The organism is Chitinophaga sp. (genome assembly GCF_017745275.1).
Taxonomy (GTDB): domain Bacteria; phylum Bacteroidota; class Bacteroidia; order Chitinophagales; family Chitinophagaceae; genus Chitinophaga.
This window is the reverse complement of record NZ_JAGHZS010000007.1, coordinates 600777-658447: the sequence shown is the minus strand read 5'-3', so window position 1 is coordinate 658447 and position 57671 is coordinate 600777. Positions and strand designations below refer to the sequence as shown.

Below are 57671 nucleotides of genomic sequence, written 5' to 3'. Positions count from 1 at the left end.
CATGTCCCCTGGTGGCCTGATATCCCTTTCCATCGGGCTCGAATTAAACCGAATCCCCTGGGCACGGCTCGTATTTGCCGATGGTTCCGTGGAAAAACAGGAGTTTACCAAAAGTAACCAGGACCTTTTTTCTCCGGGAAAAACAGTAGAAATTCTGCTGGGTTACGAACAAAAAGAAGAAACTATTTTTAAAGGGATTATTATCCGGCATGCCGTGAAAGTGCAGCAGGGTCGATATTTCCGCATGGAGATAGAATGCCGTGATGCCGCCGTGAAAACAACCGTTGCCCGCAAAAGCCGCTACTTCTACAACGTATCCGATAAAGACCTTGTGCAGGATATCCTGAACAACTACCCGGATGTAAGTGCAGGTACCATGGAGAGTCCGGGCTATACACACAAAGAGCTGGTACAGTACAATGTAACCGACTGGGACTTCATGTTACTGCGCGCTGATGCCAATGGCCTTTGCCTCCTGGCAGACCAGGGCACACTGCAAATGAAGAAGCCCGCTATAAAATCAACACCCGATCTGCAGGTGCAGTTTGGCATCGGCAGCCAGGGGATCCCCATCCTGGAATTTGAATCGGAACTGGATGCCCGGGATCATTACCCCACCGTAAAAGGAAGTACCTGGGATTATACCAAACAGGAAGTCATGGAGGAAGACGCTGGTGCCGACGCAGGTGGCGCAGGCGGACTGCTCTCATCCGCTTCCAGCGCGCTGAGCGGCGGTGGCGCACAACGCGATTTCCCCGATGTACTGTATAAAGATAACCCCGTTCAACTCTACCATGGTGGCGACATGGATACCCAGGAGCTCAGTGCCTGGGCCAATGCCAAACAACAGCGCGGTACCTTATCGCACGTAAAAGGACGCGCCGCTATTAATGGCATAAAAGTGCAACCAGGCGACACCCTGGAAGTAAACGGAGTAGGAGACCGTTTTAACGGTACCCATCTCATTACAGGCATATTACACCAGGTGATCAACGGTACCTGGAAAACAGATATACAATTTGGATGGAATAAAAATTTTGCGGCAGATAACATGACACCGGCCCCACCGGAAGCGGCGGGATTGGTAAGCAGTATCCGTGGCCTGCACGCAGGCATTGTTTCCAAAATTGAAGGCGACAGTCGCAGCGGCGATTACCGCATCCAGGTACGCATTCCCTTTATCGCACAAAATCCCAACAGCACCAATGCAGACGGTATTTGGGCCAGGATGGTAAACATCTACGCCGGCGATAAACGGGGATTCATTTTCCGGCCTGAGATAGGAGATGAGGTCATCGTAGGATTTATCAACAATGATCCCAACGACGCAGTGATACTGGGCGCCGTGAACAGCGATAAAAATGTAGCCCCGCAGGAATTACCGGCGAGCGATCAAAATGCACTGAAAGGCTTTATCGCAAGGGGTGGTATGCAATTCATTTTTGATGATGATAATAAGAAAATTCTGCTCAGCGCAGGTGACAGCAACAGTCCGAAAATAGAACTGGACGGCAGCGGACAAAAGATCAGCATCACGCTGGACGCCAGTACTTCCATCGAATTATCTGCGCAGGGTATTAAAATAAATGGAACAAGAATCGATTTAAACTGATGTATCATGCCAGGAAAACCAGCAGCTCGAAATACTGATGTACACTTTTGCCCCAAACCATTATCAGTGTCCCCGTTTACACCAATACACGGCCCCGGACAGGTGATGGCCACCGGATCGTCAAGGGTATTCATCAATCAACTGGCCGCCGCTGTACAAAATGATATGTGCATGTGCGTGGAACCAGGCAATATGATCAAAAGCGGTTCTTCTACCGTGTTCTTCGGCGGCCAGCCTGCTGCACGGCAAATGGATGAAACCACCCATCAACCGGGAGGCATGATTCAAACAGGATCTCCCACAGTATTCATCGGAGGATAAAAAAATAAGACCATGGAATATTTATTCTTAAATCCACAAAACGAACAGAAAGCCTTCCTGGGAAAAGGTTGGGCATTTCCACCCACTTTCGACCATACCACCGGAACGGTAGCCATGGCGCAATATGAAGAAGATATTGACCAGAGCCTCCGGATACTGTTCAGTACCAGCGTCCGGGAACGGGTATTGCAACCTGGCTACGGCTGTAATCCGGAAGACTATGTATTCACCGCGCTGAATGTAACTTTTCTCAGCTACCTGGAAGACCTCATCCGGAAAAATGTAGCCAAATATGAAGCGCGCATAAAAATTATCTCGCTCGCTATTACCCCTACAGAACTGGAAGGCACCCTGGAAATTGTGATGGACTATGTAGTGAGAACCACCAACAACAGATTCAGCATCGTATACCCATTTTATAAACAAGAGGGAACAAACGTGGAGTTATGATACTACACTGCAACACATTACACCATCCATTAGTACATGGTGGTACACAACAACGCGACAGACTGCTGATCAGCCTTATTCCTGAGCAGTTGAAACTGGATGATCGCAATATAGAAGAGCTAATCGCCTTTGCCGGTGGATTGTCTGAACACGTGCGTCACTGGGGGCCTGATAACCAGGAAGACGGCGACTGGACTCCTTTCTGGGAATCAGACATCACCAGCCTGCTGGCGATCCTCGCTGCCACAGACCTGGACAGTCCACGTACTGCTTTTCGCTCCAAAGAAATCATGTACCGCCGTCGCCGCAAACAGGAAGACATGGGGACTGCCAAACCCGGTGAAAAGACTGCTGCGGCAATATTGGAGGAAATGATTAAAAGCACTGAATCCGGTGTTTACGGTCTTGCGTTGATAGTATTGCATATCTGTCAGAAAATTCCGGCAGATCATCCGCTGAAGCAGGATGTGCTCAATATTATCAGCAGTACCTTGCAGGCGCCCTTGTACCGCCTCATACAATTTCATAAAGCCATTGACCCTAATGCCATTAAATTATATGAAGGTTTTATAGGTACATATGGCTGTGCAGCCCCCTGGGACCTGAAAGACAGGGCAGCCTTCGAATGTATCGATTTTGTGTTGCCGTATGAGTCGATCGATGAATTGTGGAGCCTCTTTCTGCAGTTCTATAAAGCTTTGTCGCTTATCCTGGAAAAAGTGAGGAAGGCATTTCAAAGCGCACTCCGTTCCCGGCACAACCACGCACCACATATCACCCTGTATATTACTTTCCTCTACTTGTTCAAACACCTGCAGGACGAACTGAATAACCAGGTGGAAAAACATTTGCTCTTTTATTACCACGACGTGCTTCGCCTCGAAAAAAGGCAATTGGTACCGGACAAAGTACATGTAGTGTTTGAGTTGGCATTGAAACTACCACCTGCATTGATTGCCGCCGGTACCGCCCTTAAAGCTGGCGCCGATAGTGCCGGTGCGCCCATGTTTTACAAGCTGACAGATGAACTGGTGATTTCTCCGGTAAAGCTGGTAGAGCGCCGGAACCTGTATATGAAAGAAGTGATGCAAAATGGCATACCGGTTAAAACGGCTTATGCATTGCCTGCTGCAGATAAAAAAGATGGACTGGCAGAAGATTGGCCGGCTGGCACTAAAGCCTGGCGTGCACTTTCCGGAGAAGATGTATACAACCGGCTGATGTATCAGCAAAGAAAAATACAGGGCCTGATAGATCTTTATGACGCCCGCCCGCCAGCTGTAGTGAAAGAACAAATGAAACTCATTCAGAAACTGGAGCAGCTACAGGCCTTTGCCGGATTCAGTGTGAGCAGCACGGAACTGTGGCTGGCCAATGGTTTGGACCGGATGGTATCTATTGAGTTTAGCTGCAATGGGGCCAACATCGTGGATGCACTGGAGAATTTTCAAATGGAAATAGCCACGGAAAAAGGGCTGATAAAGTTGAACCTGTATGATACCAGCATTCCCGATGGCAGTAATTATTATAACAACACCGGCATGCCGGATGAGTTGCTGAATAAAATTCAAAACGAATTTGATCCGGCGATAGCAGCAGCTAAAAGAGCCGGTGTAGCACCAGACGCTCAATATACCCTGTATAACAGGGTGCTCAAGGTAGACGGCTACAGTGGCGGCGACAGCAACACCCCTAATTTAAATGCCGGTACCGTAGTGAACGATGGAGGATCAACATATTGGGTCCAACGGATTGTGATCTGGCTGCATCCTGAGTTCCCGGCGGTGCTACCAGTGGATGAATACACGCCTCCGTTTATCCGCTTTAAGACCACCGAAATAAAGCCGGAAGATGTTACCATTTCGCAGGCAAAGATTTTTAGCTACGTGGGAGAGCTGTCCCGGTATGCGCAAAACCCTTCCGACTTCCTGGGTGAGGTGATCCAGCCGGGTCAGGCAGCCGTCTTCTTCCGGCAAACGCCGGAGGGGCAGGTAGAGTCAAGGAATCAACTGGTGATAGGTAAAACTCAATCTGAAGTTTTCATCAAACTACAGGAGTTGTTTTTTAAAGACCCCGCTTATTTTTATATCCTGCACGCAGGTAATGATAACCTGTATTTAAACAACAAGTCTTTCCTGTATAATGGCACCTGGCAGGCAATACCAGACAACGGTGGTCCTAACATTGTTGGCTATACGGAAATAGACGGTCCCTTACTTGCTTCGTCTAAATTCCCGCTAGACCCTACTGCTAAGGTAAGCGGCTGGATCAGTATGGAGGTGACCTGGGGTGGCGACAACTACTATGTATTAGATGCAGATAACATTGTATTTGCTTATCGCAGTAACCCGGTAACGATACGTGCGGATCAGAATATCCATCCTAAAACAGATGGCAGGCTCCCTTCCCGTCACTACTTCAGCGTGTTCAATTCATTGGGTAACTGGGAGGACATGTCTGGCGAAGGTATAAGTCCAGCACCAGTGCCAACCATGCCAGAGCCGCAATTGCCAATAGGTCCGGAACTATTTGACCGGTCACGTCCGAAGCCGGTACCGGCAAACGGTAACCTATTCCTGGGCTTTGAGCAACTGGTACCCAACCAAACACTGTCGCTGCTCTTCAAAACGGCGCCTGGTACCGGTAACCCGGATCACTATGCCCCGGACATTGCCTGGTCTTACCTGGCAGATACCTGGGTGGAATTGCCGCCGCAGTATATTCTGAAAGATACTACGCTGGGCATGCAGCAAACTGGTATCATCCTCTTCCAGATTCCGGAGGATATCAAAAACGGTAACACCACGATCCTCGGTAAAGATGGCCGTACTGACCTTTTCTGGCTACGTGCTTCCGCGATAGAAATACCGGACGATAACGTGATGGTAGACGCGCTGCCCATGCTCATTGATATACATGTGAATGCCGCAGAAGCAGTGTTTACAGACCAACAGAACACTGAAGATCACCTGGTGGATGGTATACCTGCCGGAACGATTTCTGCGCTGAAATTCCGGGATGTAAATGTGAAATCCGTTACACAGCCCTATGATTCTTTTGGCGGACGTACCTCCGAGCGGCTGGATCGCGACGGCTACCTCACACGTATACACGAAAGGCTGCGCCATAAAAACCGCGCGGTGACCATATGGGACTATGAAAGATTATTGTTGGAATCATTCCCGGAAATAGCAGTGCTGAAGTGTTTGTCGCATTCCCGCCGTATTTATACCGCCAGGCCCGGACATGTCACCGTAGCGGCCATTCCGTTTCCCAATAAAATGACGGGCAACCGCAGGTTCTATCCCATATTCGAGGCCGGGGAACTGACGTCCATGAAGCAGTTCGTGGCGCAACGAAACAGCTATTTCGTAGGCGGTTATGGAGATCCGGGTTTTTGCTGCTGTAATGACGACTGCGGCTGCGATGAGGGAGGTGATCGCCTCGATGTCATCAATGCCCGCTTTGAACCGGTAAGGATCCGGGTATGCGTACGCTTCTATCCCGGAAAAGATATTCCTTACTACACCAAAGCCCTGAATGAAGCGCTGAAATTGTTTTTGTCGCCCTGGGCCACCGGAAAGAAACCCCTGTTGTTTGGTACGCCCATCTCCAGGACCCGGCTGTTACAGTTCCTCGAAAACCTGGACTATGTAGATGTAGTCACCAATCTTAAAATTAAACATTTTTCTTCCCGTCAGATGGCGGAAGAATATGAGGATACCCTCGACTGGAGTGATGTTGATGTGATAACGCCTTACACAGCCGCATCTGTGCTGACCACCTACCTTGATCGCCTGAACGAAGACAATCCAAATGTCATCGATCATGATATCAATGTGATCAAAGACCATGATCGTTGTGCCTGCGGCAGTTGCGAAGAAGATCGTCCAACATTGACAGAGGTGGAGCGGGTGGCGATTCCTGCGGAGTACGTAGCTGTCAATAATGATACACCTCAGCCTGCACCGGCCCCTCCGCCACCGGCACCAACACCAGCACCAACTCCTGGGCCTACACCTGCTCCGGCTGATAAAATAGCTTCCCTGAAAGCGGCACTGGTAAAAGCCTGGCAGCCCCGGTTCATTAACGCAGATGCCATTATAAATGCAATGGTAAAGGTGTTAAACGGAGAGGTAGATGCCAGATCATTGAGTGGAAGTATCCCGGCAAACGCCAGCGACGGCGTGGCAACTGATAACGCTTATCGCATTACCCCAGTAATACAAAACAACCAGGTGGCTGGTATGACCGTAGATCTGGCCTTCACGCCAGGGCAGTTCACCACCATCCAAATTGCTAAGCCCAAAAAATAAACTTACGTATGAGTACTTCTCTCGTCATACCTAAAAATCCCTTGTATCCACCTTCTATGGACTGGCAACTGCTGCGCACAGAAGGAATCCGGCATATAGAAAACCTGGGTTCGGATATATGGACAGATTATAACCTCCACGATCCAGGTATCACCACGCTGGAAATACTTTGCTATGCCCTTACTGACCTGGGCTACCGGAGCAATATGCCATCAGCAGATCTCTTCGCCGCTCCTGACAACGATTCTTTTTATACTGCTGCACAGATACTCCCATGCGCACCGGTAACGGCACTGGATCTACGAAAAATATTGATCGACATGCCTGGTGTGCAAAATGCCTGGGTGCAACAACTGGAAGATCCCGAAGTCCGCTTCTTCTGGGTAGATGGACTGCTTGATGGTTATGCAGTGGCGCAACTGAAGCCATATATGGCTATGCTCAATGTATCAATATCTTTTCCGCGCCCCGGCGAAATCGATACCAGCCTGCTGATCACCATGAACGGTTGTGTAAGCGATAAAGAAAAAGCGGCTGCGCGGGAGAGGTTCAGAGCGGAACTGCTGGAACGTTTATATAAAGACAATATTTCAACCGACCTGAAGAAAGTATTGCTGCTGTACATGGCAGATAAATACTATGATGAATCGCTGTTTTTCCTGGAAAGCTACCTGCTGACCATAGACCCCGATCATCATCCGGAACGGGAGTTTGCTGCACTGATCCACTGGCTGGATATACTCCGCCAGGACTTGTCCGGATTCACCGCATGGAATACACTCATCGCCCTGATCGATAAAATTATCGACCTGCAGGCTTTCTTTTATTTCGAACCTTTAATAAGCCTGTATTTTACCGGGAGCCTCCGCAGTGGCGAATTGCCTGGAAAAGATCAGCCAGCGGAATATAACCTCTTTCAACCTCAGGGTATCTATAGTGTAACACTCCGCTTGGAAGAAGATCATATTGGCGATGAAGCCGATATTATTGCGGAAGCAAAAAAACGATTACACCGGGTACGTAACCTCAGTGAAGACATTCACCCGGAAATTCATATAGCCGAAACCGTAGGAATGGGAATTGATCTTGCCGTAGAACTGGATCCTGCCGTTGATAAATGGCAGGTGCTGGCCAACGTGTACCGTGCAATAGAACATTACCTTTCGCCCGTAATACGCTTTTACAGTCTCGAAGAAATGATGAACCGGTATGCGCAGTTTGAGATAGACAGCGATGTGATAAATACCCTGCAAACCGCACAACTGCCAGCAGAATTGTTGACCGCCCTGCAAGGCATGCTCAACATACGCATCACCGGCGATACCGCTTTCCAGGCAGCCATCGCCAACCTGTGGGACGCAGTATCTGTAACAGATTACTACAACGATGTATTCATCGCTGCCAAAAAATATTATAACGCCGATCCCGTATACCAGGGACCGTTATTACAAAACGGGTTTATTGATGATGCCGACCTGCTGGCCGCTCAACCCCGGCAAACAGTATATCGTTCTGACCTCTATCAACTCATCGCCGCAGTACCCGGCGTTGTACAGATAGACCGGCTGAACATGCACCTTTGCAGTGAGGATGATGGAAATAATAGTACGGAAAAATGGTGCCTGGCATTGGATTGTAAATGTCTCCCGGCCCTGAGCATCGACTGCACTACCTTTGCCGTTGTCTCCCATTACAAAGAAGTACCGGTAGATATGCTCCGGCTCAAAGAATACCTCGACGTGCATCCGGACAGCACCACCAAAATTAACCGGCAACAACAACAGGACCTCCCCGTACCTGATGGCCGGATACTGACAGACCTGACCGACTTCACCAGCATACAGGAAGATTTTCCCCGCACCTATAAAATTGGGAATACCGGTATCTCCAAAAAGCAGCCCGACCTGCGACAGGCCCAGGCTAAACAGTTGAAAGGATACCTCTTCTTTTATGACCAGCTACTGGCCAATTACCTGACACAATTGTCGGCGGTGAAAACACTTTTTTCCGTGAAAAGCGATGCCACGGTCATGTACCAGGCATTGTACAACATTCCGGGCATAAAAGAAATATTGCTGGACTACAAAGGTGCGCAGGTAGTGGATTCCACGCTCAATAAAGTAACCCCAGATCCTGAGTGGGACGCCTTTAAAGCGGATGACCATAACGCCTATATCACAGCTTTGCAACAACTCACTTCCGGTAGCGATACCGACCAGCAACTTTACCAGGATCGTTTGTTGGATCATATGCTGGCCAGGTTCGGGGAACAGTTCACCGATTATGCGCTGCAATTGTACCGGATAGAAATGCCGCTGTCTGATGGCAATGCCTGGGCAATAGATGACGGCCTGACAGAAAGCATTGCCGATAAACAGCGCTTCCTGCAACAGGTACCCGCATTGGGGGCTAAAAGAGCCAGCGGATTTGTATACCAGTTTGATAAAGATGAATTCCGCTATTGGAAGACAGATAACGTAGAAGGAGTGCGCAAACGCGTATGTGCCATACTGGGTATGCAGGACGCTACCCGCCATACCATTACCTGTGAGCCTGTTTTTGAAGTGGGTGTAGGGGAAACAGATAACCAGGGTAATGCCAGCGCGGAAACAGAATATGTCTTCTATATCCGGCCACAAGGTGGATCTGGCGCTCGTTTGCTCGTGAGCACGGAACGTTTCAGAAGCTTTGAACAGGCGAAGAAAGCACGGCTGGATTTTCTCAACCGGGCAGGTGACAGCAGTGCATATGATATCGTAGACGATAACATAGTAGGCTTCTGGCTTAATGTAGCACCTGCTGATCGTACCGATAAAAATGCGCTGATGCTGGAGCCATTTCCAGGCAGGGAGGGCGCTGCCAAACGACTGCAATACCTGCGGGAACTGGCTTCCGGCAATTGTAATGACGACAGTTTCCATCTGCTGGAACATATTCTCCTGAGGCCGCGCAATACCACCTTCAACCAGTTGCTGACACCGATGATCGCTTGCCTGGATGATGTCAGCCTGCTGGATCCATACTCTTTCTGGATCACCATCGCCTTACCGGATTGGGCCGATCGTTTCCAGGATCCGGACCGCCTGGATGTATTTATGCAGACGCTTCGCAGGGAAATGCCCGCACATCTGTCGGTGCGCTATGTGCTGTTGAGCAGACCAGATATGCTGGCCTTTGAAGCAGCATACAACGAATGGATAAAACGGCTCTGTACTAAGGGGCGGCCCGGTCTGGCAGAAGCCAACGATGCGCTGGTGACGCTGATGAACAACTGGAACGACAATCAGATTCATTATTTCTAACAACAGTATTCATGAAAGAAGTTATCGATACCTGTGTTGCCGGCAACGGCGTAGTTTGTGGCACAGAAGTACACGTAAATCCGGATTGCTCCATCGACGTATCGGAAGGTACCGTGATATTGCCGGATGGAACGATATTACATACCCCGGAAAAAAAGTTCCGCTATTATGTAAAACCATTGCCGGCAACCGGAGGTGATGGGGAGATGGATACCTCTCCATGGACGCGGGTAAGTCAGTTTATGCTCACCTACCTGAAACTGGATAAGCTGGATCCCAAACATATGGAGTTCCTGCTGCTGGCGCCGGATGATGCACCACCAGATAGTATCGATTCGCTGAAACAGCAACACCCCGATGATATTCCTGAACGTAATCTGAACCGCGATAAAATTATGTTGCTGCTGGCGCTGTCGGCGGATACGGAATCAGGCCTGCAGTTATACTGGATATTGGTTACCCGCAATGCCATGGCACGTGCAGCAGGAATAGAAGCGCCGGCGCCGGATGATGACCAGTCGCTTTTCTCCAATAACTTTTCACCCGACGATATTGATATTCCGGCAGTAGATCGCTTCCTGCGCCCGGTACTACAATTACCATTGTTAAGCATACCCCGCTTTGGTTACAAGAAACTCGCCATCATCAACCCGGCAATAGGCCTGAAAGAAGCAAACCTGCAGGCGCCTTTTCAAACGGTGAAAGCTTATGCAGATATTTTCTTCGAATACAAGGCCATCATCGATGACTACCAGCAGGAATTCCGCGATGCCCTGAAACTATTGCATGATCTCTTCGGCCCACTGCTCTCTCATAAAGATGCTGCTTACCTGGAGAAGTACCGGAAAATGCTGGCGCTTAAACTGAATGCTTTTTATGAGGAAGGAATGCACCTGTATTATATTCAGTACGTGTATGATTGGTTACGTGATCTTACCACCGCTTATAATGAACTGGTGCTAAAACTCAATGGCTTCCGGGGAAAATGTACCTGTTCCACGATCTCTGAAAGTAATAATACCGGCCTTGTAGTGTTGCTGGGACCGGTGTTGGGCGGTCGTAGTACCTATCAGCCGCTGATATTCCGCGACCTGGCCCTGGCCGCCGAAAGAGATGCCGTTATCCGCGAAGTACGCTGTATGCACTGGCGCATAATGGTGATGATTCGCACCTTTGATCTGCCGTTCCTGCACCTGGAGAAAGTGCTGGCCACATCCAATGATACCATTGAAGATAAACTCGATTCTACCGATTATTGGGAATCACAGGCCAGTCCTGATACCGGTAATCCCTTCCAGTTTCTCCCTATAAAGCTAACGCCTACACGTAGTAGCGCAGAACTATTGGGAAAAACAGCCATCCCTTACTATTACCCGCTGGATGCCAACAGTGTTTATTCGGTGCACCAGTTCTGGGACTATGAAACGACGGTGTTACGTCGTACCGACACGTTGTTGTCCTATAATGCCTTTCCCGGTAATGATGACAAAGCCTCTACGGATGTCAGCAACGATAGTTACAGCACCCGGCCAGAAGTATTGATGCCACTGGCTTTCAACTTCGAGCCCCGTCATTGGCTAAGGGTGGAAGGACATATTGGAAGGCCCATTACCCTGAACAACGACAATAAAGACTTTCGCCTCAATGGTTTCGACCTGGCCAGGTACCTGATGAACTATAACATCTGTATAGATGTCATAGCGGTGAATGTGCACAGCACCACCAACGTAGGGCTACTTCCATATGTGGTTGGCCTGGAGCACCGGCCGGCGCTACAGCAAGGCCAAACCCTGGTGCTGGTGTATACAGATACAGATGAGCAGATAGAGCTGAACGAATGTATCCATTCAGACCGGGCAGAAATCAGTGCGTTCACGATTGTGGGCGACTTTATGTTGCCATACCGCGTAAGCTGCTGCGGTATCCCGGATGTGGACTATTACCTGATGATACAACAACCCCAGGCGCGTGGCTGAACAACAACATATCATTAAACGGATGGAAGTACAGGTAAATGCTTCCGGGCCAAAGCTGGCAGGAGATCTGCAACAGCAGCTGGGCTACCGTTTGCATACCGCCGCCTTCATGACACAACTGAACACACTGTTGGATGGCCTGGTTAGGGAAGATGAATACATAGAAATTCCAGCGATCTCGATCTCACTGCAATGTGCCAACGAAAATGATTTTCAGACACAGTTGTTGTCACAGTTGGCTGCAGCCATTCGTAAACAACTTGCTACACAACAGGCAGCGAATATTATTATTCCTAATGGTGCTGAATACACGCTGGCGGTACAGTTGTTTTTTCTCAGGTATGGTATCCGCGCCTTCGACAATGGGAGTGAAGTCATCAGGGATTTACAGGAAGCATTGCAGGCCTTGCCTGTTCATGGGCAACCGGAGGTGGAAACACTCCTGAAAACCGCTGGCAAAGATGACCCGGTGGTATGGATACGCTTGTATTATTTGTTGGGCGCTGCCGGTATGAAACAACTTTTTTTGCGAATGTTTTCGGCTGGTGAATCGGACTTACAAATCATGATCGCTCAGGAGTTGGCCCGTGCAGGTAAAAGTGGCTCATTCACCCCCTCAGGCAGTACCATAAATGATAATATTACCGGAACAGTTACCCTCGTCAATACGACTGCTGTATCACCGCCCGATGCCCCTGTTTGGGTTGCTTTGTTTCAACGTGCGGTGGCAAATGGGATAGTCGCCGGTGTGCCTGCAACTGATGAAAAAGCAAAGAATGCAACAAATGATATCCCGACAGTTGCCGCCGCGCTTTCCAATAAAATAGGTACGCTTACGGACCAGTTGAAACGTGGGCTGCAAATTGAAAATGCCGGCCTGGTATTACTCTGGATGGAGTGTGGCAGGTTATTCAGGACATTAGGACATGTGGCAGACCGGCAATTTGTTGATGAAGCCGCACAGCAGCGGGCGATCCTGCTTTTGCACTATATCTGTTATGGGCGGAATGAACAGGATGGGGAGGAGTATTGGTTGCTGAATAAACTACTCTGTAACTGGCCTTTGCATCTACCCGTAGACCCTGCGCTGGCTCCGGATGATGCTGCCCAACAGGCCGCCGACAGCATGTTGACGGATTACCTGGAAGCATGGCGGAAAGACCGGAAGTTTTCTGCTGAATGGTTTAGTACTGCTTTCCTGCAACGGGAAGGGCAGTTATCCCAACGCAGTGATGGAGCCTGGATCCTGACCCTTAGTGCGCGCACAGAAGATATTCTCATTAATAAGGTATCTATGGTAAAATATGCCTGGATGCCGCAAATATTATACGTGCAGTGGTAACATATACCGCTGCATTTAATTCATTGCAATAACCCTATGAGCGAAAGCGCTGTTCATAACGCAACTCCCACTGCCGGCCTGAAAACCGGTAAACTGTTCCGCAGGGAAGAGTCCGGGCAGCGCCATGCCTCCCGGCAAACAGCTCCCTTTTTCGCAGCTACGGTATCCCGGGAGATGGATACCACTACGGATACACCGGAACTGCAATCTTTGTTTATTCCCGGTATACACCGGTCTGCAACTGAAGAAAAAATACAATCCAGGTATTCGAATGGTGAACAATCAAAAAATATTAAACCGCCAGCGCTTGTACAAGCTAAATGCGCGGAATGCGAACAGGAAGAAGTAAAACGCAGTCCTTCCGAAGAAGAGCCCATACAAGCGAAATGCGCGGAGCATCCAACGGAGGATGAGCTAAAACGCGTGCCCGCTGAAGAACAGCCGGAAGTGCAAACCAAATGCGCGGAATGTGAACACGAAGAAATAAAGCGTTACACTGCGCCGGAAGAAGCACCCATACAGGCCAAATGTGCAGAGCATGAAACGGAAGATGAGCTGAAACGTTCGCCTGTAGAGGAACATACCGAAGTGCAGGCGAAATGCGCGGAATGTGAACATGAAGAAATAAAGCGTTATAACGCACCAGGAGAAGCGCCTGTACAGGCAAAATGTGCAGAGCATGATACCGAAGATGAATTGAAACGGTCGCCTGTTGAAGAAGAATCTTCTATACAAGCCAAATGTGCGGAATGTGAACAGGCAGAAAAAATACATACGAGCCTGGATGAATCTGCGACGCCCACTATTGCTATGCGGATTCAACCCAGCCTGAAAGTAGGCAAGCCGGATGATCCCAACGAAATAGAGGCGGACCGTATGGCGGAGAAAGTTTTACGTATGCCTGTCCTGTCATTCACCGGTGGCGGCGGCGCCCGTCCTGGTGGTGATGGTAGTAATAACATTCACCGCAATGAAGAAGAAGGTGAGATCATTTCTGCGAAACCTATACGCGGACTGCAGCGCGCAGGCGACGGCAGTTTCCGTACCAGTGATAGTTTTGCCACCCGCCTGAAAACCAGCGCGCCGGGAAGTCCGCTGGCTGCGCCCGTACGACAACACATGGAAACCGCCTTCCAGGCGGATTTCAGTGCTGTACGCATACACACCGGTACAGAAGCAGCAGCTCTCAGCCATGAAATAGGGGCACAGGCATTTGCTTATCAGCACCATATTTACTTTGGAGAAAATAAGTACGATCCGGAATCCACCAAAGGTCGTTTCCTGCTGGCACATGAGCTGACGCATACCGTTCAACAGGGCGCTGCCAAAACAGTTCAACGCGATGAGGCAAACGGGGAGGAAAAGAAAACATCGTGGACAGACACGCTGCTCAATGGCGCCGATTCCATATTGGCATCTCACTTACCTCCTGATATCTACGAATTCTATAAAGATGTAAAATCACAAGGCTTTTTTGGCTATATCAAAAATGCTTTATTTGGCCTTTTCAGGGAACTGTTCAATGGACTTGGATTTTCTGATGAGCAATTTATGCTCATTATCCAGATTTTCATCCACCTGAAAAACCAGTTGCCGGTAATCCTCGACGGCCTTTCCAAAGGAGATTGTAAGCCTTTATTTGAAGCATTGAATCTCCTGTCGGTAGTGGTGAAAGCTATTGCCGGTGCGGTATGGGACCGTGTTATGGAAGCCATTGAGCCGTTGCGGCTATGGCTCAATAAAATATGGGATACCTATATGGCGCCTGCGCTGGATAAAGTCACCGCCTTTGCCGGCAAAGTGTGGGATCGTATCAAGGACTTTGGACGGTGGATCTGGAATAAGTTTGATGCCATCATTATACAGCCTTACCGCGATGCCTGGGACTGGATCTGCAAAAAACTCGGTATTAATAACTCCGAAGAAGGCGGGTTCATGGACTTCGTATCTGCGAAGCTGAACGACGCTTGGCAGTTTATTAAGGGACAGTTACGCCCGGTAATAGAGCCTATACAAAGCGTAATCAGTGGCATTGGCGCCATGATCAACATGGAGGCCATCCGCAAATTACAGGATGATGCCACACAATGGCTGGATAAAGTGGCCGATACTGCTACCGCCATGGGCAACGATGATGATGCTGTAGCCAATAAGCAAACCTCCCTCCGGGAAGTATTATTGCCCGCGCTGAACAAATCGATCGACCGCATTAAAGTCACCATTATTGCAGCAGGGCAATGGGTCCTGGAGAAAGTAAATAATATAGCCGTTAACGTAAGTACGTTTTTCAGCGGATTGCAAAGCAATGAATACCTCAGCCCCGTATATTCTTTGGTCAGCTGGGTGCCTAAAACCATTGCCAGTGTGAAGGATTGGGCCGAGGATAAAGTGGTATGGATGTTTGATAAGATATACCAGGGCATGGATGATGTACGCGGCTTCATGCAGCGGGTCATCGACATGTTGCTGAAGCTGGTAACTGTAGCGGGTAATGTGCTGGACTTCCTGGGAGATTTCATCCTGGGGCCATTCAGCCTGGTACCCAAATGTATCAAAGATCCCATCATGGATTGGCTGACGGAAGTAATCCTGAAGAAGATACCGGTGATCGCAGAATTTATAGAGCTGAAAGAGAAATGGCCTCAGATCAGGGCTGCGGCGCTGACAGTCATAAAACAGGTTTTCGTAGATGCCCAGTTGGCAAGAGGACTCTGGACGTTTTTCCGTAACCTGCTGAGTTTAATCGGTATTGATCCAACGTTGGTGACCGCGGTAATAGCTAAAGCCGCGCATAATTTCTCCGACATCATCAAAAAACCGGGTGAGTTCCTGAAGAATGTCTGGAATGTTATTAAAGGTGGTTTTGTACGCTTCTATGATAACCTGGGTACGCATATGCTGACAGGGGCATTGGAATGGTTGTTTGGAGAAGTGAAAGGCGCTGTAGCGGTAGCGCCACCATCTGATTTTAGTTTGACCAGCATATTGGGATATGTGCTGGACCTCTTTGGTATCAACCTGGAAAATGTATATAAACGGATGGAAGAACATCCGAGGATAGGAAAAGAACGGGTGGCAAAAATGCGGAAAATGCAGGATATCCTGACCGGTGCGCTGGAATGGGTGACCGTCTGGATCAAAGAAGGCGCTGCTGGCTTGTTGCGCAAAGCACAGGAGAAACTGAGCGATCTGAAAGACATGGTGATCAATGGTATTATCAGTTGGATATCAGAAAAAATATCTGCTGAAATTATGAAACGCCTCGCTACCAGTGCGGATCCGCTGGGTATAGGCGCCACCATCAATACCATTATCCTGATCTATGATACCATGAAAGAGGCAATCGCCTATGCGAATAAGATACTCAACCTGGCAAACCAGGCGATGGATAACCTCGCAGAAATCATCGGTGGTAAGCTGGAGCATGCACAGAAAGCTTTTGAAGAAGTGTTGGCTAAAGCAGTACCGGTGGTCATTGGATTTTCAGTAGAAGTGATTATTGGCCCTGTAGGAGATAAGATCAAGGATATAGTGACTGCTGGCCGCACCAAGGTAGATAGTGCTATCGACTGGTTGATTAACGGTGCTATCAGCGTAATAGATGCATTGCTTAAAATGGGTAAATCTGCCCTCAATAAAGTATTAGGTTGGCTGGGTATACGGTCAGAGTTTAAAGCAGAAGATGGAGAAACACATACGCTCTCTTTCAAAGGCACCGAAAGCAGTGCTCAACTGATCGTACAAAGTACTCCTGTGAAGTTTGAAACCTGGTTAAGCAGGATTATCATTGATAAACCGAGTAGCCCGGATGGAAAGAAGATGCAGGACCGGAAAGATAAGGCGATAAGGAAATACGACCAGATTAAGCTCGCTGAAAAGAAGCCAACAACGCCTAAATATACAGATGATGATAAGGAAAGAGATATCGTGAAATTGATGGACGAATTGGGTGTGATCATTGGACCGCTGTTTAAATACGACATATCCGCTAAGAATATTGATCCGGAATTAACCCTGAACCCGGTTAATTCAAATCAGTATGCGACCTACATGCACGCGAAGAAATTAACGAAGAAGAATCCGTTAAAAGGTAGTGAACCAAGTGTCACTGAGCCAGCCACCTATAAGGATATTAAACGAAGGAAGAAAGACAATGGACCTTATTATATTCTTGGCCACCTGCTCAATCAGAACCTGGGCGGTACCGGTAAAGACATGAAAAACCTCACACCGCTGACGGTACAGGCAAATGCCGATCACCGCGACCTGGTAGAGCAAAACGTAAAGAACTTTGTGTTCAAAGGTGCTATTGTAGACTATGAGGTAACGCCAAATTATGGCCGGAGCGCACTGCCGAAGCTTACCGCGGCAGAGAAATCCAAAATAGGTAATGCAAAAGAAATAGCAGATATAGAAAGCATCCGGGCAGGCGAGCAGTTCGTGCCGAAGTCGCTGCATTGCAAAGCGATATTGGTAGATCCTGATCAGTCCGTCGCCAAACCTATCATTGAAAAAACGATTAATAATAAGATTGATGAGCGCGTAGATTATTACGCTTTGAAAGAAAGGGATAAGGATCCGGTGTACCTGGACAGCGGCAGCGTGAAAGAAATGGTAAAAGGTATAGATGGTATGAAAGAAGAGTGGGCTAAGTTGATTGTTAAAATTATGAAAGACAGGGGAAGCGTGCGTTTCGATTCTTACGACCGCCTCATCGAATATAAACTGAATGGCAAGTATGTATTCAACAAAAGAGAAAGAGACCGGTTGACGGTTATTTTGGCGCCATCACATATTAAACTTTATACAACCTGATATTATGCGAAGCTTCATTCAAATGTTACTGGCCTTACTGACACTTACTGTAATGATTTGGGTAGTGTGGCAGGGATACCTGCTCCTCCGGCAGGAACAACTGGGCCTGGAGCCCGCTACCCGGGCGGCGGTAGTCATTTTTGCAGCAGTTGCTGTGATTTGTGCGTTCATTCTTAGTAACGCCATCAGCAACCACGGGGATAAAATCCTGAAAGGAAAACAGTTCAGCCACCGGGTAGGCCTATACGAAAGATGCCTGGAAAGCTGGCAGGAAATAGTAGATGACCTGGAACCAGAGACAGATGTAAGAGTAAAACTAAACATCGGTGAGTTGGAAGCGCAGATGTTGCTCATGGCGTCTGCCAAAGTGATCAAAGCATTCCGCGAGTTACAGGAAGCAGCAGCTACTGACGGGGTGTTTGCTGATAGCGTTACATTAGCCCGGGAGCGGTTGCTGCTGGCCATGCGGGAAGACATTGGGCAGCCGGCCGATTATTTCGTGAAAAAAGAAATACAACATCTCTCTAAACAATAATACCATGGCTGTAAAAAAACAACTGCGCCGAAAAAAGAACAAAGGCGAAGGAAGGCCGGTGCAGCAATTCATCCAGGCAGAACCATCGCAGGAAACAGGGGAGAGTCATCCTACCTTCTTTCCTCCGGGGGCAAAGCCTCAAACCAAACTAACAGTCAGCAAACCCGGTGATACGCAGGAACAGGAAGCCGATAAAATGGCCGATAGCGTAGTACATCGGTCGGCAGATCCGCATATATCCAGGAAAGAAGGCGCTGGCGCCACTGCAGGCACAAAAGGGCTGACAGGGAATGCCAACACGAATAATAGCGGCAAAGTCGTTCGGCAGACTAACGGAAACGGGCAAACGTTACCGGCGGGTACCGTCACAGAAATGTCTCATAGCTTCGGATATGATTTTGGTAACGTGCGTATTCATACCGGTCCGGAAGCGCAGGCTGCAGCCGCAGAGCTACAGGCACAGGCATTTACTTACGGGGGTGAAATTTATTTCAACAAAGACAAATATAATCCGGGAACCCGGGATGGTAAATGGTTGCTGGCACATGAACTCACGCATGTAGTGCAGCAACAGGGACAGGAATTGGAAGTGGTGCAGAAAAAAGATGTACCTAATATTTCAACGCCGGTACCTAAGAAGATGAAAACAGACACTGATGCTGCCGGCGATGTAGTAAGTGCTACCGGTTCGGTAGGTTCCGTAAAGGTGATTATTTTGCCGGATATCCCGGGTCCGGTACCCCCAGGGAAATCAGCAGTGACTAATATTTCCTCTGCAGCCAGTTCACCCGCCTACGAAACTAAAAACGATAAGATATCTAAAATTATAGGGAAAGCTACCCTGGAAATTACCATTCAAACAGTGTATGACCCGGAGGCAGATCCTAAGTCTACTTCCATATATGGACGCGGTACTACCAAAAAAGATAAAAAGAGTGGCCATACCAGCCTGCGCTTCCACGAAGGTAGTCATGGCACTTTTGTACTAGGCTACCTGGCTAAACATAAAGTGCCTTCATTTACGGGCGCCATCGGGCAGTCTACGGAAAAGTATATAGAGGCAGGCGAGAAGTATCAGCAGAAGGTGGCCGAATATATGGAGAAAATGGATGCTGCCAATTACAAAGCAGTGGATTGCGTTGGCACCAAGGACGCCGACTGTAAACCTTAATGACCCTGAAAATATTGTTGTATGTATTGGAAGAAAAAAGAAACAGCCACCGTACCAGCGGAAACACCTGAAATGAATATTCCCGGCGTAGAGGGACAGTCTTTTCTGGCTACCTCTATGTCAGTGCTGATGAACGTAGCTGCTGCCCGGCTGGATCATTACTTCGGCCGCAAAGAAGAGTTTGAGCAGCCGCCTTTCGAATTAACAGACGACGACTCTCCGCTGGCGCGTTATGTAATCGATCATCATCTCTCCGTGGAAGAATATATTATACTGATGCTGGCTATCTCTCCGCATGTACATCCCGACCTCTTTACGCCGTTGATCCGACAATACCTGCCTAAAGGAGGGGATTTCCCGGAGTTTGGCGGCGTAAAGGGAGGTAATTACCGCGGTATCATTCCTACCGGTGAAACAGCCCTGTTTCTGCTGGCGGGCATGAATATGGATATGCGCCTGCACTATACTTCCTGGCTGAAAGGAGAAGTATATGGCGGCCGGGTAAACGGCAGCACTATTGAACGCCCCACCATTTTCCAGTCCGGCATCATCACGTTGGAGGATATACGGGAAGGTGAACCTGAAATGAGCGGACGGCTGCTATTATCGCAATCACGACTGGCAGAATTCCTGACGGGTAGAAAATGGCGCCCTTCTTTTGGCTCCAATTTCCCCGCTACTTTACTCGAAACAAAAATGGAATGGAACGATGTGGTGATATCCCGCCAAACGGAGCGTGAGTTGAAAATGATTCGCCATTGGTTGCAGTTTAACAACCGGATTTCGTCAGATGCCAACCTGGGCAGAAGAACCAAACCTGGTTACCGGGCGCTTTTCTACGGCCCGCCCGGTACGGGAAAAACATTAACTGCCAGCCTGCTCGGAAAGCAGTTTGGATTGGATGTATACCGGATCGATTTATCGCTGGTGGTATCTAAGTATATCGGCGAAACGGAAAAAAACCTGCAACAGATTTTTGACAGGGCAGAAGACTGGATCCTGTTTTTTGATGAGGCAGATGCTTTATTCGGTAAGCGTACCAATGTACAATCAGCGCACGACCGTTTCGCTAACCAGGAAGTGTCTTACCTGCTGCAGAAAATTGAAGAACATCCGGGACTGGTAATCCTGGCAACAAATTTCCGTAACAACATGGACCAGGCTTTCATTCGCCGGTTTCAAACCGTTGTACCTTTCAATCCGCCTAATGAACAGGAAAGCCTTGTGCTGTGGAATAATACCATGCCGGCCAATATCCCGTGGAGTGAAGATATCAGCCTGCAGGAACTGGCCCGCAAATATGAACTCACCGGCGCGTCTATCCTGAATATTGTACAGTCAGCCTCTATTCGTGCCCTGTCGGAAGACCGGCCCATTGATACACAAGACTTGCTGGAAGGTATTCAGCATGAATATTATAAAAACGGGAAATCGGTGTAGGAGAGCTTTTAGCCATTAGCTTTTAGTAAATGCAGCGAAGACCAACATATGATCAGCTCCGCTGCATTTACTAAAAGCTAAAAGCTAAAACCTAATGGCTAAAAGCTACTCCAGGTCGGGGACCTTGTACCCGTTATTGTACGGTATGACAAGTTTTTTCAGCGGAGCTTTTTTATTGCAATTGTATTGTTCCAATAGCAGGTCATATATCCGTTTGCCATTTTTCTCAAATCGGAATTTGGTTTCGAAGCACCGGATATGATCTTCACCACTGCCATTATCATATTCATAGTCGGTATCGATATGGGTGAGTGGTGTCAGTTTGCCCTGGTGTAAGGCCACCAGGTCGGCCCAGGATCGGTTTTCACCCATATGGGTTAACCCTCCTTCCAGCACAATTGCCAGGTGTTCATCTCCTATGCGTAATAGTTTGGCAAAATGGCCGGAGTAGCCATACATGCCGCCACCGCCTGCATTCAGGAGGAAAGTTTGCAGCTTCCATTTATCGGAAGTTTTGCTGAATACTAAAATGTCGCACCAGCCGGTGGAGGCGCCGTATTGTGGTCCCTGGGTGGCAAAAACAGCGAGGCAATACATTGTTTTATCATCCCTGAAAAAGCGTAGTGTATCGAGGTGCCGCTCCATGCGGTCATTTTCATCTCCTACAGGGGAGTCCATAGAAACGGTATCGTATACAGCTTTGGACAGGCGTAATACCTGTGCTTCCGTCAGGTCGGCCGGCGGCGCCATGTTCAGGTTCCAGTTATCTACCGCACGGGTGCTGCTGATAAGTTTAATCCCGGCGATTTTCCAGTCATCTCCTTTTTTCTGTAACTGGAATTGCTGTACGAAGGTGCCGCTACCATTAGTAGGATCTTCCACGTACATGGTGGCGGTAATAGGTACGGTAGTTTGACCAATGAGCGAAGGTGCTGGCTCCATTTTCAACAGTCGTGCCGCTGTAATACCGCCGTAGGCGTAGGTGTTGGAGAATTGGGCCAGGGTACCCCAGCGGCCGCCGGTACAATAGTTATAAGCCTGGTTAAAACGTTGCTGATCAAGGGCTGCTACAAAGGAGTCTATAACTTCTGCCGGCAGCAGTGGTGCTTTTATTACCGGCATATTCGTAGCAGTAGTGGTGAGCACATCGTTGCCCTGCAGGTAGTAAGTAATAGTACGAAATGCAGCGTATTGCGGTTTGTCGTTTTGCTTAACGGCTTGTTTTAACCAGTTGCCCTGTGCATCATATTCATACTCATAAGTACGCACGGTAGCCGTTTTCAGGCTGCTGCTGGTCATCGCGGAAATATCGCCCTGTGGGTTCAGCTCTATAGTGCTGAAGTTGTTTTGCTCCGGCGTTTTAGCATAGATGATACGGGTTTTAAATAGCAGCCCTTTGTTATCGAATTCGTTCTGGTAGAGGATATCGACCGTGGGGCTGACCATATGTTGTTCCGTCATGTTACCACTTTTATTATACGCATAGGTATATTGGGTAACGGTGTTGTCGGTCAGGGAGTTTTGCGTATTGCTGACAATCATCCCTTTTTTATTGTACCCAAAAGTTTCTTCGGTGATCACTGTTTGCCTGTTTTGATCCTGCAAGCCATAGCTGCTGATTTTTTGCAAACGGCCATCTGTATCATAGTGATATACTTTTTTTTGAAAGCCGGTGATGCTGTCTAACCGGTTGTTGGAATAGTAGTAGCGGCTATCCGGTGTGTTTTTTTCTTTGCTGCTGTAGTAGCCGCGTTTACGTAATAATCCTGAACGGCTGAATTCCATTTCTGTGCAGTAAAATGTAGGAATGTCCTGACCTTTGTCATCGTAGCCATAGTTACATTCTTTTATGGATTTAACAGCTCCGCGGAGTTGCCAGTCTTTTGCCGTAACAGGGCCGCGCGTATTTAAATGTTGTTGCCGTAAGTTATCATTGATCTCCTGCGCGTGTACGGTGAGGGATAATAACAAACCAATCGCCGTTAATGCTACCAGCTTATTCATTAATATATTCCAGTTTAAACGGCATCAAATATAGGAATAAATAAACCCTTTCATTCTTTGCATTAAAAAGTTATTTTGTACGCTGATTCAACCTTATAACTGCAGATTTCTATGAAGAAGTATTGTTTTCCAGGTATGATGCTGGCGCTGACGCTTTGTACCGGCGCGATGTCGTGTTTTCACGCAGCGACAAAAGACAGCCCCGGGCAAGATAAAAAAGGCAAATGGGTGTCCCTTTTCAATGGGAAAGATATGAACGACTGGATTGTAAAAATTCACCACCATGAAGTGGGAGATAACTTTGGGCATACTTTCCGTGTGGAAGATGGTATTATCAAAGTGCGGTATGATGAATACGGAGATTTTAACGAGCAGTTTGCGCATCTCTATTACAAGCAGCCGTTTTCTCATTATCACCTCAGGTTTGAGTATCGTTTTGTGGGAAAATGGTGCCCTACCGCACCCGAGTATACGTTGCTGAACAGTGGCGTGATGTTCCACTCGCAGGATCCGCGTACCATGCCGAAGGAGCAGGACTGGCCGATTTCTGTGGAAATGCAGTTACTGGGTGGTTTAGGAGATGGCAAGCCCAGGCCCACGGGTAATATGTGTTCCCCGGGAACCAACGTGGTGTATAAAGGGCAGCTGGAGCCCCTGCATTGCCTGGAGTCTACTTCTAAAACATATGAAGGCGAGCAATGGGTACGGGGTGAATTGATTGTGTTGGGTGATTCGCTCGTAACGCATATTATTAATGGCGATACGGTTTTGCAATATTCCAAACCGCAGATTGGTGGTGGTGTAGTCAATAATTATGATCCGAAAATTAAGATAGACGGAAAGTTATTATCAGAAGGGTTTATTGCCTTACAGAGCGAGGGTCAACCGGTTGATTTCAGGAAGATAGAAATCATGGATCTGTCTCCCCAAAAAAATAAATAACGATGAGCGATAAAAAAAGCGACTTCCTTTTCAGGGGAAGTCGCCTGCATCATTGGATCGGCTATAAACTATCTTATTTCGTGGTTTGACCACCATCAATTACATATTGTGCGCCGGTGATAAACTGGCTGTCGTCAGATCCCAGGAAAAGCGCCAGCTTACTGATTTCAAGCGGCGTGGCATATCTTCCTAATGGAATGCTGGCAGCAAATGCTTTCTTTACATCTTCCCCTTTGCCTGGTTCATATCCTTCCTCAATAGAGCGCATCATGCGGTTGTCTACCGGTGACGGATGTATGGTGTTGACCCTGATTTTCCGGGGAGCGGCTTCCAGTGCGGCGGTTTTCATGATACCCAGGGTAGCATGTTTACTGGTCGTATAGGCGATAAAGTTAGGAGAGGCGGTTAAACCCGCTACAGAAGAGGTGATGATCATGCTGCCGCCGTCGTTCATCTGTGGCAATACATATTTACAGCCGAGGAAAACGCCTTTTACGTTAACGGCGATTACTTTATCAAATACATCTTCCGGGAAATCTATAATTGGTTTTACAACGCCTTCAATACCAGCGTTATTAAAGAAGATATCAATTTTACCGAATTTTTTAATGGCTTCTTTGGCATATCTTTCTACGTCTGCTGCGATGGTGACGTTGGCCACCACATAGGCGGCGTTGCTGCCGAGGTCAGTAGCTGCTTTTTTAAGAGCAATTTCATCGAGGTCTACCAGTATTACTTTAGCCCCTTCTTCGATAAATAATTTAGCTGTTGTTTGTCCGATGCTTCCTGCGCCGCCGGTAATCAGGGCGACTTTGTTCTCCAGTCGTTTCATATTTTATATTTTTTAAGTCATTCAATACGAACAGTGGACTGCTATGCATAACAGCGGTGAGGGAGGTAAATAGGTGGGTGTTTTGGTAGGGCGAAGGTACGTGTTTTGCGGTAGGAGGGCTACACGTTTAACGTTTCCATAAGATATTAAAAAAGGGGTTATTCGTCCGGGTGGAGGTAAGTTTTGATCAGGTTACACAGCCGTATAAAGGTGGCCTGATCGCGTTCGGAAAGGATTTGTTGTAACTGACGCGTCATATTTTTCCGGAGTTTTTTGGCTTCATTTACCAGCTTTACTCCTTTAGGTGTGGCATCATTAAAGGCACTGCGACGATCTTCCAGGTCTCTTTCCTGTACAATCAATCCATCCTGCACCAGTTTTTTTATATGGCGGGATACGGCGGGAGCAGAGATATGGAATTGTTTGGCGAGCTGCCCTGTGGTGGATGCGCCACAACGGATGAGGTAATCCAGCAACAGGTACTGGGTGGCGGTTAATTTTTCGGTGCTGAACCTGTTTACCTGTGCAATGATGAGGCATTGCAGGTTCGTATAGGCTTGTTCCAGTTGATCGGCGGTATTAGGCATTATCATTGCTATTTGTTAACAAAGTTAATCATTAACTTTGTTAACTATTTAATTATTTCCTGTATGAAGCATCACTCCACTAATTTGATTGTCATCAAAGGCGCCAGGGAAAATAACCTGAAGAATATCGACATCACTATTCCAAAACGGCAGATCGTGGTATTAACCGGTGTGTCCGGTTCGGGGAAATCTTCACTGGTATTTGATACGATTGCGGCAGAAGCACAGCGGCAGTTGAATGAAACCTTCAGCAGTTTTATCCGGCACCGGCTGCCACATTACGGGCAACCGGATGCGGATTTAATGGAAAACCTGAGTCCTGCTATTATTGTGGACCAGAAGCCCATCAGGGGAAATGCGCGTTCTACTGTTGGGACGATCACCGATATTTATTCGTTATTGCGACTACTTTTCTCCCGCATCGCTACCCCGTTTGTGGGCTATTCCAATGTGTTTTCATTTAACCACCCGGAAGGCATGTGCCCCGTTTGCGAGGGGTTGGGAACCGTGGCGGTAATAGATGAAGACAAATTATTTGATCGTAGTAAGTCGCTGAATGAAGGCGCCATTTTATTTCCCGCATTTGATGTCAATACCGCTTTATGGAAACGCTACGTGTTGTCCGGATTTTTCGATAACGATAAGAAACTGTCACAATACACCAAAGCGGAATGGGAGTTGTTGTTATACCAGGAAGAGATTAAGCCACCTCGTCCGAAATCGGGCTGGTGGCCTTCCGCAAAGTATGAGGGCGTAATTCCCCGGTTCACCAAACGCTTCCTGGGCAAGGAAGCGGAGGAGAATAAAAAAACGTTGCAGTCAGCGCTGAAGCGGGTGGTGATGAAGGGACCCTGCCCGGAATGCGGGGGCGCAAGACTCAATAAAAAGATCTTAAGTGCTACTATTCATGGAAAAAACATCGCGGAATATGCGGCCATGCAGGTGAACGACCTGGTAAAAGAAATACGCCGCATAAAGGCGCCACAGGCGGTGACGATGGTAGCAGCGATGACAGAGCGACTGACGCATTTAACGGAAATCGGCCTGGGCTACCTGAGCCTGAGCCGGGAAACGTCCGGCTTATCCGGTGGGGAATCGCAGCGGGTAAAAATGGTGCGTCACCTGGGCAGTAGCCTGGCGGATATGTTATACATCTTTGATGAACCCAGCACAGGACTGCATGCACGGGATGTACACCAACTGAATGTACTCATGCAGCGATTGCGGGATAAAGGCAACACGGTATTGGTGGTGGAACATGATCCCGACGTCATACTGGAAGCAGATCATATTATCGACATGGGACCCGGCGCCGGAAAGCATGGTGGTACGGTAGTGTATGAGGGCACGGTAAAGGGATTGCTGCAATCGGGAACGCTCACAGGTACCTGTCTCCGAAAACCTGTTCAGGTAAAACAAACGGTCAGGAAATGGACGGATAGTTACCCGGTTCGCAATGCCAGCCTGCATAATTTACAACAGGTAAACGTGGATATTCCGAAAGGGATATTAACGGTAGTGACAGGCGTGGCCGGTTCCGGAAAGAGCAGCCTTATCAACGGGGTATTTACCCGCCTGGATCCGGAGGCCATCTGTATTAATCAGCATGCGCTGGCAGGCTCTGTGAGATCTAACCCGGCCACCTATACGGGAATTTCCGATATCATCCGGCAACTTTTTGCCAAAGCAAATAAGGTCAGCCCGGCGCTCTTTAGTTTTAATTCGGAAGGCGCCTGCCCTGCCTGTAAAGGGCTGGGCGTTACTTCCCTGGACCTGGCCTTTATGGATGACATCATCACCACCTGTGAAGTATGCCGTGGCCGCCGGTTTACGCCCAGGGTACTGGGTTACCTGTTCAGGGGGAAAAATATGGACGAAGTATTACGGCTTAACGTACAGGAAGCACTGGATTTTTTTTCAGAAGAAGAAATACAGGCGGTATTAAGACGCCTGGCAGAAGTGGGGCTTTCCTACCTGACGCTTGGGCAGCCACTGGACTCCTTATCCGGCGGAGAACGGCAGCGCATTAAGCTGGCCACCGAGCTAATGGCTTCGGGAAATGCCATTTATATACTGGACGAGCCCACCACCGGGCTACACCTCTCGGATGCAGGAAACCTGATCGTGTTGCTGAATAAACTGGTGGACAAGGGCAGCACCGTAGTGGTAATAGAACATAACCTGGATGTGATCAGCCAGGCCGACTGGATCATTGACATGGGCCCGGGCGCCGGCAGGGAGGGAGGGAAAGTGATATTTGAGGGAACACCGGCCGCCATACTGAAAGCAACACATTCCCTGACCGGCACCTTCCTGGAAAAGTATATTGGTGCCCGTTAGCCTGTCAAAAAAATGAAAACAGATGTAATGAAATAACTTACATTAGCCCCATGAAGGAAACCGTATTAGACAATCCCGCCTGGGGGGCGTTAACCAGCGTACAGGCCTCATTTGCAGCCGGAACGGAACATGCGAAACGATTTAAACCAGGTATCGTTCCCTTTATCGCCTGCAGCAACCCTCAGTCGGATAATATCAGCGAGCTGGATCCCTGGATGAACAGCAACGAAACTTTTTTTATCATCGGAGACTTGCCACCATTGCCGGCAGGCTGGGTGGTGGAGCATGAACTGCCCTGTGCCCAGATGGTGCTGGAAAACAGTATGCCACCCATGATGGACGAGGAAGGCGTGACCGTTGCCCGCCTGACAGCAGCAGATGCCACGGATATGTATAACCTGATCACCAGCCTGCAGCCAGGCTACTATAATATAGACACCCGTTTGCTGGGTAACTATTATGGCATCCGGCAGCAGGGCGAACTTGTAGCCATGGCCGGAGAACGCATACGCCTGACCGGGTTCACAGAGCTAAGCGCTATTTGCACCCGCACCGATTATGCCGGAAAGGGATATGCCCAGCGGTTAATCAATCGCCTTTGCCAGGATCATGCCGCAGCCGGCATCGTGTCTTATCTCCACGTTTCCCTGGCCAATGAGCGCGCTATTCGCATCTATCAGCATATGGGATTTGAGCAACGCCGGGAAATTGTGTTCCACCGCATACGCAAACAATAGTTTAGTAACCTCAAAAAAAACACTGGCAAAACCAGTAGAAACACGGATTTATCCGCCGGCACTTGCAGGAAATCTTTTTTAGTCGTAGTATAGGGGTTTATTTCGCGGGAATCGTCTTATAATCGAAATAAACCTGTAATCGGGAGAGTATCTCTTTGGAAAAGTATTACCTATGACAGAATCAACTTTGAGTTCGGCTATTTTTTATTTGTTCGGGACCATTATTATTTTAAGTCTGATCGAATCGTACTTCAGTTATAAACACGATCAGAAACACTATGAATCGAAAGACACATTAACGACCGTTTACCTGATGAGCGTTAACTTCCTGGTAAACGTAGTTATGAAATCGGGTACCTTTTTATTGCTGGATTTTGTATACCGCCGTTACCGTCTCTTTATTATTCCCAACGTATTTATTTACTGGACGGTGCTGGTCCTGCTGCAGGATTTCCTGTACTGGTTGCTGCACGCTACCGGCCACTATATCCGCCTGTTCTGGGCAGTGCATGTAACACACCACTCTTCCGAATACTTTAACCTGACCACCGGTTTCCGCTCCAGCGTATTTGAGCCCATGTACCGCCTGTTTTTCTTTGTACCACTAAGCTTACTGGGTTTTAGCGCCATCCATATTTTACTGGCTTATTACGTAACCCAGATTTATGGTAACCTGGTACATACCCAAACCATCGGTAAACTGCACCCCATCATCGAATATATTTTTGTAACCCCTTCTCATCACCGTGTGCATCATGCCAGCAATCCACGTTACCTCGATAAGAATATGGGTATGCTGCTGATCCTGTGGGACAGAATGTTTGGCACCTTCCAGGAAGAGCTGGAAGAAGATAAGGTAAGATATGGATTGGTGAAAGAACTGGAGAACAGGGGACCTGTAAATATCATATTCCATGAGTTTATCGCCATGGCGCAGGACATGAAGAAAACAGATGTATTGGCTGATAAGCTGAAGTATATGTTGTACGCACCAGGCTGGAGCCACGACGGTAATTCCCAAACCAGCAAGGACCTGCAACGGCAACTGGAAGCAGAAGAAAACAGGGCTTGCCTGGAAAGCTAAAAGGCAAAAGCTACATGCAGGTGTACAGCAGTCACGCCATGTCCATAGCGTGACTGCTGCCAGGTAACAGGACTCTCAAAAAATCTTTTTCCTTATCCCCATCATTCACAAACGGTTATCTTTTCCTGTCTAACGGGAACGCGTATCTTTTCTTAAAATTCACTACCTTTTGCTCACATTCCAACGGGAAGATCTATGCCTATTGTCTTTTTTTACCTGAGCAACCTTATTGTAGATGGAAGAAATTAACCGGCCGCTCCTTGCCGATGAAATTCGTTTGTTAAACAAGCTGAAAAGGAGCGCTATGAAACAGCGGGTATCCCGGTTTACCGTATCTGATTTCATTTTTATTTTCCTAACGGGACTGGCCTTCACGGAAATGGCTATACGTATTGATGTCCGCATCGCCACCTGGGTGTTTGGGACCGTTGCCTTTATGTGTTTTGCTTTTATACTGCTGGCACCCTATGAGATGTATCGCATCCGGCGGCGGTCGAAAAAAAGATGGGCACTGGCCAACCGGATGTTAATGGAAAACGGTATCCGCGTGACCCGTGTAAATGTACTGCAGGTGGCGCTGGCCAAAGAATATGAAGAGGAAGGCGATTTATTTATAGTAGAATACAAAGCAGGAGAGGTGCTCTACCTGTGGGATCATGATCATCAGCTGAAGAAACGATTCCCCTGCCAGCAGTTCGAACTCTATACACCCGACTTCACTTACCTGACCGGTCGCCCGGTGCACGCCCTCAGCGCCAAAATACAGCCTCGCGAAATTGATGCGCGCGCAAAGTGGAAGTACCTGAAAAAGTACGGCGGCCCCCAACATATGACAACGGAACAAATCGAATTCGAGGAATTGATGGAACGATTTAATTAACCGCGCAGCGCCCGCGAAATAAAATAGACATTCAGCACGATATATACCAGCAGCACCACCTGCGCCAGCAACAGGTCTATCCTGCGCGCTTTGTCAGGCCTGTTGGCTTTGATCAGCTGTAAGGACCACGCCGAAGAAGTAATCACCGCAAAAATGAAAAACAACGTAATGCCGTGCAGCGTATCTACCAGCGTGAAAGTAGTGGAGTCCGGCAGGGAAGAATCAATAATGTATTTATTACCAATAGCCGCAAATAAAGAACCTACGCCCAATCCAAAACGGGAGTCAATATTATCCGGATGGATGTAAAAGCAGATATAGGCAATGAGAAAAGATACATACATGCCCAGGAACATTTTCCAGAACAACTGGCTGGCATCCCGGCCAATCCCGATCCTGACCTGGAAGGAACTGTATTCCGTATGTGGCCGTGGTATGGAAGTATCGCCGAAGGCCGTTTCATAAGCTTTGATACCCGTAGCCATTTTAAAACTGTCGATATTCCAGCCTCTCAGCGTAAATCTTGGATCATACTGCTTTCCCAGCGAATCTACCTGGAACACCAGTGCATGTGAATCAAACTGGGAGTTTTCAATAGAGAAACGCAGCTTCTGCCGGTCAAAAGGGAAGTTATTGATCTTCCAGGAATCCTTCATCACACACTGCAATTTCATCAGCAAATAAATACGCCCATTGCTGGAGTCAATCGTGGAAAAAGATTTAGTGAAAGACTTGGCCTGTGGAATCTCCAGGTTTTGCACAAAATCAAATTGCTTGTTTTTATAGGTCAGCCACAACCAGAGGTTAAGGGTGTATTCACTTTGTTTGAAATCAATATCGTGTATGCTGGTAATGTAAATACCGGTTTTAACCGTATCCGGCGGCGTTTGCCGGGCAAAGGAAGGAATAACAGATAAAATGAAGCAGGTAAAAAGCAGCGCAGCTTTTTTCATTTATTTGTTTTTAGAAAGATGAATAACCAATCATTTACCTTCCCGATAAAGATAATGCAAAATCAGCTTAAAACAGCCCGTCTCTACAACACCGGGATCTCATACCAACGGATATCACCGGAATCAAAAGTGATCATTAACCGGTGTTGCCGGTCTAACTGTACCTGTGTAATTTCCCCCATATACTCTACGATGGCTGCAGGATCAGTGGTGATCTCGCCGTTCTCATCATATGCTTTGATGTCATTCCCTTCTGCCAGTAATTCGCCGGTACAGTTCATCGTGTGCCGATCGATTAGCAACAGCCTGCTATAGCGGGTGAGCGCTACTAACGTAGTATCATTTAAAAACAGCACCCTATATTCTAACGCGTCTTCCGGATAACCAGGTGCCTGGTGAAATAAATCGTCCTGCTCCAATTGTGCTGACCGGGTAAATGATGGAAAAGAAAAGACCTCAATGCCTTCGCTGTAATGCGGCGCCGTAGCCAGCTCCTGGCCATTGGAAGAGAAGTTACCAGCGATGCGGTCATTGCAGCTATGCAATGTGTCCAGTATAATTTTATCGTCTTTCAATTGCACCTGGTACAGGAGACAGTCATCCTGTCCGGCTGCCGCTTCTATCAATATTTTCTCCGGGTCCGGTGTAGGCAAAAAGTTATAATGATAAACCTGGTCACCTCCCATCATGCAACTGTCTACCATCGCAAAGTCGGAAGTGCGGGCTACGTATACCCGGTCATGGTCACCGGGAGCGATCAGCCATAGCAACTGGTTGCCGTGACTGAAAAAACAGGAGGCTCCTGCAAAACTCTCCCAGGGTTCATGCGTAAACGTCCAGCGTAACTGGCCATTCCCATCGTAGATGCGTACATCGTTGTAGCCGGAGAGGGCTATCAGGCTGCCATCTTCATTGGCTCTTACTTTACAACTCACATAACGAACCTGCCCGGCTTGCAGGTCTTTGCGCCATACTTCTTTTAAACCACTATCCAGCCGTATTACAGTAGGCTTATTGTCAAAGCTGAGCAGGTAACCATCCCGGAAAGAAAGCATACTTGCACGTTTGATACTAGGAGAGAATTGTTGGCAGACGGGTAACGGAATTTTTAAAAAAGGAACACTCATAATGATTCGTTACTTAAATATAAGGGAATTATTTTACGTATGGTCTTCCATGCAGCAAATCATTTTTTTGTCTTACATTTCCATCCAAACGTATCAGATCTTACCGGATATTGAAGTGAGTGTCAACATCTAAAACCTTATGTCATGAGTGCGCAGGTCCCTACGCTCAAGGAAATTGCCAAACGCCTGAATATCTCTGTTTCCGCTGTTTCAAGAGCTTTACATAATCATCCCAGCATTGGCCTGAGAACCAGTGCCAGGGTACATCAGTTGGCCGCTGAACTGAATTATGAACCTAACCAGGTAGCCCTTTCTTTCAAAAGAAGTAAAACCTCCATGATTGGCGTCATCTTACCCAATCTCAATCATGATTTTTTTGCTTCCATTGTAAGTGCCATAGAAGATGTAGCCTATCGTAAAAACTATACCTTACTACTGGGGCAATCACGCGATGAAGAAGACCGGGAGAAACGGCTGGTAGAATCTATGAAAAGCCACCGGGTAGACGGCGTGCTGGTATCTATCGCAAAAAATACCGCTAACTATGCACATTTCGATTTGCTGAAGAAAATGAATATCCCCGTAGTATTCTTTGACCGTATTCCACGCATGCCGGATATACACTACATTGCCAGCGAGCTGGAATCTGGTATGGAAGCGGCTGTACGCTTCCTCGTGAAAAAAAAGCACCGCAATATCGGCATGATCAACGGACCTGATAGCTTGCTTGCCAGCAAAGAGCGACTGGAAGGTTACATGCATGCGTTACAAAAACTGCGGATTAAAATAGATCTCAGCAGTGTGGTATCTTCCAATTTATCCAGGGAAGGCAATCAGCAGGCTATGCAGGAAATCCTGGACATGAAACGCAGGCCCACCGCCATTATTACCTTCAACGACTACGTTGCCATGGATGCCATCAAATACGCCAAAAAAGCAGGCATCAAAATTAACGAAGACATCAGTTTCGTGAGCTTCGCCAATGAACCGATCTGTAATTATATGGATCATCCACCCATGGCATCTGTTGAACAGTTTCCTTATCAACAGGGAGAAAAAGCCACCGAGCTGTTATTACAGTTATTGGAAGGCGACGAGAAAACCCGTACCAGCAACAACTTTCATAAAATTTTATTACCACCGCAGCTCGTTATACACGAAGCACAGGCATAATTTTACTCAATCGTTTGATGGTGATTTCGTTGAGGTGATCATGTACTTTGGCAGTATCATCCTTAATCAACGATTGTATGTATACAGATTTCCATCAACAGTCAGGTATCGTTACCGGCGCCGGCTCAGGTCTGGGCCTGGCCATTGCACGCAAGTTATCGGAAGCCGGTGTTAAGCTGGCGTTGCTGGATAAAAATCCTGCTTTACTGGAAAAGGCCGCTGCGCAGATACCCGGTGAAGTGATTACCTACGCCGTAGATATCACCAATGAGGCAGCTGTGAAAGATGTGATTGCACAAATTAAAACACAATTCGGTTCCACAGATATACTCGTTAACAGCGCCGGTATCACGGGGATGACCAATATCAAAAGTCATGAAACCGATACCGATAATCTCCGCCTGGTATTCGACGTTAACTTCATGGGTGCCTGGTTTACCAGTAAACATGTGCTGCCGCATATGCTGGAAAAAAACTATGGCCGCATTCTGCACATCGCCTCCATTGCGGGTAAGGAAGGCAACGCTGGTATGTTGGCGTATTCCGCTTCCAAAGCCGCGGTGATTGGCATGACTAAAGTGCAGGGAAAAGATTATGCGGAAACAGGTATCACCGTGAATGCGCTGGCACCTGCTGTGATCCGCACCGCGCTGGTAGATGCCATGCCACCGGAACAAGTCAGATACATGACCGATAAAATTCCCATGAAGCGCTGCGGCACCCTCGATGAAGCCGCAGCCATGGCCTTATACATCACTTCTCCGCAAAACAGTTTTACTACCGGTTTTACATTCGACCTATCCGGTGGCCGCGCTACTTATTAAAAACAGATGACTATGGAAAAAAGGGAAATCATTCATCCCGAAAAAAAAGACCGGCCATTTACGACCGGTGCTTACTCCGATGCAATAGCCGTAGATGGCTGGCTGTATATCAGCGGACAAGGTCCCATTGATTTTACCAGATCGGCTTTTGCACTGGGTACAATAGAAGAAGAAACCGCCCTCACCCTGCATAACCTGCGCTGTATATTAACAGCAGCCGGTTGCACGGTAGATAACGTGGTGAAATGTACCGTGCACCTCGCCGATATCAAAGACTTCCCGGCATTCAATAAGATCTACGCCGAATTTTTTCCGGGCATAAAGCCTGCCCGCACTACCGTGCAGTCGGTATTAGGGAGTGGTATAAAAATAGAAATTGATGCCATTGCCAGGATGGCCTGATGCCTTCATCTAAAAACTAACCGCTGATGGAATATACAATAGATCCGGCCAACATGCCGGTAGGAGTAGTCGGATTGGGTTTAATGGGATGCAGTATTACTGCCTGTTTGCTGATGGCTGGTCATCCGGTGATCGCCGTAGCGCCACTGGCGGCCGATTTACAGCATGCAGCCAAACGCATCACCGAACACCTGACCCGGTCTTTGCAGGAAGGAATTACCACCAAAGCGCCTGCTACCTGTTTGCAACAGCTCACTATTACAGAATCGTATGAACAACTAGGCCACTGCGTGCTGGTGATAGAATGTACACTGGAAAACCTCGCGATCAAAAAATCAGTATATGAAAAAATTGAAGCAGCGATTAGTGAAGATGCGCTGCTGACCAGTAATACTTCCGCTATTCCCATCAGTATTTTACAGGAACAGGTAAAACATCCGGCGCGTTTCTTCGGCCTGCATTGGGCAGAGCCATCGCATACCACCCGTTTCCTGGAAGTGATTTGCGGCAATAAAAGTGACGTGGCGAAAGGAGAATACCTCTATGCCATTTCGCATTTTTGGGGCAAAGAACCTACGCTGGTGCGTAAAGACATCCGCGGCTTTATCACCAACCGCCTCATGTACGCCATGTACCGCGAAGCCTTTCACCTCGTGGAGAATGGCTATGCTACCATCGAAGATGTGGACAGGGCTTGTCGTAATAACGCCGGCTACTGGATGACACTGGTAGGCGTATTCCGCTGGATGGACCTCACCGGCGTAGCAGCCTATCATACCGTGATGAAAGACCTCTTTCCTACGTTGAGTAACACCACGGAAGTTCCCGCATTGATCGACAACCTGGTGAAAGCCGGCGCACGCGGTGTATCCAACGCACAGGGCTTTTACGACTATACACCCGAAGAAGCCAGGCTATGGGAAGAAACCTTTGCCGCCTTTAGTTACGAAATACGCGAGCTGGCATTGAAGTACCCCGTAGATGTAGTCAGGAAAAAAGTAGCAGCACACAACGGGCATTAAAACGACCAACAACATGTTAATGATAGATGCACACCTGGACCTCGCCATGAATGCTTTGGAATGGAACAGGGACCTGAAAATGCCGGTAAGCGATATACGGGACAGGGAAGCCGGCATGACTGATAAACTGGACCGGGGTAAAGGAGTGGTGTCCCTGCCGGCCTTAAGGGCAGGAAAAGTAGGACTGGTAGTAGCCACACAGATCGCCCGCTATGTGGCGCCTGGCAGTACTTTGCCGGGATGGCATTCGCCGGAGCAGGCCTGGGCACAAACACAGGGGCAGCTCGCATGGTACCGTGCCATGGTTGCCGCCGGGGAGATGAACCAGGTAACGGATATGGATACACTGACCCGGCACCTGCAGATGTGGGACGATGCTTCCATAGACGATGCAGAGAAACCGGTAGGCTTTATCCTGAGTCTTGAGGGCGCCGACTCCCTGATCAATATTTCCTATCTCGAAAAAGCCTACCGCTACGGATTAAGAGCATTGGGTCCTGCACATTACGGCCCCGGAAGATACGCGCCAGGTACAGGAATGGAAGGAGTATTAACACCAGCGGGTATAGAATTATTAAGAGAGATGGATGCGCTGAAGATGATCCTTGACGTCACTCACCTCACGGATGAAGGATTTACACAGGCACTGGATTTATACAAAGGACCGGTATGGGCCAGTCATCATAACTGCCGCGCACTGGTACCACATCAGCGGCAACTGGCAGATGATCAGATCCGCATGCTCATAGAAAGAGGTGCTGTGATTGGCGGCGTACTGGACGCCTGGATGCTGACCACCGGCTGGGTACGCGGCAGCTCCGATCCACGAAAGGAAAACATCACCCTAGATAAACTGGTAGACCACTATGATCATATTTGCCAGTTGGCAGGTAACAGTCGCCATATTGCCATTGGCAGTGATCTCGACGGTATGTTCGGACAGGAGCAAAGTCCCTGGGATATTGACACCATCGCCGATTTGCCTAAGCTGGAGCAATTATTACGGAAACGGGGGTACGAACAATCTGACATCGAAAATATTTTTCACAAAAACTGGCTTCGGTTTATTCACGACGCCTGGAAATAGTACGCTGACCCGCAAACTACTTTGTGTATGACATCTTCCGAAAAAAATATTACCGGCAGTACCGCTAACCGCCTGTTATCGCTGGATGTAATGCGGGGAGGCATTATGATTTTATTGGCAGCAGAAAGCTGCCGGCTCTATGATGCTCTCTTTGATTTATCACTGCCGGCCTTCTGGCATAGCCTGATCCGGCAGTTTTTTCACCATCCCTGGCATGGCTTACATGCCTGGGACCTGGTGCAACCGGCATTTATGACCATTGCCGGCACGGCCATGTATTTATCTTATTACTACCGCGCCCGCAAAGGAGAAACCTGGGAACAGCATTTCAAACATATTGCCATCCGTTGTTTTAAACTATTTCTTTGTGGTACCGGGTTGTATTGTATACAGGCCGGCCGGATGGTATGGGAACTGTGGAACGTGTTAACGCAATTATCGTTTACCACTTTGCTGGCCTACCTTATTATCCGCCGGTCTTATTTTTTTCAGATAACCGTTACCGTTATATTGCTGATGCTCACGGAAGTATTATATCGTACCGTATTAATGCCCGGCTTCGACCAGCCCTTTGTGGAGCACCATAATTTTGGTGCCTGGATGGACATGGTACTGATGGGCAAACTCAACCCCGATGGCTGGGTAGCCATTAATTGTATCCCCACTGCGGCACATACTATCTGGGGCGTGCTGGCAGGAAAAATTTTGGTTAGTAAGTATTCACAAAAGCAAAAGGTAGTTACGCTGCTGCTGACAGGTATACTGGGCCTGACGATTGGCCTTGTACTCGACGCAGCAGCTATAACGCCCGTTATTAAAAGAATTAGTACCAGCTCCTTTGTACTGGCGTCCGGCGGTTGGGTATTTGTGATACTCGCATTGGTGTATTGGCTGGCAGATATCCGTCAATATAACAGCAAAGCCTGGATCGCCGTTGTGGTGGGCATGAATGCACTCTTTATTTATCTCTTTTTTGAAACCGTAGGCGGGCAATGGTTTAACGGCGCTGTTGGCGTATTCACCAATGGTGTAATGGGCTGGGTACAGGTGCCGGAAAAAATACAGTCCGTTATTACCGCGCTGGCCACGCTGGTAGCTGAATGGTATTTATGCTGGTGGCTATACAAACACCAGGTGTTTTTTAAGTTATAACTGACCTGCACAAAATCAGGTCAAACGATTGAGGATTTTTTACGAAACGGGATATACTATTTTAGAGTACCAGCAGCCTTCATCCAACCCGCACTATCAACCAACGTATCAATCATTACGAAAACAACAGAAAACGTACCTGTATGAAAATGAGCTTTAAAAGCATCCACGTATTTCTTTCACTGTTAGTTTGCCTGTTGTGCGGTGCTTTCGTCAGCCATGCGCAGGTGTTGATAAAAGGTAAAGTATCCGGTACAGATGGCCAGGGTATTCCAGGGGTAAGCATTGCTGTAAAAGGACAAAGCACCGGCGTAATAAGTGGGGCCAACGGTACTTACAGCATTACTGCCGGTAGTACGCAGGATACATTGTTATTCAGGATGATGGGATATCTACCGGTGTCCCGCGTCACCGGTAATCATACCGAAATAAATGTGAAACTTATGGCTGCACTCACTGATATTAATGAAGTAGTGGTCATGGGATACGACGATAAAAAAAGAACAGAAATCACCAGCGCCGTGAGTGTATTATCCGGTAAGCGTTTGAAAGATGTAACCGCCAATGATGTAGGTACCATGCTACAGGGAAAAGTAGCCGGGGTGCAGGTAGTGAACAGCTCCGGTGCGCCAGGTAGCGTGCCGGATATCCGTATCCGTGGTATCGCTTCCCTCAGCGCCCCCAAAGGACCGCTCGTAGTAGTAGATGGTATCATCGGCGGCAACTACGATCCCGGAGATGTGGCGGCTGTCACTGTGTTGAAAGACGCCGGCGCTACCGGTATGTATGGCTCCCAGGCCAATGGCGGCGTTATTATTATCACTACAAAAAAAGGTAAGCCGGGCGCCCCGCGCTTCGATTTTAAAGCCACGCTGGGTCGCAGAACGCCTAATGACGGGCATCTGAATATGATGAGCGGCAACGGTTTTTTTAATGCTTCCAAAGAATTATACCGCGATACTTTATCAGGTAAAATAGACATCCTGAAATTTTATAACGAACGTCCCCGCGAACTGGCAGACCGCAATTTTAACTGGGTAGACAATGCCTTCCACTCCGCACTGGTGCAGAACTATTACCTCTCTGCCAGCGGTAAAACTGATAAGTTTACCTACTACCTCGGCGGTTCCTATTACAATGAAGCGGGAACCTTTAAAAATACCGGCTTTCAACGGGTGAACCTCCGCACCAATACTACCTATGAATTCTCCAAACGGGTATCCGTTTCCAATAATATTAATATCAGCGCTTCCACCGGTAAAACGTACGACTACATGGACCTGTTCTATACCTATCTTTCAGTGCCGTGGGATAATCCCTACGATGATACCGGCAGCCCCAGGTACGTTGACGCCAATACGAAAGGCTGGTGGTCCCGCGATAAAATCAATCCCCTGCATACCCTGGCCAATTCCGACCATAGCACCAAAGATTTTAACATTAACTACGATTTCATCGGCAACATCAAACTTACCGACTGGCTCACCTTTACCAGCTCCAACAGGGTAGGCGTGGGGACCAACAAATCGCATAGCTTCTTTTCTCCTTTGGTAGCCGGTTCGTATCATGGCAAAGGTTTGCTCGATGAATCTTCTTCTTTATACTACAGTGGTATTTCCACCAACCTGTTTAAGTTCTCCTTCAGTAAAGGCCGGCATGCCATCAGTGGCCTGGCTGGTGCTGAATTCCAGGGTAGCTGGGACGAGTTGCTGGGAGGACAGGGAAAAGGTTTGCCGGTAGGATTCGATGTGCCGGCAGTCATCTCCAGTGAACAACAACTACGTGGGGTAAGAAATCATTCTGTGATGCAGTCACTGATTTCCCAGGTAAATTATAATTATGCAGAAAAATATTATCTCACTGCTTCTTACCGCGTAGATGGTACTTCGGCTTTTCCGCCCACACACCGCTATGCGCAATTCCCTGCCATAGGCGTGTCCTGGCTGGCTTCCAACGAAACGTTTTTGAAAGGTAATCCCTGGCTCAACCTGTTGAAACTACGGGCTACCTACGGTATTACCGGCATGCAGGATATTGGCGCCTATAAATACCTGGGACTGTTTTCGCTGAGTGCACAATATAATTCACAGGCGGCGGCTATTCCTGACCAACTGCCTAACCAAAATCTGACCTGGGAAAAAACACACCAGCGCAACCTGGGCCTGGACCTTGGTTTGTGGAATCGCGTAACGCTGAACGTGGATGTATACAGCAATGTTACGAAAGACTTACTGCTGCAGGTATCTCAGCCATTGTCGGTAGGCTTTGAATCGCGTTGGGAAAATGTGGGGCAGTTGAGAAATAAAGGATTGGAAATTACCTTGTCTACCGTCAACGTTAAAACGAAAAATTTCCAATGGACCATGGACGTCACATTTGGAATGAACAAAAATGAACTGGCAGGCATCGGCAAACCCGTATACCAAACCATCAATGGTATTACACAGATTTATAGAGATGGGGGAGAACTGTATACTTTCAATATCCCCAGGTGGCTGGGCGTGGATCCTGCCACCGGGCGTCCACTCTGGGAACAGGTGACCAGGGATAATGCCGGCAATATCATCAAACGTTCGCCTACCTCCGATTATGGCCAGGCAGAAAGCCAGGAAACCGGTCACGCGTTACCCCGCTTCCAGGGCGGATTTGGAACCAGTGTTTCCTGGAAAGGCATTAGTCTTTCTGCCAGCTTCGCTTACTCCCAGGGCGCACAAATCATGAACTTTATCCGCCGCTTCATGGATGTAGACGGCCACGAACCATACTACAACCAGATGCAGCCGAAAAGCGACTGGTCGCGCTGGACCAAACCAGGCGACATTGCCACGCATCCCAGCATGCAGAAAGCAGCGTTGTCTACAGAGATCTCCAGTCGCTACCAGGAAGACGGCAGCTTCATTAAGTTAAGAAACGTCAGCCTGAGCTATGATGTGCCAATGCATATTGTGCAACGTTTGCACCTGCAGGGATTGCGACTGGCACTCAGCGGAGACAACCTCTACACCTGGACGAAGTTCTGGGGACAGGATCCGGAAGTAACCGTTAATCGCGCCGACTTCTCCATGCCCGGCGTAGCCGACTTCAGGTACCCGGCCAACAGACAATATTTGGGCACCGTAGAAATTAATTTTTAACAGACAACTCCACTACCATGATCATAAAAAAATGGTTGCTGCTTTTTCTTTGCCTGATTTGCATGGCCCCGGCCTGTAACCTGAGCGTGCTGCCTACGGATGCGCTGAATACAGAAAACGTAGCTGGTACCCCCGATGGACTGCCTAACGTGATGAATGGCTGCTATGCCCTGCTGAAGAATAATGTGATGTTTAACGGTTTTATTGACCCGGGGCAAAACTACCTGTGGCAATATTACCAGTTCAGCGACTATGCCGGCGACGACATAGTATGCGGGCAGGTAACCGAGCATCCTTTGTTCTATAGCTTTACTTACACGCATTCACCCGACCAGTCGAACATCCGTTTCTTCTGGTACATTTCTTATAAAATTATTAATGGTGCCAACACCGTGATAGAGTTGGGAGAGAAGATCCCTAATCCTTCCGGCGCCGTAAAACAATTGATTGGAGAAGCTTATTTTTTACGCGCATTCCTGCACTTCAACCTGCTGCGCGTGTTTGCCAGACCTTATACCCAGGCGCCTTATGGCCCCGGCATCATTCTTCGTCGCACTACCACCGATGATGCAGTGGCGCCGCGGGCGTCTGTAAAAGACTCCTACAATTTTGTAGTGGAAGATCTGAAGAAAGCCGCGTCCCTGATGGATCAGCCAAGGGGCAGTCAGTACGCCTCCAAAGAAGCGGCGCTGGGTTATCTATCGCGCATATACCTGTACATGAACGACGCCGACAATGCCATCGCTTCTGCCAATGCCGTGATTAATTCCGGCCGCTTTAAACTGGAATCAGCCGAAGGGTTTAAAACTTATTTCCAGAAAGCCATTGCCTCCTCCGAAAGTATTTTCCTGATCGCACAAAGGAAAGTGGATAGCCGCGGCAAGGAAGGTTCCGTAGCGTCTATGGTTTATTCCGATGGCAACTCCGGCTGGGGCGAAGAGTTTGCGTCTCCTTCCATTCGGAAAGTGATGAGTGAACATCCCGAAGATGTGAGGTGGTCTTATATTCTGCCATTGAAAGATCCGGCTACCGGTGTGGTGGCTAAAAAGAACGGCATCGAAATTTATTATATCACCAAGTTTTCTTTCCAGGATGGAGATCCCAATTTAAGCTCCCCCGTAATGCTTCGTTTGGCAGAAGTATACCTGAACCGCGCGGAAGCCTATGCCATCAAAGGCAATGTAGCCGGAGCGCTGGCAGATGTAGATGAAATCCGTAAACACCGTGGATTGGAAGGAGCATTGTATAATGGACAGGTACCCCGTAACAAAAGCCTGCAGGAAACGGTACTGCAGGAGAGAAGGATAGAACTGGCTTTTGAAGGACACCGCACCTTTGATGTGTACCGGAATAAACTGAATATGGTGCGCGATTACTGGGGCTATCACCTGCCCGGTTTGCAGGAAACAGATGTGAACCTGGCGGTGCCACCTACCGGTTACGCCAATATTACCATCAACTGGAATGATCCTAAAACCATTTTTTATATACCGGTAGATGAAATACTCGCTAATTCAGCCTGTAAACAAAATCCTTAACCAGCATTTCGTATAGGTGTATTGGTTAGTTTTCTAAAATCTGCAACATGAAAGCAAGTTTTCCTTTTAATAAATTATTATTTGTCCTCCTGGGGATGGCGGCAATCACCGCCTGTAAGAAAGATACCTCCAGTCCCGATAAGGGCTTTGAAGCATTCTTCTCGTACACGGTAGATGGTAAGATCGTGTCTTTCAAAAATCTATCCACCCTCGCTACCACCTATAGCTGGGACTTCGGCGATGGCAGCAGCACCGCTGACAAAGATCCGACACATACCTATCCCGCCAAAGGACGCTATGTGATCACCTTATACGCTACCGCCGCCGATGGCAAAAAAACAGAAGCTTCTACTGTGCTGATCATCGATAAAAAATCACCGGTAAAGCTGGATGATAATAGCCTGGCCGACTGGGATGGGGTTACCAATGAATTTGTGAACCCTGCTGCCGATGTGGGGAAGAAAATCAAATGGGATTATGATGGTACCAACATTTACCTGTATGTGGAGCAACAGGGCAGTATTACGGATTCTACTATCCTCGGGCTTTTCATCGATGCAGACCATACCGGCGATCCTAAAAAAGACAGCGCCACTGGTTTCTATCATGTGATGTATCCAGCTATGGGAGCAGACCTTTACCTGGAAGGACAGCCTATGTTGGGGGGCACCGGCAGTTGGTGGGGAGCCTATAATTTTACCGGCGGCGCCGCGCATGCCGGCTGGAGCTGGGCAGCCCTGAATGTGCCACCGTTTTACATCATGGGCGCATCTGCCAGCGGTGGCGGTGTGTTTAAATACGAACTCGCCCTGAAGCGAAGCGTATTATCCGGGTTATTCAACAAACAAATCGCTATCGGATTAACCATATATGATAAAGGTTGGTCGGAAGTTGGCCATATCCCTGGCAATAAAAAAGTGGGTGGCATCCCGATAGACCTGGATGTACTATAATTCAATCAATACTTTTCCCTAAATAAAAAATCCATGAAAACAATTTTACTCACCCTCATTTTCGTTACCGGCTTGCTGGGATACAGCCAGCATACCGCTGCACAACGATACTATGTAGACAACAACAAGGCCACCAATGGAGATGGCAGCATCGGCAATCCCTGGAATAACCTGGCTACCGCCATGTTTGCCGCGCAGGCGCCCACTACACAGGATGTGGTAGTTTTCCTGCGGCAAGGTACCTACCACTTCAACAAGGACACGATCCTCTATATCGGCAGTGGCAAAAGCGGTACAGCAGGTAAGTATTTCGTGATCAAGGCCTATCCCGGTGAGCAGGTAACATTTGATGGCAGTGGTCTCACCACCGACTGGTCGGCCATGGCCAGCATTTCAGATGCCAGCTACATACGCCTCGATGGTATTACATTCACTAACCTGAAAAGTATTACCGGCTTCGGCCTGTATATACTGGGCAACAGTACGAACATTGATATCCGGAATTGCACGTTCAGCAACATGCTATGGACTAATGATCTGATGGAAGCGCCGTATCCGGCTTCTATCGATAAAAACATTTACCCGGTGATGATCAGTGGCACCACTACTTTTCCTTCAGGCGTGGTACTGGATAGCAACCAGTTTAAAACCATCGCTCCCGGCTTTTCTGCCAACCTGGTGAATAAAGCTGCCGGTGTAGGAACTGTAACGGAAACGCATACACTGACGAGCAATATTATCCTTCCGCGTCCGCGTTCAGATTTTTATGTCAGCACTACCGGCAGCGATGATACCGGTGACGGCTCAAAAGCCAAACCCTGGAAAACATTGAATGCCGCGGTGAACAGAGCGGGCTATAATTTTGCCCAGACCCCTCCGCTGCTGGTAGATACCACCGTCAATATCTACCTGCGTGGTGGCGTATATCAGCCTGCCACGCTGGTATACATCGGTAGCAATCGCGGGAAAAATGGCCGCTGGACCAATATCCGCAATTATCCCGGTGAATCGGCCATCCTGGATGGAGGGCTGCTCACGGCTAAATTCTCTGCCCTTTTTGGAATCGACAGTGCAAAGTATGTGTCCATACAGGGCTTACGCCTGCGCAATGTGACCAATGACTCCACATTGACCACCGTTGTTAACGGGGTGCCACAAAAAGATGTGCGCTATGGTATCGCCATCATGGGCAACAGTGCACATATCCGCATTAAGCAGGATACCCTGTATGATATGAAATGGACGCGGGATACCACCAAAGCCAAATATCCGCAGCCGAATGATAACCTGGGCGCCATCACCGTATTGGGTAACGGAAACTCGCCCCAGCATGATATTGTGATCGACAGCAACGTGATATATGATATTGTACCTGGCTTTACAGAAGCCATCACCGTGAATGCCAACGTGGATACCTTTACCATCAGCAACAACTATATTCATGATATTGCCAACATCGGTATCGTGGCGGCAGGTAACTATCAATGGGTATTGAATAGTTATCCGGGCTTAACCCCCACCAATAACCAGTCCCGCAACGGCGTCATTAAAGGCAATGAAGTGTTCCGGTGCTTGTCGCCCATCGCCATTTCTGCAGGTATTTATCTCGATGGCTCCCGGAATGTCACCGTAGAGAATAACGACTGCTACAACAATGGTGTGGGTATCTCCATTGGCAATGAACAAAATGCCAGTAAAGGAGCCGGGCATATGGTAAGAAGCAATACCCTGCATAATAACCTGGGAGCAGGCATCTACATTGGCAGCAATAATCCTACCTCCTGGGTAGACAGTACCGTTGTGAAATGGAATACCATACAGCATAACTATTTCATTTCACCCGCGCTGCGCAGGAAAGCCAACTATATGTATGGTATCGACAGCGCTTCCCAGCGTTGGGCGGAAATAATACTGAACAGGGCCCGCTACATCACGTTTGAGGAGAATGAGGTGAATATTGACTCGGATATTATGACTGCATTTTTGTTTGCACAGTCTAACCTCATCTTCCGGAATAATATTTATCATACCCTGCATAACAACCCATGTAATGTGCTCTTTATTAAAGATACCACTACCACTAACAATGGCGGTGGTGATGGGATTGGAGATGTGTACTACACCACGTTCCATCAATATGTCAGCAACACCTGCCTGGACGTAACGTCTACGCTGGGCGACAGTGCTTATAACCCGGCGGGCTGCGGCAGCACCTTTGCCTGTGGCAGTTTGGCAAGGGCTGCAGCGCCTGCACTGGTCCCCGAAAAGAATACACTGACAACAACTGCGGTGAGTGTATATCCCAATCCAGCCATGGAAACGGTAACGGTACAGTTGCAGCAACTCGTAAAATGCCCGGTACGACTGGAACTCTGGAACAGCACCGGCAGCCTGGTACGGCGGCAGGACCTGTCTATACTGCAACCGGGCATACACCGCGTTACACTCAATAAAGGAAACATTCAGCCAGGTACTTATTTCCTTCGCGTGATCAGGGGAGGGAAAGTAGAAACCCTGAAAGTGGTCTGGTTACCATAAAATACCATACAGACGGATTCAATCATAAACACCGGCTATCTCCTTTTGGGGATAGCCCTTTTTATGCGGGTTAGTAAAAGTACTACCAGGAAGTAACCCAATGGCCAACAGATCATTTCCAGGTATGAACCGCGGTAATAAGCCCAACTGGAAGGAAGATAGTCCCGGAAATAATTGGTGATAAAAATATACACATGCTCATAAAGACAGCCGGCAGGCAGCAGGATGACAACTACCAACGTAAATATAATATTCGTTCGAAGCCTGGGGAAAAGGAAAAACAGCGGGAGCACACCGGTACAAAATATAATAATGATCAGATGCCGGAGTGAGTATTGCAGGTAGGTATAGTCTGCATTTTTTAGCGCATTGGTAATGTAGTTTCGTATAATCTCCTCCGTTAGCAGGATGCCTGACACCATGGCTATCAGGTTGGAAATGGACAAGTAGCTGTTTCTTATCTTCCGGAATGGCTGGTAGCACCACACGATGAGTAAAAATAATATAGTGGAGACACTATAGCTCAATATCAAGGTGCTCAGGAATCCCATTGGCATAAGTATTAGGACATTAAAGGTCCGCCTAATAGGTGAAACTACCTATTTTTTATAACGCAGCGCAGTCTGGCAGCAGTTATAGCGACTAACCGTACCATTTTATCTACGAACTACATATAGCCTTACCCGTTGTTATTCATCTCCGGACCCCGGGTGTTTGTCGATCCCGCTTTTTTTCCCGCTTTCCCCGGTATACTTTTGCATTACCCCAAAAGGAAACAGATGATGGAATATCAGCAACGCCTATACGCAATCATGATAGCACTAATAGTGGCAGGTATTTTATTTGTTCGTAATAAGCGTAAACCTTATAAAGAAAATAGCATAGTGTGACGTTGCTTTGTAGCCCCCAAAACTGGCCGTGGATGTTTTATCTGCGGCCTTTTCTTTTCCATCACATGGAGGAACAGCCTGAGGCAGAAATACCGGGACGCCTATATAATCTTCCGAAAAAAAACTAATGATGGGCTTTGGGGGGGACGGTAGTTTTACCAGTTTCACCAATGCCCCGCATACCTGACCAACTGATAATCAAGCTGTTTTTATTATGTTACCAGTGTGTACTGCTACAATATGTGATGGGGAATAGGGATGAAAGGCCGAATATAGGTGGTGTATTTTTTTATGAGGCCAGGTTTATTTTTTGCTCCCGCCATTTCGTGAACATCACCTGGTAGGCAAATTCCCAGTACAGGTGATCTTCCAGCATATTCATGAGCAGCAGCTTTCTTTGGGTGCTGTCGGCATTGCTGCTCCTCAGTTCATCGTATTGAGCCAGTTGTTCCAGGAGAGCGGTTTCCATGACTTTGAGCAAGCCTGGAAAGGCGTCCATTTGGGTAGCAGTGATCAGTTTTCCTTTGGGTGTTAGTTTCAGTTCCTGCATCCGCTGGTGTGTCAGTTCGGGCATCTTAATACCCTGGAGGTTAAATATTTTGGTCTTATTCATCGGCACGCACAGGCTTTTACGGTTAATAATAGTAAACAATTACGGGTCATAAGGTACTATCCGGCTATGATTTTCGGTCTCAATGACGGCATCCTCTATTAATTAGAGTAAAAAAAAAGGAGCCGGTTACAAAAAATTCCATCTTTTTTGTAACTTTTCTTAAATTAACCACCTAACCAAACGAAATGGACCCTATCCGAATATTACCTACTGAAGACGACAACGCGATTATTAATAAGATCCTGGCGGGAGATAAGCGACAATTTGAGCCACTGATGCGCCGTCATAATCCCAGCCTGTTCCGGTTAGGAATGTCTATGCTGAACAATGATGCCGATGTAGAGGACGTTATGCAAACCACTTATATCAATGCCTATCAGCACCTCGCCAGTTTCAGGCAGGAAGCGGCTTTCAGCACCTGGATAAAACGGATAATGATCAACGAGTGTAACCAGCACTTGAAGAAAAGGAAGCGGCTGGTAAACGAAGATATCTCGGTGCTGGCGGATCATCACCCGGCAGGGGTGGCCGCGATAAGAGAGAATCCTGTGGCAAAAGTGATTGATAAAGAATTGGGTACTGCCCTGGAAAAAGCTTTATTACACGTGCCTGAAAAGTACCGCCTGGTATTTGTGATGCGCGAAATAGAACAACTGAGCAATGCCGAAATAAGCAAGGTGCTCAATATTTCTCCTGTCAATGCCAAAGTACGCCTGCTCAGAGCCAAGCTGATACTGCGGGGCAAAATATCTGAGTACTATAAAAATGACCTGGTATTTTCCTTTCACCTGGTGCGTTGCGACAGGATCATCTTTAAAGTGCTGGATGAACTGGGTATCCCACACTAACTATTCATTTTCCAACAGGTTAATCTTTATACGCTTGTACATGCTACGATCGTCTAAAGATTTTTCCAATTCTGAGAGTACCTGTAAAAGGTCTGCGCTCGCACTGGCGAGCCACTTTTTATTTTCTTCCCGGATCACGGCTAAGATAGGCCCCAACTTTTTATAAGTTTGCTTGCCGGTAGGAGTCAGTGAAATCAGGCGTTTACGGCCATCCTTACTATCAGGGGTGGCTTTAATGAGATTATTTTCCAGCATCTGATCAGCAAACTGAACAACGGCGGCATGACTTAACTGTAATGCCGCCGATATTTCTGTTACCGCCATCACTTTTTCCCTGGTCAGCAATTCCAGCACCAGGAACCATTTGGCTTCCATATCCAGGTTAGATTCCTTATAAATCTGGCTGACATCCTGCGATAAACGCTCGCTCAGCCGCTTTAACCGGGTAGCCAGACCCAATTCCTTCAGCTCATTGATTAAGTTCATGCGGTGAATTTATAAATTTTTATCCTGCTCTTCGTTTTTCTTCTTCCGCACCACCTGTTTTCCTTCTTGGGCTGCCGGATGTAGTACCTCCGAATTTATAAGTGAAAGTGATAGTGGCCACACGGGTATCCCTCTTCTGTATAAAGGTTTCTCCATAACCTGTTAACCGGGTAACTGCGTTCGTTCTGTTGGTAAAGAAAATATCGTTGACATTTATTTTGAGCGATGCCTTCCGGTGCCACAGCTGCCTTTGCGCTCCGGCATTAATAAACCAGAAGCTGCCTACATCCAGGAATCCGTAGTAGGTCCTGCTTTCATAATTACCGGTGATTTCAAGGGTAGTGGCGGCATCAATGATAATGGTATTTACAGAATTAAAATTAAAAGATACCCTGCTGGCATCCAGGTTGGTATTGGCCAGGTTTCCGGTATAACGGCCATAGTATACCAAAGCGGTGTTCATGCTGTTGAACCATTTGCCAATATTAACAGGAAATGCAAAACTGGCATTATAATAATCATACCTGGCCAGGTTCCTGTCGGTTTGAAGTACGGTATTGGGTTCCACATCCGGCGCCAAAACAGACAGCATATTATCCCTGGTAACGCTATAACCGATTTTGGTCACATAGTCCTGTTTGAAGGTATGCGTGAGTTCAAAGGAATTCGTGATTTCCGGCAGGAGGTAAGGGTTACCCATAGCGGAGGTTAACGGATCCAGGAATACCCGGAAAGGATTGAGCTGCCGGTAGGAAGGCCTTTCTATCCGCCTGCTCATAGATAAGCCCAGGTCATGCTGATCATTGAATTCATACCCTACATAACCACTGGGAAAGAGTTGCGTATAATCGCGGTTAAAGGTTGTTTCATGAACCACCTGTTTGCCATCCGCATTTGTATTTTCCAGTCTCAGTCCCAGCTGTAACGTTAAGTGCTGCCACTTTTTAGACGCATTAACATAAGCGGCATTGATATTTTCATGGTATATAAACCGGTTGCTTTTCCCTTCATCCAACTTATTACCGCCATTGCTCCGGTCGAAAAACTGTACATCATTATCTGATTTAACCCAGCTGCTTTTGATGCCGGCTTCCAGTTTTGCGCCTATATTTTTCAGTGGCTGGGTATAGTCCACTTTGAAAGCCCGGATGCTCAGGTTGCCGGTCAGGTCTCCAAAAAGGATATAGGGCGTTTTGTTTTCTGCGCTGTTTACATCGTAGTAACGGGTATTATACAATTGGGTATCATCGAAGGCATACCGGGCGTAATCTACGTCTGCACTCAGTTCCCTGCCGTTGGTATCCAGTGTTTGTTTGTAGTTAATGTTAAAGCTGTTATTGTTTCGCTGAGGTTGTGTTTTACCGAGCGTAATAAAAGAACCATTCGGTTGTTGCTGTGCATTCTGCGTATGTGCCACACTGTTAGTGGCTACACTGTTATTGGCAAAGATGCCATTGGCAGAAAATCCGATAACGGCATTTTTGCTGATATTATAGTCGGCTCCAATACGGGCATTGTGGCTGCTATATTGGTGTTTAAAGAAGCTATTATAATTATTGGCGCCGGTGAATTTATTATCGGCATCATAGAACTGCCGGAAAATGGTCAGGTCATTTATTTCCTGGCGGAAGCTATAATTGTAAGACCCGAAAACATTGAGATTTTTATGTTTGGTGTTGAAGTTGAACGAAGGCGATATTTTCGGATAGATTCCCTGGCCGTAGCTGAGGGACACGCTCCCGTTGGTGCCGGATTTCTTTCCCTTTTTCAACCTGATATCAATGATACCGGCATTACCGGCAGCATCGTATTTCGAGGAGGGGTTGGTGATGAGGTCGATGGTTTCGATCTGGTTGGCCGACATATTCCGGAGCATGTTGGCGAGATCTTGCCCGGTCATGGGAACCTGTTTGCCATCGATCATAATGAGTACACCCTGCCGGCCCCGCATCGCAATATTATCATTTTGATCGATGCTAATGCCAGGTGCTTTTTCCAGTACTTCCAACGCGGTGCTGCCGGCGGAGGCAATGGAGGAGGCTACATTGATCACTGTTTTATCGTATTGCTGTTGTACGAAAGGCTTGTTGGCAGTTACCATCGCTTCTTTCAACGTGGTGCTGGCCGCCTGCAGGGCAATATTTCCCAGCGATGTGCTTCGCTGATGGGTGAATGCGGCCGACTGATAAGGACTAAAATACATGCTTTGTGTAAGCAGCAGGTAACTACCGGCTTTGATTTGCTCAAACATAAAGTTACCCAGGCTATCGGGGTAGGCTACTTTGACCAGCTTTTTGTCGGCCGACTGTAGCAGTTGTATCATGACTTCTTTTACCGGGGCGCCGTCTGCTGCGGTCAGCCGCCCGCTGATGGGATAAACAGGTGTCTGTGCCTGCGTTTGCGTGACATTTACGTAAGTGGTAACGGAAATTAATAAGGCAAAAAACCAGGAATACTTCTTTTTCATTAGGGGTGATTTATACTCAAAATTAGAGAGTTTAGGTATTTAGCTGCAATATATTTACATCGGTGGTAAATGTAACTGCTTACGAAGTATTTTTTAAACAGGAGCGGTAAAATAAAGGGTATAATTATCTGGTAGAATGGGGCAGGGCAAGCCAACAATATAAGCAGGAATAATTGTATTTTAGGATAATCAGCCTTAACGTAGCTATCTTATGTCCCAATCCAAAACCATCTTCCAGCTGGAGCGCCTGATCCTTTTCAGCGATGCTGTATTTGCTATTGCCATCACATTGTTGATTATTGAAATAAAAGTGCCGCACCTGTTGCCGGAATATAGTACCGCGCAGGTAATGCATGCCTACCTGGAACTAACGCCCCGGTTCCTCGGTTTCTTTGTCAGCTTTTTCTTTATAGGCCTGTATTGGACTGTGCATCACCAGCTGATGGGGTATGTGGTCAACTATACACCCGGACTGATATGGTTCAATTTACTCTTCCTGTTGTCGATCGTATTGTTTCCATTTAGTACGGCACTGGACAGTGAATATGCCACCGCCAATTTCATTAGTCCCTCGTTGATATACACAACCAATGTCATTTTTTCCGGGGTGATGATTGCGATATTATGGAGATATATCAGCGATCCACGGCGGCAACTGAGCGAAGGATTGGACAATCCCTCGTTTGTGCGGTATCAGCAACGCAGGGCATTAACGGTGCCACTGGTATTTGGGGTGGTATTCCTGATAGGGTTGTTGTTGCCTTTTCATAGTATGAGTCGTACGCTCTTGCCCGTTATCCCGTTTATAATGCGGTCCCTGAAGCGGCGTTACGACAAAAGCCTGCTACAGCCCACGGCAGTGCCGGCAGAAGAGATTAACACCGGGGAAGAAGCATAGCTGTACGGACAACATCCGCTCTGATCATTCGCAAAAATAGCTTTATGCTTTCTGCTTTTCATAATGCAGGCACACTATTCCATGCTCAAACGCTTTGCTGTCCACTAATTTCAGGGATACCCGGTCTTTAATGTTTTTGAATAAAGGGATGCCGGTCCCCAGCAATATGGGGTTTACGAATAACCAAAATTCATCTATCAGGTTATCCTGCATCAGCGTGTGCTGGGTACCGGGGCTGCCGAAGATGATAATATCCTTACCCGGCTTACTTTTAAAGTCGCGCACCTGTTGATTTACGTGATCACTTACGACGGTGGTATTATCTTTTTGCTGACCCTCCATGCTTTTAGAGATCACCAGTTTGTGTACCTGGTTGTACCAGGTGCCGTGTTCTATATCATGTTTGGATGCGTTAGGCTTGTCTGCTGCTGTAGGCCAGTAGGCATCCATCATTTCATAAGTCACACGGCCATACAGTGCCAGGTCTGCGGCTTCAGTACGGTCGGCAGCATAATCAAAAATTTCGGGCGCTATTTTAATCCAGTCCATTTCTCCGTTTGGACCACCAACAAAGCCGTCAAGGCTGATGTGCATAAAGGAAACGATCTTTCTCATAAGCTATCAAATGGATTTGCTGGCTTGTTTCAAAAAGTAAGCTAACTGTTTATAATCTGTTGTTTGTCCTTCTTTAATAGTGGCCGTTTTACGGTCCGGTGTTGCCATGGATTGAAAATATCCCTTTATTTCCGCCAGCTCAGTGGCATTAAAAATCATAAAGGATAATTTGTCTTTTGCGGCCGAAATAACGGCAGCATAATGCCCGTTCTTCAGATAGTGCGGCTTTCCGTATTGGAGCCGCTCTTCAGCATCAGGAATGGTTTTAAGCACTATATCACGCAGCGCAGTGGCACTTTCTTTTTGCCAGGGCTTTAGTTGATCGATATACTGGGTAACTTCCGGATTCATAGCACGTAATTTTTAGATGACACCACAAACTTACTGCGGAAAAGGGAGAGGGAAGGGGGGAGATTAAGACAAATAAGGGGGCGTTTGCGTAAATAAGGAGTTTTAGAAGCAGAAAGCATAAAGCAGAAAGCCATTGTAGCGAGTGAAAATAGCGGATAAATACTCGCGCTAATCACTCGCTACAATGGCTTTTTGCTTTCTGCTTTATGCTTTCTGCTTCATTACAATTGTTTCAGCACTTCAGCACCCATAGCTGTTGTACCCAGTATTTTGTCAGCTGGTGTCTGTGCATCTGCGATGTCCCTGGTGCGGAAACCTGCTTTCAGTACTTTGTCAACCGCCTGGATCACCGCTTCTGATTCCGCTTTCATACCAAAGGAAATATCGAGGAGCAGGGCTGCCGACAGGATAGAAGCCAGTGGATTAGCTACTCCTTTGCCGGTGATGTCGTGCGCAGAACCGTGGATAGGTTCGTATACGCCGGTGCCGTCACCTACAGAGGCGGAAGCCAGCATCCCCATGGAACCTGCTATCTGCGAAGCCTCATCGGTAAGGATATCGCCAAACAGGTTGGCAGTAACCACTACGTCGAAACGGCGCGGATCTTTGATCAGCAGCATAGCGGTCGCATCTACAAACTGGTGTTCTACCTCTACGTCGGGGTAGTCCAGTGCTACTTTTTGTACTACTTCTCTCCAGAGGCGGGAGGTTTCAATGACGTTGGCTTTATCAACAGAGCAGAGTTTTTTTCTACGGGTCCTGGCTGCGTCAAATGCTTTGCGGGCAATACGTTCTACTTCATAGCGACTGTATTCCGCGATATCATAGGCGGTATCGCCATCATTTTTTCTTCCTTTTTCACCGAAGTAAATATCACCGGTGAGTTCACGGAAGAAGAGGATATCGGCGCCTTTTAAGATCTCCGGTTTAATGCTCGATGCACCTAACAGCTCATCGAATAATTTGATGGGACGGAGGTTGGCATACAGGCCCAGTTCTTTGCGCATTTTCAGCAAGCCTTGTTCTGGCCTTACTTTCGCAGAAGGATCGTTGTCGTATTTAGGGTGGCCTACGGCGCCAAATAATACGGCATCAGATTTTCGCATTTTCTCCAGCGACTCATCCGGCAAAGGATTGCCGGTAGCTTCGATGGCTACGTGGCCTATCAGTGCTTCATCGTAGGTGAAGGTGTGTCCGAATTTTGCTGCAATACGATCCAGTACCTGCTTGCCCACGGCGGTTACTTCCTGCCCGATTCCATCTCCGGGAACGACTAATATATGTTTGGTAGCCATGCTATTGTTGGTGGTTGTTTAAATTAAGTTCAGCATTTTCAGTGTGGCTTTGATAGCGGATACGGTTTGATCGCTATCCAGGCCCCTGGTTTTAAATTCTTTTTCATTTTTTACCCAGGTAATAATGGTTTCGCACAAGGCGTCACTCTTACCGCCGGGCGGAATGCGTACCGCGTAGTCAGCCAGTGGTGGCAATGCGATCTTCAGTTGCTTATACACTTTTTTCAACGCATTCATGAACGCGTCGTATTGTCCGTCGCCTTGCGAATGTTCTTCAAAGACTTGCCCTTTAATAGCAATGCGGATCGTTACAGAAGGGTTCATGTTTTTGGAATGCGTGAGCACATAGTTTTCCAGGATCACGTTTTCCTCAATGCGGTTACTGTCCAGTACATCCGAAATGATGTAGGGTAAGTCGGCCTGTGTGAGCACTTCTTTGCGGTCGCCCAGTTCAATGATACGCTGTGTTACCTTTTTCAGATCGGGGTCGGAAAGTTTAATACCCAGCTGTTGCAGGTTGTTTTCTATGTTGGCTTTGCCACTGGTTTTACCCAGTGCATATTTGCGTTGGCGGCCAAAACGTTCCGGCATCAGGTCACTGAAGTAGAGTTTGTTTTTCTTGTCGCCATCAGCATGAATACCGGCGGTTTGTGTAAATACATTTTCTCCCACGATGGGCTTGTTGACCGCAATGCGGAATCCGGAAAATGTTTCTACCAGTTTGCTGACGGTATACAATGACGTTTCTACGACGGAGGTTTTTACAGTAGGGAGAAAGTCGTTCAACACTGCGATGGCGCTTGCCAGCGAGGCGTTGCCGGCTCTTTCGCCCATGCCGTTAATGGTCAGGTGGATGCCACTGGCGCCGGCTTTCACACCTTCGAGTACGTTGGCGGTGCCAAGGTCGTAGTCGTTGTGGGCGTGAAAATCGAAGTGAATATCCGGATAGCGTGTAACGATGGCCGTTATAAACTCCCTGACTTCATCCGGGGTGAGTACGCCGAGTGTATCCGGGAGCATGATCCGCTTTACGGGCTGCTGTTGCAGGAAGTCGAGGTACTGGAATACGTATTCCCTGGAATGTCGCATGCCATTGCTCCAGTCTTCCAGGTATACATTGCAGGCCAGTCCTTTTTCTCCGGCCAGTTTGATCACTGCCGCCACTTCGGCAAAGTGGGCTTCCGGGGTTTTCTTTAACTGGTGTGTTAAATGATTCAGCGAGCCTTTGGTGAGCAGGTTCATGACTTTGGCGCCGGCTTGTAACATCCATTCTACGGATACCTGGCCGTCTACAAAAGTTAATACTTCTACTTTATCTAAAAAACCATGTTCCTTCGCCCATTGGGTAATGGATTGCACAGCCGCAAATTCGCCGTCAGATACACGGGCGGAGGCAATTTCAATCCGGTCAACTTTTACTTCTGTCAATAAAAGCTGGGCAATGGTTAACTTCTCAGAGGGTGAAAAAGACACTCCGCTGGTTTGTTCTCCATCGCGGAGTGTGGTGTCCATTATTTCAACGTGGCGCTGGGTCACTGGCATAATCGTAATAGAAAGTTTAGTACAGGCTTTTCTCTGCGAATTGTTTTATTTCGTCTTTCATGGCCTGCAGGTAATCAATATCATCATAACCATTCATCATGTTCAGCTTTTTGTAGCTGTTGATGGCAAAGGATTCGCTTTCACCGGTAGCGGTGATGGTGATGGTTTGTGCTTCCAGGTTCACTTCTATTTCCGCTTTAGGGTTGGCTTCTATGGCGGTAAATATTTTATCCAGGAATTCAGGACTTACCTGTACGGGTAACAGTCCTACGTTTAAGGAATTATTTTTGAAGATATCTGCGAAGAAGCTGGATACCACGCAACGGAATCCATAGTCGTAGATAGCCCATGCAGCGTGCTCACGGCTGCTGCCGCTACCGAAGTTTTTACCACCTACCAGTATTTTACCGGAGTAGATGGGATTGTTCAGTACGAAATCTTTTTTCGGTGTACCATCTGTTTCGTAACGCCAGTCGCGGAACAGGTTATCGCCGAAGCCGGCGCGCTCCGTGGCTTTCAGGAAGCGTGCAGGAATAATTTGATCCGTGTCCACATTCTCAATTGGCATGGGTACTGCGGAACTCTTTAATATGGTGAATTTATCGTAAGCCATTTTTTATGTTGTATCGTATTAGGAAAAAGGTATTAAGCAATCAGTTCTCTTGGATCGGTAACAACGCCGGTTACCGCAGCAGCGGCGGCTACGAGCGGACTGGCCAGCATGGTTCTGGAGCCGGGTCCCTGTCTGCCTTCAAAGTTGCGGTTGCTGGTGCTCACGGCATATTTGCCGGCTGGAACTTTATCATCGTTCATGGCCAGGCAGGCGGAGCATCCGGGCTGACGCAGCTGGAAACCTGCTTCTGTTAAGATGTCGAGAATACCTTCTTCTTTGATTTGTTGTTCTACAATATGTGATCCCGGAACGATCCAGGCAGTCACGTGATCTGCTTTCTTTCTTCCTTTCACAATAGAGGCAAAGGCGCGGAAGTCTTCAATACGTCCGTTGGTGCAGCTACCAATAAATACGTAGTCTACTTTTTTGCCGATCATGGCCTCTTCTTCCTGGAAGCCCATGTA

General features: G+C 47.8%; 43 protein-coding genes (2 of these 43 cut by a window edge). 28 read left to right on the top strand and 15 right to left on the bottom strand.

Features of this window, described 5'->3' with window-relative positions; translation table 11 throughout:
• The 11 genes in view from vgrG to J7623_RS22195 are tightly spaced (at most 36 nt apart) and all read left to right on the top strand, a layout consistent with a single transcriptional unit that may run on beyond the window.
• Positions 1-1612: the 3' portion of a type VI secretion system tip protein VgrG gene (gene vgrG / locus J7623_RS22245; protein WP_291924527.1), read on the top strand. It extends 86 nt beyond the left edge of the window; the window shows 1612 of its 1698 coding nt (coding positions 87-1698); the start codon falls outside the window, past its left edge; its stop codon occupies positions 1610-1612.
• 6 nt (positions 1613-1618) lie between these two features.
• On the top strand, positions 1619-1933 hold the full coding sequence (locus tag J7623_RS22240; RefSeq protein WP_291924526.1) for a PAAR domain-containing protein: 315 nt from the start codon (positions 1619-1621) through the stop codon (positions 1931-1933).
• Between the two features lie 12 nt (positions 1934-1945).
• Positions 1946-2383 (top strand): GPW/gp25 family protein, encoded by a 438-nt coding sequence (locus tag J7623_RS22235; RefSeq protein WP_291924524.1) that lies wholly within the window; start codon positions 1946-1948, stop codon positions 2381-2383.
• Positions 2380-6699 carry a hypothetical protein gene (locus J7623_RS22230; RefSeq protein WP_291924522.1) on the top strand — a complete coding sequence of 1440 codons (4320 nt, stop codon included), beginning with the start codon at positions 2380-2382 and terminating at the stop codon, positions 6697-6699. The genes J7623_RS22235 and J7623_RS22230 overlap by 4 nt, the downstream gene beginning before the upstream one ends.
• An 8-nt stretch (positions 6700-6707) precedes the next feature.
• The gene (locus J7623_RS22225; protein WP_291924520.1) at positions 6708-10001 is read left to right on the top strand and encodes a hypothetical protein; all 3294 of its coding nucleotides are present in this window, start codon (positions 6708-6710) and stop codon (positions 9999-10001) included.
• 11 nt (positions 10002-10012) lie between these two features.
• Positions 10013-11977, top strand: coding sequence for a hypothetical protein (locus J7623_RS22220; protein ID WP_291924519.1), 1965 nt, complete (start codon positions 10013-10015; stop codon positions 11975-11977).
• Positions 11970-13319: a contractile injection system tape measure protein gene (locus J7623_RS22215; protein ID WP_291924517.1), complete on the top strand. Its 1350-nt coding sequence runs from the start codon at positions 11970-11972 to the stop codon at positions 13317-13319. Before J7623_RS22220 ends, J7623_RS22215 begins: the two co-directional genes overlap by 8 nt.
• Before the next feature lie 36 nt (positions 13320-13355).
• Positions 13356-18134 (top strand): DUF4157 domain-containing protein, encoded by a 4779-nt coding sequence (locus J7623_RS22210; protein ID WP_291924515.1) that lies wholly within the window; start codon positions 13356-13358, stop codon positions 18132-18134.
• Between the two features lie 4 nt (positions 18135-18138).
• A complete protein-coding gene (locus J7623_RS22205) occupies positions 18139-18669 on the top strand; it encodes a hypothetical protein (RefSeq protein ID WP_291924513.1) in 531 nt (176 codons plus the stop codon).
• Between the two features lie 4 nt (positions 18670-18673).
• Positions 18674-19840, top strand: a complete 1167-nt coding sequence (locus J7623_RS22200) for a DUF4157 domain-containing protein (RefSeq protein ID WP_291924511.1) — start codon at positions 18674-18676, stop codon at positions 19838-19840.
• Positions 19841-19861: 21 nt separating this feature from the next.
• On the top strand, positions 19862-21280 hold the full coding sequence (locus J7623_RS22195; protein ID WP_291924509.1) for an ATP-binding protein: 1419 nt from the start codon (positions 19862-19864) through the stop codon (positions 21278-21280).
• A 105-nt stretch (positions 21281-21385) separates the two neighbouring features.
• On the opposite strand, the gene J7623_RS22190 is transcribed toward J7623_RS22195, so the two are convergent.
• Positions 21386-23284 carry a hypothetical protein gene (locus J7623_RS22190; protein ID WP_291924507.1) on the bottom strand — a complete coding sequence of 633 codons (1899 nt, stop codon included), beginning with the start codon at positions 23282-23284 and terminating at the stop codon, positions 21386-21388.
• A 111-nt stretch (positions 23285-23395) separates the two neighbouring features.
• On the opposite strand from J7623_RS22190, the gene J7623_RS22185 reads away from it, so the two are divergent.
• A complete protein-coding gene (locus tag J7623_RS22185) occupies positions 23396-24226 on the top strand; it encodes a DUF1080 domain-containing protein (protein ID WP_291924505.1) in 831 nt (276 codons plus the stop codon).
• Positions 24227-24299: 73 nt separating this feature from the next.
• Here the strand turns inward: J7623_RS22185 and J7623_RS22180 are convergent, their stop codons facing one another.
• Together J7623_RS22180 and J7623_RS22175 are read right to left on the bottom strand one after the other, a co-directional pair.
• Complete coding sequence (locus J7623_RS22180) at positions 24300-25058, bottom strand: SDR family NAD(P)-dependent oxidoreductase (protein ID WP_291924503.1); 759 nt, start codon at positions 25056-25058, stop codon at positions 24300-24302.
• A gap of 158 nt (positions 25059-25216) precedes the next feature.
• Positions 25217-25645, bottom strand: coding sequence for a MarR family transcriptional regulator (locus J7623_RS22175; RefSeq protein ID WP_291924501.1), 429 nt, complete (start codon positions 25643-25645; stop codon positions 25217-25219).
• Positions 25646-25708: 63 nt separating this feature from the next.
• On the opposite strand from J7623_RS22175, the gene J7623_RS22170 reads away from it, so the two are divergent.
• The 4 genes from J7623_RS22170 (at position 25709) to J7623_RS22155 (ending at position 30686) form a co-directional block, all read left to right on the top strand.
• Entirely contained in the window at positions 25709-27985 is a 2277-nt protein-coding gene (locus tag J7623_RS22170) for an excinuclease ABC subunit UvrA (protein WP_291924499.1), read from the top strand.
• 50 nt (positions 27986-28035) lie between these two features.
• Positions 28036-28722: a GNAT family N-acetyltransferase gene (locus tag J7623_RS22165; RefSeq protein ID WP_291924497.1), complete on the top strand. Its 687-nt coding sequence runs from the start codon at positions 28036-28038 to the stop codon at positions 28720-28722.
• A gap of 172 nt (positions 28723-28894) precedes the next feature.
• Positions 28895-29806, top strand: a complete 912-nt coding sequence (locus J7623_RS22160) for a sterol desaturase family protein (protein ID WP_291924495.1) — start codon at positions 28895-28897, stop codon at positions 29804-29806.
• 304 nt (positions 29807-30110) lie between these two features.
• Positions 30111-30686 carry a hypothetical protein gene (locus J7623_RS22155; protein ID WP_291924493.1) on the top strand — a complete coding sequence of 192 codons (576 nt, stop codon included), beginning with the start codon at positions 30111-30113 and terminating at the stop codon, positions 30684-30686.
• Here the strand turns inward: J7623_RS22155 and J7623_RS22150 are convergent.
• Both J7623_RS22150 and J7623_RS22145 read right to left on the bottom strand, forming a co-directional pair.
• Positions 30683-31639, bottom strand: a complete 957-nt coding sequence (locus tag J7623_RS22150) for a hypothetical protein (RefSeq protein WP_291924491.1) — start codon at positions 31637-31639, stop codon at positions 30683-30685. The genes J7623_RS22155 and J7623_RS22150 overlap by 4 nt on opposite strands.
• An 83-nt stretch (positions 31640-31722) precedes the next feature.
• Positions 31723-32694: a hypothetical protein gene (locus J7623_RS22145; protein WP_291924489.1), complete on the bottom strand. Its 972-nt coding sequence runs from the start codon at positions 32692-32694 to the stop codon at positions 31723-31725.
• A 216-nt stretch (positions 32695-32910) separates the two neighbouring features.
• Here J7623_RS22145 and J7623_RS22140 point away from each other — a divergent pair, with 216 nt between their 5' ends.
• The 10 genes from J7623_RS22140 (at position 32911) to J7623_RS22095 (ending at position 46589) form a co-directional block, all read left to right on the top strand.
• Positions 32911-33939, top strand: a complete 1029-nt coding sequence (locus tag J7623_RS22140; protein WP_291924487.1) for a LacI family DNA-binding transcriptional regulator — start codon at positions 32911-32913, stop codon at positions 33937-33939.
• A gap of 77 nt (positions 33940-34016) precedes the next feature.
• Positions 34017-34763: an SDR family NAD(P)-dependent oxidoreductase gene (locus J7623_RS22135; RefSeq protein ID WP_291924485.1), complete on the top strand. Its 747-nt coding sequence runs from the start codon at positions 34017-34019 to the stop codon at positions 34761-34763.
• Between the two features lie 12 nt (positions 34764-34775).
• Positions 34776-35165, top strand: a complete 390-nt coding sequence (locus J7623_RS22130) for a RidA family protein (RefSeq protein ID WP_291924483.1) — start codon at positions 34776-34778, stop codon at positions 35163-35165.
• 26 nt (positions 35166-35191) lie between these two features.
• Positions 35192-36187, top strand: a complete 996-nt coding sequence (locus J7623_RS22125) for a 3-hydroxyacyl-CoA dehydrogenase family protein (protein ID WP_291924481.1) — start codon at positions 35192-35194, stop codon at positions 36185-36187.
• 13 nt (positions 36188-36200) lie between these two features.
• Entirely contained in the window at positions 36201-37274 is a 1074-nt protein-coding gene (locus J7623_RS22120; RefSeq protein WP_291924480.1) for a membrane dipeptidase, read from the top strand.
• Positions 37275-37301: 27 nt separating this feature from the next.
• On the top strand, positions 37302-38426 hold the full coding sequence (locus tag J7623_RS22115) for a DUF5009 domain-containing protein (RefSeq protein WP_291924478.1): 1125 nt from the start codon (positions 37302-37304) through the stop codon (positions 38424-38426).
• 143 nt (positions 38427-38569) lie between these two features.
• Positions 38570-41560 carry a SusC/RagA family TonB-linked outer membrane protein gene (locus J7623_RS22110; RefSeq protein WP_291924476.1) on the top strand — a complete coding sequence of 997 codons (2991 nt, stop codon included), beginning with the start codon at positions 38570-38572 and terminating at the stop codon, positions 41558-41560.
• Between the two features lie 17 nt (positions 41561-41577).
• Complete coding sequence (locus tag J7623_RS22105) at positions 41578-43098, top strand: RagB/SusD family nutrient uptake outer membrane protein (RefSeq protein ID WP_291924474.1); 1521 nt, start codon at positions 41578-41580, stop codon at positions 43096-43098.
• A 47-nt stretch (positions 43099-43145) separates the two neighbouring features.
• Complete coding sequence (locus J7623_RS22100) at positions 43146-44051, top strand: PKD domain-containing protein (RefSeq protein ID WP_291924473.1); 906 nt, start codon at positions 43146-43148, stop codon at positions 44049-44051.
• A 33-nt stretch (positions 44052-44084) separates the two neighbouring features.
• Positions 44085-46589, top strand: coding sequence for a right-handed parallel beta-helix repeat-containing protein (locus J7623_RS22095; protein WP_291924471.1), 2505 nt, complete (start codon positions 44085-44087; stop codon positions 46587-46589).
• A 35-nt stretch (positions 46590-46624) separates the two neighbouring features.
• Here J7623_RS22095 and J7623_RS22090 read toward each other — a convergent pair whose 3' ends face one another.
• Positions 46625-47140 (bottom strand): hypothetical protein, encoded by a 516-nt coding sequence (locus tag J7623_RS22090; RefSeq protein ID WP_291924469.1) that lies wholly within the window; start codon positions 47138-47140, stop codon positions 46625-46627.
• Between the two features lie 628 nt (positions 47141-47768).
• The gene (locus J7623_RS22085) at positions 47769-48092 is read right to left on the bottom strand and encodes a hypothetical protein (RefSeq protein ID WP_291924467.1); all 324 of its coding nucleotides are present in this window, start codon (positions 48090-48092) and stop codon (positions 47769-47771) included.
• 185 nt (positions 48093-48277) lie between these two features.
• On the opposite strand from J7623_RS22085, the gene J7623_RS22080 reads away from it, so the two are divergent.
• The gene (locus J7623_RS22080) at positions 48278-48940 is read left to right on the top strand and encodes a sigma-70 family RNA polymerase sigma factor (RefSeq protein ID WP_291924465.1); all 663 of its coding nucleotides are present in this window, start codon (positions 48278-48280) and stop codon (positions 48938-48940) included.
• Here J7623_RS22080 and J7623_RS22075 read toward each other — a convergent pair whose 3' ends face one another.
• Positions 48941-49426 (bottom strand): MarR family transcriptional regulator, encoded by a 486-nt coding sequence (locus J7623_RS22075; RefSeq protein WP_291924463.1) that lies wholly within the window; start codon positions 49424-49426, stop codon positions 48941-48943.
• Between the two features lie 19 nt (positions 49427-49445).
• On the bottom strand, positions 49446-51893 hold the full coding sequence (locus J7623_RS22070) for an outer membrane beta-barrel protein (protein WP_291924461.1): 2448 nt from the start codon (positions 51891-51893) through the stop codon (positions 49446-49448).
• A 211-nt stretch (positions 51894-52104) separates the two neighbouring features.
• On the opposite strand from J7623_RS22070, the gene J7623_RS22065 reads away from it, so the two are divergent.
• A complete protein-coding gene (locus J7623_RS22065) occupies positions 52105-52791 on the top strand; it encodes a TMEM175 family protein (RefSeq protein WP_291924459.1) in 687 nt (228 codons plus the stop codon).
• Positions 52792-52833: 42 nt separating this feature from the next.
• Here the strand turns inward: J7623_RS22065 and J7623_RS22060 are convergent, their stop codons facing one another.
• The 6 genes from J7623_RS22060 to leuC form a co-directional block, all read right to left on the bottom strand.
• Positions 52834-53406 carry a dihydrofolate reductase family protein gene (locus J7623_RS22060; protein WP_291924456.1) on the bottom strand — a complete coding sequence of 191 codons (573 nt, stop codon included), beginning with the start codon at positions 53404-53406 and terminating at the stop codon, positions 52834-52836.
• Between the two features lie 6 nt (positions 53407-53412).
• Complete coding sequence (locus J7623_RS22055) at positions 53413-53757, bottom strand: DUF1801 domain-containing protein (RefSeq protein ID WP_291924454.1); 345 nt, start codon at positions 53755-53757, stop codon at positions 53413-53415.
• Between the two features lie 221 nt (positions 53758-53978).
• Positions 53979-55052, bottom strand: a complete 1074-nt coding sequence (gene leuB, locus J7623_RS22050; RefSeq protein ID WP_291924452.1) for a 3-isopropylmalate dehydrogenase — start codon at positions 55050-55052, stop codon at positions 53979-53981.
• 18 nt (positions 55053-55070) lie between these two features.
• Positions 55071-56594 (bottom strand): alpha-isopropylmalate synthase regulatory domain-containing protein, encoded by a 1524-nt coding sequence (locus J7623_RS22045; RefSeq protein ID WP_291924450.1) that lies wholly within the window; start codon positions 56592-56594, stop codon positions 55071-55073.
• Positions 56595-56610: 16 nt separating this feature from the next.
• Positions 56611-57207, bottom strand: a complete 597-nt coding sequence (gene leuD / locus J7623_RS22040) for a 3-isopropylmalate dehydratase small subunit (RefSeq protein WP_291924449.1) — start codon at positions 57205-57207, stop codon at positions 56611-56613.
• 32 nt (positions 57208-57239) lie between these two features.
• A protein-coding gene (leuC, locus tag J7623_RS22035) for a 3-isopropylmalate dehydratase large subunit (RefSeq protein ID WP_291924447.1) crosses the window boundary here: on the bottom strand, positions 57240-57671 show its final stretch. It continues 972 nt past the right edge of the window; only the last 432 of its 1404 coding nucleotides appear in the window; its start codon lies off the right edge, out of view; the stop codon is at positions 57240-57242.

Coding starts and splice junctions, on each gene's coding strand:
- J7623_RS22240 (WP_291924526.1), top strand. CDS start 1,619: ATGCCAGGAAAACCAGCAGCTCGAAATACTGATGTACACTTTTGCCCC.
- J7623_RS22235 (WP_291924524.1), top strand. CDS start 1,946: ATGGAATATTTATTCTTAAATCCACAAAACGAACAGAAAGCCTTCCTG.
- J7623_RS22230 (WP_291924522.1), top strand. CDS start 2,380: ATGATACTACACTGCAACACATTACACCATCCATTAGTACATGGTGGT.
- J7623_RS22225 (WP_291924520.1), top strand. CDS start 6,708: ATGAGTACTTCTCTCGTCATACCTAAAAATCCCTTGTATCCACCTTCT.
- J7623_RS22220 (WP_291924519.1), top strand. CDS start 10,013: ATGAAAGAAGTTATCGATACCTGTGTTGCCGGCAACGGCGTAGTTTGT.
- J7623_RS22210 (WP_291924515.1), top strand. CDS start 13,356: ATGAGCGAAAGCGCTGTTCATAACGCAACTCCCACTGCCGGCCTGAAA.
- J7623_RS22205 (WP_291924513.1), top strand. CDS start 18,139: ATGCGAAGCTTCATTCAAATGTTACTGGCCTTACTGACACTTACTGTA.
- J7623_RS22200 (WP_291924511.1), top strand. CDS start 18,674: ATGGCTGTAAAAAAACAACTGCGCCGAAAAAAGAACAAAGGCGAAGGA.
- J7623_RS22195 (WP_291924509.1), top strand. CDS start 19,862: ATGTATTGGAAGAAAAAAGAAACAGCCACCGTACCAGCGGAAACACCT.
- J7623_RS22190 (WP_291924507.1), bottom strand. CDS start 23,284: ATGAATAAGCTGGTAGCATTAACGGCGATTGGTTTGTTATTATCCCTC.
- J7623_RS22185 (WP_291924505.1), top strand. CDS start 23,396: ATGAAGAAGTATTGTTTTCCAGGTATGATGCTGGCGCTGACGCTTTGT.
- J7623_RS22180 (WP_291924503.1), bottom strand. CDS start 25,058: ATGAAACGACTGGAGAACAAAGTCGCCCTGATTACCGGCGGCGCAGGA.
- J7623_RS22175 (WP_291924501.1), bottom strand. CDS start 25,645: ATGCCTAATACCGCCGATCAACTGGAACAAGCCTATACGAACCTGCAA.
- J7623_RS22170 (WP_291924499.1), top strand. CDS start 25,709: ATGAAGCATCACTCCACTAATTTGATTGTCATCAAAGGCGCCAGGGAA.
- J7623_RS22165 (WP_291924497.1), top strand. CDS start 28,036: ATGAAGGAAACCGTATTAGACAATCCCGCCTGGGGGGCGTTAACCAGC.
- J7623_RS22160 (WP_291924495.1), top strand. CDS start 28,895: ATGACAGAATCAACTTTGAGTTCGGCTATTTTTTATTTGTTCGGGACC.
- J7623_RS22155 (WP_291924493.1), top strand. CDS start 30,111: ATGAAACAGCGGGTATCCCGGTTTACCGTATCTGATTTCATTTTTATT.
- J7623_RS22150 (WP_291924491.1), bottom strand. CDS start 31,639: ATGAAAAAAGCTGCGCTGCTTTTTACCTGCTTCATTTTATCTGTTATT.
- J7623_RS22145 (WP_291924489.1), bottom strand. CDS start 32,694: ATGCTTTCTTTCCGGGATGGTTACCTGCTCAGCTTTGACAATAAGCCT.
- J7623_RS22140 (WP_291924487.1), top strand. CDS start 32,911: ATGAGTGCGCAGGTCCCTACGCTCAAGGAAATTGCCAAACGCCTGAAT.
- J7623_RS22135 (WP_291924485.1), top strand. CDS start 34,017: ATGTATACAGATTTCCATCAACAGTCAGGTATCGTTACCGGCGCCGGC.
- J7623_RS22130 (WP_291924483.1), top strand. CDS start 34,776: ATGGAAAAAAGGGAAATCATTCATCCCGAAAAAAAAGACCGGCCATTT.
- J7623_RS22125 (WP_291924481.1), top strand. CDS start 35,192: ATGGAATATACAATAGATCCGGCCAACATGCCGGTAGGAGTAGTCGGA.
- J7623_RS22120 (WP_291924480.1), top strand. CDS start 36,201: ATGTTAATGATAGATGCACACCTGGACCTCGCCATGAATGCTTTGGAA.
- J7623_RS22115 (WP_291924478.1), top strand. CDS start 37,302: ATGACATCTTCCGAAAAAAATATTACCGGCAGTACCGCTAACCGCCTG.
- J7623_RS22110 (WP_291924476.1), top strand. CDS start 38,570: ATGAAAATGAGCTTTAAAAGCATCCACGTATTTCTTTCACTGTTAGTT.
- J7623_RS22105 (WP_291924474.1), top strand. CDS start 41,578: ATGATCATAAAAAAATGGTTGCTGCTTTTTCTTTGCCTGATTTGCATG.
- J7623_RS22100 (WP_291924473.1), top strand. CDS start 43,146: ATGAAAGCAAGTTTTCCTTTTAATAAATTATTATTTGTCCTCCTGGGG.
- J7623_RS22095 (WP_291924471.1), top strand. CDS start 44,085: ATGAAAACAATTTTACTCACCCTCATTTTCGTTACCGGCTTGCTGGGA.
- J7623_RS22090 (WP_291924469.1), bottom strand. CDS start 47,140: ATGGGATTCCTGAGCACCTTGATATTGAGCTATAGTGTCTCCACTATA.
- J7623_RS22085 (WP_291924467.1), bottom strand. CDS start 48,092: ATGAATAAGACCAAAATATTTAACCTCCAGGGTATTAAGATGCCCGAA.
- J7623_RS22080 (WP_291924465.1), top strand. CDS start 48,278: ATGGACCCTATCCGAATATTACCTACTGAAGACGACAACGCGATTATT.
- J7623_RS22075 (WP_291924463.1), bottom strand. CDS start 49,426: ATGAACTTAATCAATGAGCTGAAGGAATTGGGTCTGGCTACCCGGTTA.
- J7623_RS22070 (WP_291924461.1), bottom strand. CDS start 51,893: ATGAAAAAGAAGTATTCCTGGTTTTTTGCCTTATTAATTTCCGTTACC.
- J7623_RS22065 (WP_291924459.1), top strand. CDS start 52,105: ATGTCCCAATCCAAAACCATCTTCCAGCTGGAGCGCCTGATCCTTTTC.
- J7623_RS22060 (WP_291924456.1), bottom strand. CDS start 53,406: ATGAGAAAGATCGTTTCCTTTATGCACATCAGCCTTGACGGCTTTGTT.
- J7623_RS22055 (WP_291924454.1), bottom strand. CDS start 53,757: ATGAATCCGGAAGTTACCCAGTATATCGATCAACTAAAGCCCTGGCAA.
- leuB (WP_291924452.1), bottom strand. CDS start 55,052: ATGGCTACCAAACATATATTAGTCGTTCCCGGAGATGGAATCGGGCAG.
- J7623_RS22045 (WP_291924450.1), bottom strand. CDS start 56,594: ATGCCAGTGACCCAGCGCCACGTTGAAATAATGGACACCACACTCCGC.
- leuD (WP_291924449.1), bottom strand. CDS start 57,207: ATGGCTTACGATAAATTCACCATATTAAAGAGTTCCGCAGTACCCATG.